The sequence below is a fragment of the Acidobacteriota bacterium genome (assembly GCA_016196035.1).
In the GTDB taxonomy this organism is placed as follows: domain Bacteria; phylum Acidobacteriota; class Blastocatellia; order RBC074; family RBC074; genus JACPYM01.
In genome coordinates, this window is the sequence record JACPYM010000053.1 from 57,672 (window position 1) to 114,382 (window position 56,711).

Annotated in this window: 42 protein-coding genes; 36 read left to right on the forward strand and 6 right to left on the reverse strand. The window is 57.6% G+C overall.

Annotated elements, in window-relative coordinates:
* Positions 1 to 1,222 precede the first annotated feature (1,222 nt).
* The 3 genes from HY011_15885 (at position 1,223) to HY011_15895 (ending at position 5,944) form a co-directional block, all read left to right on the forward strand.
* The gene (locus HY011_15885) at positions 1,223 to 3,823 is read left to right on the forward strand and encodes a fibronectin type III domain-containing protein (protein MBI3424413.1); all 2,601 of its coding nucleotides are present in this window, start codon (positions 1,223 to 1,225) and stop codon (positions 3,821 to 3,823) included.
* Positions 3,824 to 3,968: 145 nt separating this feature from the next.
* Positions 3,969 to 4,754 (forward strand): PIG-L family deacetylase, encoded by a 786-nt coding sequence (locus HY011_15890; protein ID MBI3424414.1) that lies wholly within the window; start codon positions 3,969 to 3,971, stop codon positions 4,752 to 4,754.
* A complete protein-coding gene (locus HY011_15895; GenBank protein MBI3424415.1) occupies positions 4,751 to 5,944 on the forward strand; it encodes a class I SAM-dependent rRNA methyltransferase in 1,194 nt (397 codons plus the stop codon). Before HY011_15890 ends, HY011_15895 begins: the two co-directional genes overlap by 4 nt.
* Before the next feature lie 145 nt (positions 5,945 to 6,089).
* Here HY011_15895 and HY011_15900 read toward each other — a convergent pair whose 3' ends face one another.
* Together HY011_15900 and HY011_15905 are read right to left on the reverse strand one after the other, a co-directional pair.
* Entirely contained in the window at positions 6,090 to 6,746 is a 657-nt protein-coding gene (locus HY011_15900) for a DNA-3-methyladenine glycosylase 2 family protein (GenBank protein MBI3424416.1), read from the reverse strand.
* The gene (locus tag HY011_15905) at positions 6,743 to 8,113 is read right to left on the reverse strand and encodes a cytochrome P450 (protein MBI3424417.1); all 1,371 of its coding nucleotides are present in this window, start codon (positions 8,111 to 8,113) and stop codon (positions 6,743 to 6,745) included. The genes HY011_15900 and HY011_15905 overlap by 4 nt, the downstream gene beginning before the upstream one ends.
* 402 nt (positions 8,114 to 8,515) lie before the next feature.
* Here HY011_15905 and HY011_15910 point away from each other — a divergent pair, with 402 nt between their 5' ends.
* From HY011_15910 to HY011_15970, 13 genes are all read left to right on the forward strand, one after another.
* Entirely contained in the window at positions 8,516 to 9,766 is a 1,251-nt protein-coding gene (locus HY011_15910; protein ID MBI3424418.1) for a carboxypeptidase regulatory-like domain-containing protein, read from the forward strand.
* A gap of 80 nt (positions 9,767 to 9,846) precedes the next feature.
* The gene (locus HY011_15915; protein ID MBI3424419.1) at positions 9,847 to 10,350 is read left to right on the forward strand and encodes an NYN domain-containing protein; all 504 of its coding nucleotides are present in this window, start codon (positions 9,847 to 9,849) and stop codon (positions 10,348 to 10,350) included.
* A 470-nt stretch (positions 10,351 to 10,820) separates the two neighbouring features.
* Positions 10,821 to 13,430: a PBP1A family penicillin-binding protein gene (locus HY011_15920; protein ID MBI3424420.1), complete on the forward strand. Its 2,610-nt coding sequence runs from the start codon at positions 10,821 to 10,823 to the stop codon at positions 13,428 to 13,430.
* A 12-nt stretch (positions 13,431 to 13,442) separates the two neighbouring features.
* Entirely contained in the window at positions 13,443 to 14,021 is a 579-nt protein-coding gene (locus tag HY011_15925; GenBank protein MBI3424421.1) for a Uma2 family endonuclease, read from the forward strand.
* A 3-nt stretch (positions 14,022 to 14,024) separates the two neighbouring features.
* The gene (locus HY011_15930; protein ID MBI3424422.1) at positions 14,025 to 14,927 is read left to right on the forward strand and encodes a TIGR02452 family protein; all 903 of its coding nucleotides are present in this window, start codon (positions 14,025 to 14,027) and stop codon (positions 14,925 to 14,927) included.
* A 168-nt stretch (positions 14,928 to 15,095) separates the two neighbouring features.
* Positions 15,096 to 17,414 carry a right-handed parallel beta-helix repeat-containing protein gene (locus HY011_15935; protein MBI3424423.1) on the forward strand — a complete coding sequence of 773 codons (2,319 nt, stop codon included), beginning with the start codon at positions 15,096 to 15,098 and terminating at the stop codon, positions 17,412 to 17,414.
* Between the two features lie 93 nt (positions 17,415 to 17,507).
* A complete protein-coding gene (locus HY011_15940; protein ID MBI3424424.1) occupies positions 17,508 to 18,032 on the forward strand; it encodes a hypothetical protein in 525 nt (174 codons plus the stop codon).
* A gap of 131 nt (positions 18,033 to 18,163) precedes the next feature.
* Positions 18,164 to 19,069, forward strand: a complete 906-nt coding sequence (locus HY011_15945; GenBank protein ID MBI3424425.1) for a helix-turn-helix transcriptional regulator — start codon at positions 18,164 to 18,166, stop codon at positions 19,067 to 19,069.
* A 182-nt stretch (positions 19,070 to 19,251) separates the two neighbouring features.
* Entirely contained in the window at positions 19,252 to 20,235 is a 984-nt protein-coding gene (locus tag HY011_15950; GenBank protein ID MBI3424426.1) for an aldo/keto reductase, read from the forward strand.
* Positions 20,236 to 20,329: 94 nt separating this feature from the next.
* Positions 20,330 to 20,938, forward strand: coding sequence for an MFS transporter (locus tag HY011_15955; GenBank protein ID MBI3424427.1), 609 nt, complete (start codon positions 20,330 to 20,332; stop codon positions 20,936 to 20,938).
* Complete coding sequence (locus HY011_15960; protein ID MBI3424428.1) at positions 20,935 to 21,336, forward strand: antibiotic biosynthesis monooxygenase; 402 nt, start codon at positions 20,935 to 20,937, stop codon at positions 21,334 to 21,336. The genes HY011_15955 and HY011_15960 overlap by 4 nt, the downstream gene beginning before the upstream one ends.
* Before the next feature lie 14 nt (positions 21,337 to 21,350).
* Positions 21,351 to 21,770 carry a DUF2255 family protein gene (locus tag HY011_15965; protein ID MBI3424429.1) on the forward strand — a complete coding sequence of 140 codons (420 nt, stop codon included), beginning with the start codon at positions 21,351 to 21,353 and terminating at the stop codon, positions 21,768 to 21,770.
* Between the two features lie 122 nt (positions 21,771 to 21,892).
* Positions 21,893 to 23,242 carry a carbohydrate porin gene (locus HY011_15970; GenBank protein MBI3424430.1) on the forward strand — a complete coding sequence of 450 codons (1,350 nt, stop codon included), beginning with the start codon at positions 21,893 to 21,895 and terminating at the stop codon, positions 23,240 to 23,242.
* Positions 23,243 to 23,294: 52 nt separating this feature from the next.
* Here the strand turns inward: HY011_15970 and HY011_15975 are convergent, their stop codons facing one another.
* Positions 23,295 to 24,230, reverse strand: coding sequence for an AraC family transcriptional regulator (locus HY011_15975; protein MBI3424431.1), 936 nt, complete (start codon positions 24,228 to 24,230; stop codon positions 23,295 to 23,297).
* A gap of 150 nt (positions 24,231 to 24,380) precedes the next feature.
* On the opposite strand from HY011_15975, the gene HY011_15980 reads away from it, so the two are divergent.
* The 10 genes from HY011_15980 to HY011_16025 all read left to right on the forward strand — a co-directional run bounded on the left by HY011_15980 (position 24,381) and on the right by HY011_16025 (position 37,491).
* The gene (locus HY011_15980; GenBank protein ID MBI3424432.1) at positions 24,381 to 25,376 is read left to right on the forward strand and encodes an aldo/keto reductase; all 996 of its coding nucleotides are present in this window, start codon (positions 24,381 to 24,383) and stop codon (positions 25,374 to 25,376) included.
* A 29-nt stretch (positions 25,377 to 25,405) separates the two neighbouring features.
* Positions 25,406 to 26,284: a carboxymuconolactone decarboxylase family protein gene (locus HY011_15985; GenBank protein MBI3424433.1), complete on the forward strand. Its 879-nt coding sequence runs from the start codon at positions 25,406 to 25,408 to the stop codon at positions 26,282 to 26,284.
* A 13-nt stretch (positions 26,285 to 26,297) separates the two neighbouring features.
* A complete protein-coding gene (locus tag HY011_15990; protein ID MBI3424434.1) occupies positions 26,298 to 27,986 on the forward strand; it encodes a carboxylesterase family protein in 1,689 nt (562 codons plus the stop codon).
* 136 nt (positions 27,987 to 28,122) lie between these two features.
* On the forward strand, positions 28,123 to 29,061 hold the full coding sequence (locus HY011_15995) for an aldo/keto reductase (GenBank protein ID MBI3424435.1): 939 nt from the start codon (positions 28,123 to 28,125) through the stop codon (positions 29,059 to 29,061).
* A gap of 30 nt (positions 29,062 to 29,091) precedes the next feature.
* Positions 29,092 to 30,015 (forward strand): aldo/keto reductase, encoded by a 924-nt coding sequence (locus HY011_16000; protein ID MBI3424436.1) that lies wholly within the window; start codon positions 29,092 to 29,094, stop codon positions 30,013 to 30,015.
* 93 nt (positions 30,016 to 30,108) lie between these two features.
* Entirely contained in the window at positions 30,109 to 31,224 is a 1,116-nt protein-coding gene (locus HY011_16005; protein ID MBI3424437.1) for an alpha/beta fold hydrolase, read from the forward strand.
* Positions 31,221 to 33,446 (forward strand): xanthine dehydrogenase family protein molybdopterin-binding subunit, encoded by a 2,226-nt coding sequence (locus tag HY011_16010; GenBank protein ID MBI3424438.1) that lies wholly within the window; start codon positions 31,221 to 31,223, stop codon positions 33,444 to 33,446. Before HY011_16005 ends, HY011_16010 begins: the two co-directional genes overlap by 4 nt.
* A gap of 23 nt (positions 33,447 to 33,469) precedes the next feature.
* Complete coding sequence (locus tag HY011_16015; GenBank protein ID MBI3424439.1) at positions 33,470 to 34,000, forward strand: (2Fe-2S)-binding protein; 531 nt, start codon at positions 33,470 to 33,472, stop codon at positions 33,998 to 34,000.
* Positions 34,001 to 34,011: 11 nt separating this feature from the next.
* Positions 34,012 to 35,253, forward strand: coding sequence for a PQQ-like beta-propeller repeat protein (locus HY011_16020; GenBank protein ID MBI3424440.1), 1,242 nt, complete (start codon positions 34,012 to 34,014; stop codon positions 35,251 to 35,253).
* Positions 35,254 to 35,262: 9 nt separating this feature from the next.
* Positions 35,263 to 37,491: a xanthine dehydrogenase family protein molybdopterin-binding subunit gene (locus HY011_16025; protein ID MBI3424441.1), complete on the forward strand. Its 2,229-nt coding sequence runs from the start codon at positions 35,263 to 35,265 to the stop codon at positions 37,489 to 37,491.
* 52 nt (positions 37,492 to 37,543) lie between these two features.
* On the opposite strand, the gene HY011_16030 is transcribed toward HY011_16025, so the two are convergent.
* Positions 37,544 to 38,584, reverse strand: coding sequence for an amidohydrolase (locus tag HY011_16030; GenBank protein ID MBI3424442.1), 1,041 nt, complete (start codon positions 38,582 to 38,584; stop codon positions 37,544 to 37,546).
* Positions 38,585 to 38,916: 332 nt separating this feature from the next.
* On the opposite strand from HY011_16030, the gene HY011_16035 reads away from it, so the two are divergent.
* The 10 genes from HY011_16035 to HY011_16080 all read left to right on the forward strand — a co-directional run bounded on the left by HY011_16035 (position 38,917) and on the right by HY011_16080 (position 52,740).
* The gene (locus tag HY011_16035; GenBank protein MBI3424443.1) at positions 38,917 to 40,647 is read left to right on the forward strand and encodes a hypothetical protein; all 1,731 of its coding nucleotides are present in this window, start codon (positions 38,917 to 38,919) and stop codon (positions 40,645 to 40,647) included.
* A gap of 109 nt (positions 40,648 to 40,756) precedes the next feature.
* Positions 40,757 to 41,545, forward strand: a complete 789-nt coding sequence (locus tag HY011_16040) for a class I SAM-dependent methyltransferase (GenBank protein MBI3424444.1) — start codon at positions 40,757 to 40,759, stop codon at positions 41,543 to 41,545.
* 322 nt (positions 41,546 to 41,867) lie between these two features.
* Complete coding sequence (locus HY011_16045) at positions 41,868 to 42,500, forward strand: DUF305 domain-containing protein (protein ID MBI3424445.1); 633 nt, start codon at positions 41,868 to 41,870, stop codon at positions 42,498 to 42,500.
* Positions 42,497 to 44,497, forward strand: a complete 2,001-nt coding sequence (locus HY011_16050; GenBank protein MBI3424446.1) for a hypothetical protein — start codon at positions 42,497 to 42,499, stop codon at positions 44,495 to 44,497. The genes HY011_16045 and HY011_16050 overlap by 4 nt, the downstream gene beginning before the upstream one ends.
* 20 nt (positions 44,498 to 44,517) lie before the next feature.
* Positions 44,518 to 44,901, forward strand: a complete 384-nt coding sequence (locus HY011_16055) for a cupin domain-containing protein (protein ID MBI3424447.1) — start codon at positions 44,518 to 44,520, stop codon at positions 44,899 to 44,901.
* 60 nt (positions 44,902 to 44,961) lie between these two features.
* Complete coding sequence (locus HY011_16060) at positions 44,962 to 45,750, forward strand: alpha/beta hydrolase (protein MBI3424448.1); 789 nt, start codon at positions 44,962 to 44,964, stop codon at positions 45,748 to 45,750.
* Positions 45,751 to 45,753: 3 nt separating this feature from the next.
* The gene (locus HY011_16065) at positions 45,754 to 46,794 is read left to right on the forward strand and encodes a zinc-dependent alcohol dehydrogenase family protein (protein ID MBI3424449.1); all 1,041 of its coding nucleotides are present in this window, start codon (positions 45,754 to 45,756) and stop codon (positions 46,792 to 46,794) included.
* Positions 46,795 to 47,336: 542 nt separating this feature from the next.
* Positions 47,337 to 48,992: an amidase gene (locus tag HY011_16070; GenBank protein ID MBI3424450.1), complete on the forward strand. Its 1,656-nt coding sequence runs from the start codon at positions 47,337 to 47,339 to the stop codon at positions 48,990 to 48,992.
* A 63-nt stretch (positions 48,993 to 49,055) separates the two neighbouring features.
* Positions 49,056 to 51,752: a SpoIIE family protein phosphatase gene (locus tag HY011_16075; protein MBI3424451.1), complete on the forward strand. Its 2,697-nt coding sequence runs from the start codon at positions 49,056 to 49,058 to the stop codon at positions 51,750 to 51,752.
* A gap of 544 nt (positions 51,753 to 52,296) precedes the next feature.
* Positions 52,297 to 52,740 carry a c-type cytochrome gene (locus tag HY011_16080; GenBank protein ID MBI3424452.1) on the forward strand — a complete coding sequence of 148 codons (444 nt, stop codon included), beginning with the start codon at positions 52,297 to 52,299 and terminating at the stop codon, positions 52,738 to 52,740.
* 209 nt (positions 52,741 to 52,949) lie between these two features.
* Here HY011_16080 and HY011_16085 read toward each other — a convergent pair whose 3' ends face one another.
* Positions 52,950 to 56,333 (reverse strand): PD40 domain-containing protein, encoded by a 3,384-nt coding sequence (locus HY011_16085; GenBank protein MBI3424453.1) that lies wholly within the window; start codon positions 56,331 to 56,333, stop codon positions 52,950 to 52,952.
* 52 nt (positions 56,334 to 56,385) lie between these two features.
* Positions 56,386 to 56,577, reverse strand: a complete 192-nt coding sequence (locus HY011_16090; GenBank protein ID MBI3424454.1) for a type II toxin-antitoxin system VapC family toxin — start codon at positions 56,575 to 56,577, stop codon at positions 56,386 to 56,388.
* Positions 56,578 to 56,711 lie beyond the last annotated feature (134 nt).

The following is a 56,711-nucleotide window of genomic DNA, read 5'->3' on the forward strand; positions in this document are numbered from 1 at the left end:
TGACGTTGAATGGACTTGTCTTGGGGTAACAACATACGGCTCTCCTTAACGATGAGTAGTGAGGGCATCATTTTCGCAATGATGCGCATAGCCACACCATCCATCTGATCGAAGGCAAAAGGGCTTCGACAAACCAGCGCACCGCGCAATCACGCGCAAGGCACCATCTGCCAAACATAAAATTGACCTGATGGGAGGGTAACCAGTGCCGGTACTAGCCTAAATTGTTCGCTAGGGTTGAAACGTTTGGGAAGGTTCAGAGGATTTTTCCGGTGGTAGCTTTGCCCGTTCACCTACACCTACGATGTCGCTCACCATGGCCTAACCGGAATCAATCGGGGCACCGTCTTGGACTTCCGCTGTCAGCATAGTCGCTTAGCTGACGGCGGAGCTTATAACATAGACGATCTAGTTTGCCAAACAAAAGATTAATCCTTGATGAACTGGTGAACTGTCTCGCATACGGCAAAATAGTTAAAGGGGGAGAAACCAAGTCAGAACAGTTCGGCCCGGTTGTCCACCTGATCGCGTGTAAGGAAAATGCTGGTTGATAAACATTGGCGGGGAACCTCTATTTGAAACAAGCAGCACAACACGTTGTCACTCCTTGCGCCGCCGCAGCCAGAAAAAATTCTTGCCAAGCTCCGCCACGAGTGCTATTTTCCGCGCCGCATCCTACCCAATAGTTCTCTTCTCCGCAGTATCAAGCATGCGTGCAGAAACTCTCCTACCACTGCCGCGCAGCCGACCCACGAAATCGGTACTGAACTTCTGAGTTGCGGGTTTAACGACGGGCGGTTGTGTCACCAACACACCCACTAGCCCAGCTTGCCCGAACCGCTCGCAACGGCCACAACACGCCGATGACTGTCACGCGGCAGCCATCCACGCTCTTTTGCAAGTACTATTTCGCTGGGTACATTCCGACAAGTTCCGTTCGCACCACGCGGTTCGCACAAAAAGCTTCTGCTTTCCCAAAAGCGCACTTCATTTCACCCCGCTTTGCCCACCCAAAGTCTACGGCCCGGAACCCCGAGAGAATTGCACCTCGGCGTATGTCTTCTTAACGCAGATCCGATTTGGAATGAGCTTTGCACATAAGTCCGATGTGCACAAAAAGTCGCAGCGACTTACTCAAATGAAGGAATTGTCGCAGCGTTGCATAACAATTATGGAATTTCCCGTGCTTTTTGTGCAAAGCCCTTGGAATGGAGTAATGGTGATGGAATACTTTCGTCTACAGCTTTCGCTTTTCATTATAACAATCACGCTCACTGCCACTGGCTTGGCACAAGATACGCCCAACCTCTTTTTACAAGCGGCCACACCCACCACACACGGAAAAAACGGAACCGCCGCCAGCCGCTTCAACGCCGATTTGGAGTTGGTTGATCGTGGCGCGACAGAATTTCAACTGCAACTGCCTGATGGCCCCAGCGTCGTATTACGGAAAAGTGGGCACGAACGGCGCAGTGCTGGCAATGCGGTCTGGCGGGGTGTCACAAAAGATGGCCGCAATTTAGAAGCGGTGCTTACCGTTAAAAATGGTCTACTGGCTGGCGCGTTGCGCAACAGCCAGGAACTTTATGAAATTCGCCCCGGCGCCGAAGGCGGCCAAATCATCGAGAAACTCGATCCGGCCAGCTTTCAGCCCTGCGGCGGGGGCGCTGGGCCAGCCCGTAGCGAAGCCCCCAATCATGAGCTAGAGCTACAACTCCGCAGCGAAGCCTTGCAAGCCACGACGCCGGTCGAAATTCAGTTGTTGTCGGTTTACACTGCGGCAGCCAAAAATGCGGCTGGCGGCACGGCCCAAATCGAAGCCACAATTCAGGCGGCTGTTGACAATGCCAACGCAGTTTTTATCAACAGCCAAGTCAATGCGCGCTATACCCTCGCGGGTACGGCAGAAGTTGATTATGTCGAGTCAGGCACCATTTCAACTGATCTGAGTTGGGTACAATCCAACGCGGGCGTCGCGGCGCTGCGAAATCAATACGGCGCAGATATGGTCTCATTGATTATTAATAATGGCGGGGCATATTGCGGCATGGGCTTCGCAATGCGTACATCGGGGCCAAGCTTCGAATATAAGGCATTTCAGGTGACCGTGCGGAGTTGTGCGGTGGGCAATCTGACCTTCGCACATGAGCACGGCCATAATCTAGGGATGGAGCACGACCCGGCGAACGGCGCCTACCCTCAAGATGCATCCTATCCCTGGTCATTTGGCCATTTCGAGAATGGCAGCTATCGCACCGTCATGTCGTACAACAACCAATGTACGGCTGGCTGCCCACCCATCCCTTATTTCTCGAATCCGAACCTCAGTTATCAAGGGCTTCCGCTCGGCATCACCGACCAGCGCGACAATGCGCGCACAGCGAACGCCACCGCCGGGATCGTCGCCAACTTCCGCGCGCCCACGAATGTTCCGCCGAATGTACCGGGCAACCTGCTGGCCAATGCCACTTCCAGCGTTGAAATCCTGCTGACCTGGGCGGACACGTCTACCAATGAGACGGGCTTTCGGATTGAACGTTCGAGCGACGGCGCGAATTTCGCCACCGTCATCACACTGGGCGCCAATGTGAACGGCTATTCCGACACGGGTCTCGCACCCGCCACAAGCTATTCCTATCGCGTGGCCGCCTTGAACAACTATGGGGATTCAGGTTTCAGCAATGTCGCCAGCGCGACGACCGCTGGCCTGCCGCCCAATGCGCCGACCAACTTGACGGCCACGGCGGTCGCGCCGACACAGATCAATCTGAGTTGGAGCGATAACGCCGGGAATGAAACCGGCTACAAGGTGGAACGCTCACTCAACAACAGCGCCTGGTCGCAAGTCGCACTGCTTGGCGCAAACGCCGCTGCTTACAATGACACGACGGTCAGCGCCGCGACCCTGTATTACTACCGTGTGCGTGCCACAAATACTGCTGGCGATTCGGCCTCTACCTCGGTCGTCAGCGCCACCACGCCCGCTCCCGTTCCTCCGCCTGCTAGCCCCGGCAATCTGACGGCGCTCGCCCTCACCAGCACACAAGTCAATTTGACCTGGACGGACAATGCTGCGACCGAAACCGGTTATCGCATCGAACGTTCAACTGACGGCGTAACCTTCACGACGATTGCCATGCCTGGCGCCAATGCCGTGAGCTTCACCGACACCACCGTCACCGCGCCTGCCATGCTGTCCTATCGCGTGCGCGCCTATAACGGCGGCGGCGATTCGGCGGCAGCCAACGCGACGGTCAATCTGCCGGTCAACGGGTTAGCCGCGCCGTGGCTGCTCGCCAACATCGGTGCAGTCGGCGTCAATGGCAGTGCGGGGATGTACAACGCGGCTTATACGGTGCGCGGCAGCGGCCTGCTGAGCAGCAAGGCGGATAGTTTCCTTTTCGCGTATCAAAGTTTGAGCGGCGATGGCGAGATCAAAGCGCGGCTGAGCGCGCCACAAAACACCGGCACGAATGCGCGCCTGGGCGTGATGATTCGGGAAAGCCTGACTGTCAATTCACGCTTTGCCTTTATGGGCGTGGATGGCGGCGCGGGCTTTTACTGGACGCAGCGCAACACGAATGGCGGGAACTCCTCCGCAGCCAAGAACGGCAATGGTGCGCCACCGCAAGTATGGGTACGCCTGGTGCGCACCGGCAACATCATCTACGGCTACAAATCAGCAGACGGCAGCACCTGGACGCTGGTCAACTCCATGAAGTTCTCAGTGGCAACGAACATTTGCATCGGGCTGGCCGTCAGTTCAGGCGCGAGTGCGACCTTGAACACCTCGGTGTTCGACAATGTCGCGGTCAGACAGTAACCCTGGTTCTTGGCAGTGCCGAAAACCACCCGCAAAAAGGGGCACGAAGAAATGACAGCCGTGGCTGGTGTTCTTCGCGCCCCTTTGTCTTTGGCGCCGCGCTTTGCCCTGCCCGCAGCTTCGGTTAGCATAGCCACCGATTCTCATGCAGAACCCAAACTCCACTGCCCTGGCATTCTTCGCACATCCTGACGACGCCGAATTTCTCTGCGCGGGCACGCTGGCGCGGCTGCGGGCGCGTGGCTGCACGATTCACTGCGCCACCATGACCGCTGGCGATGGCGGTAGCGCCGAATTGCCACCCGCTGAAATCGCGCGCTTGCGTTTGAATGAAGCCGCGCAAGCCGCTGCCGTGCTCGATGGCACGCATCAATGGGCGGGCACGCAGGATTTGCTGGTTTGCTATGACCAGCCGACCTTGCGCCGTGTCATCGAAATCGTGCGCCGCGTGAATCCGCAACTGGTCTTCACACACTCGCCGCAGGATTATCTGCTCGATCACGAAGTCACCAGCCAGTTGGTGCGCGCGGCTTGTTTTGCCGCCAGCGTGCCCAACGTGCAAACGCTGAGTGAAGCCGCCGCTCCGGCCCTCGCACGCGTGCCGCACCTGTATTACAGCGACGCGCTCGAAGGCAAAGACAGCTTTGGTGCGCCCGTGCCGCCCGGCTTTTACGTAGACATTTCTGAAACCATCGAAACCAAAGCGCGGATGCTGGCCTGTCACACCAGCCAGCGCACGTGGCTGTTGCGCCAACACGGCATGGATCAATACCTGCAAGCCATGCGCGACTGGTCGGCCCAACGCGGCGCGGAAGCGGGTGTCGCTTACGCCGAAGCGTTTCGGCAACATCTGGGGCACGCTTATCCCCAAACCAATCTGCTGGCCGACGTGCTGGGCGTATTGCCCGCCAACGCCGCTTCAAAATCATGAACGAAACTCTTCCCATCGCCGTCATCTCGCCCAAAGGCGCGGCCCGTGTGCGCGCCGGGCATCTCTGGATCTATCGCAGCGATGTGACCAAACGCCCCAAAGCTGAAACCGGGGCGGTCGTGCGCGTGCATGATCCGCGTGGACGCTTTCAGGGCCTGGCCCATTTCGGCGCGGAGTCGGAAATCACCTTGCGCTTGCTGACGACTGCCGACGTAGCGATTGATCGCGCTTTCTGGCGCGCGCGCTTGCAGGCCGCTGACGAATGGCGGCAACGTGTCGTCAGCGACACCGATGCGTACCGGCTGGTGCACGCCGAAGGCGATGGTTTGCCCGGCTTGATCGTTGATCGTTACGGCGATTGTTTCAGCCTGCAAACGCTGACGCGCGGGATGGAGGCGCTCAAACAAACCTGGCTCGAATTGCTGGTCGAATTGTTCCAACCGCGCCTGATCGTCGAACGCAACGACGCCAAAGTCCGCCAGTTGGAAGGCTTGCCGCTGATCAACAGTGTGCTGCACGCGGCCTCTGGCGTTGATCGTAATGAACTGCCGCCGTTGACGATCAGCGAGAATGGCTTGCGCTTCGCGATTGATTTGCTGGGTGGGCAGAAGACGGGCGCGTTTCTGGATCAACGCGAGAACCGCGCGGCGGCCTTGCGTTACGGGCGCGGGCGCGGGTTGGATTGTTTCAGCTTCCACGGCTCATTTGCGCTGCATCTGGCGCGCGCGTGCGAGCAAGTCACGGCGCTGGATATTTCCGAACCCGCTATCGAACGCGCTCGGCACAATGCCGAATTGAATGGCCTGCGCAACGTCGAATTCGCCGCGACCAACGTTTTCGACCGGCTGCGCGATTACGAAGACGTGGGCGAAAAATTCGACACCATCGTGCTCGACCCGCCCGCCTTCGCCAAAAATCGCGGCGCGCTCGAAGCGGCCTTACGCGGTTACAAAGAGATCAATCTGCGCGCGCTGAAATTGCTGCGGCCCGGCGGCCTCCTGATCACCTGCTCCTGCTCTTATCACGTCAGCGAAGACCGCTTTCAAAACGTGCTGATTGAAGCCGCGCGCGATGCCGGGCGCATGGTGCAGGTCATCGAAAAACGCACGCAAAGCCGCGATCATCCGCATTTGCTGACCGTGCCGGAAACGCTTTACTTGAAGTGCATGATTTTGCGCGTGCCTGGTTGAGGGAGCGAGCCGTCGCCAGCATTCGCAATTCTCCATTCACCATTCTCAATTCGTAAGCAGAGAAACTTTGGTCGAGAGTCCATCTGCCTGCGAATTGAGAATGGCGAATGGAGAATTGCGAATGCTGGCGACGGCTCGGTAGGGTTCAACGCCGCCGTTCGCTCAGGTAGTTGTGCCACAAGAGCCGCGCGGCCACAGCGCGCCAGGGCCGCCAACGTTCTGCCACCACGCCCAATTCCGCATACGAAGGCCGTGCCGGAAGCTGCTTGAGTTGCTGCCAGGCCACGGCCAACGCCAGGTCGCCGTGCGGCCAAACATCGGGCCGCCGCAAGGCCATCAATAAATAACAATCCGCCGTCCACACACCGATGCCTTTCAATTGCGTGAGCACCGCACGCACGCCCTCGTCATCCAGTATGGCCAACTGCGCAAAATCGAGTTGGCCGTCGCGCACAGCCTCGGCCAGCAGCCGGGCATAGCGTGTTTTCTGGCGGCTGAAACCGATGGCTTTCAATTCCTCATCGGTGAGGGTCAACAACAAATGTGGTTCGACTTCTCCAAGCGCCGTTTGCAATTTGACGAAGGCGGCCTTGGCCGAAGCCAGCGAGACTTGCTGTTCGAGGATGAGATGGACGAGCGTGGCAAACCCCGTGGCGCGTTCCCACAGTGGCGGCGGGCCAAAGCGCATGACAATCGCAGCCAAATCGGCATCGCGCGCGGCTAAGACATCCACGCCACGTAGCAAACTGGCTTCATCCAAAACCTGTGGCGGTGCGTTGGTGCTGCGTTTGATTCTTGTCATCGCCGCTCAAGCACCATCGGCATCGCCCCCTGCGGCCCCGCTTTCGGACGCAGCGTGACGATGGGTTGCAGTTCGACGTGATGCCCTGCGACCAGCCGCATGCGCCAGCGTTGCGCCAGCGTTGCCAGCACCAGCACGCCTTCCAGCCACGCGAATTGCTCGCCGATGCAGACGCGATTGCCGCCGCCGAAGGGGAAATACGCAAACTTGGGCCGCGCCTCTTTGGCCTGCGGCGTCCAGCGTTCGGGGTCGAATTGGTAAGGATCGGGGAACCAGCGCGCGTCGTGGTGCGTGACGAATTGACTCATCAGCAGGATCGAACGCGCGGGTACGTGATAGCCGTTGATCGAATAGTCGGTCAACGCGCGCCGCCCGATGATCCAGGCGGGCGGATACAAGCGCATGGCTTCGGCAAAGATCATCTCGGTGTAACACAAGCGCGGATAATCTTCAGCCGTGGGCAAACGCCCGTTCAACACTGCGTCAATTTCGGCGTGGAATTTGGCTTCGATGTCGGGGTGCTGCGACAACAGGTACCACGTCCAGGTCAGCGCATTGGCCGTCGTCTCGTGCCCGGCCAGAAAGATGGTCATGGCTTCGTCACGCAACTGTTCGTCGGTCATGCCGGTGCCGTCGCCCTCTTCGTCGCGCGCGGCCAGCAGCATCGAGAGCAGGTCGCCGCGATCTTCGCCGGTGGCCTCAAAGCTGCTGCGGCGCTCTTCGATGATGCGGTAAATCGTGGCGTCCAGCCGTTCGCGGGCCTTTTGAAACTTGCGTGTCAGGGGCAGCGGCAGTTTTTCCAGCAGTTGCGCAAAGGGCAAGGTCAGCCGGTTGAACTGCTCCATCGCATTGCTCAAGGCTCTGCCGATTTCGTCGGCTTCGCCTTCGACATCGGTGCCAAAGAGCGTCTTGCCCGCAATCGCCAGCGTCAGGTGCATCATCTCGCGCGCGCTGTCGAGTTGCGCGCCGGGCTGCCAACGCTGACTCGCGCGGTCGGCGTATGCGACCATCGTCGCGGCGTAACCGGCGATGCGTTGGCGATGAAAAGCCGGTTGCAGCAGGCGGCGCTGGCGCAAATGGAATTCGCCCTCGCTGGTCAACAGCCCTTCGCCCAGCAAACGTTTGGCGCGCTGCAAGCCTTCGCCTTTCATGAATTGTTTGCCATGCGTGACCAGTACGTCACGAATGTAATCGGGATGATTGAGCAGGAAGACCGGCTGCGGCCCCAAATAGAAATGGGCCAGATCACCGTATTCGCGCGCCATCCGCGCCAGGAAGTTGAGCGGGTCACGCCGCAAGGTAAACAGATTGATGACGGGAAAGATTTGTTTCGGTCCGGGGGCGATGCGTTTTTCTGCGATGGTCATAGGGAGTTCCTCAAAAACCCAAGACTGCGGCTAAATCAAAACCAGCAGGATTGGTACACCCAACAATGCTTGAGCGCCTCAGGTGCAGGTGTTTAGAGTGCAAGCTTCAGCTTGTCTGAGCGCGGCGTAGGCGCAACCCGCGCAGCGCTGGCGCGCCCGGACAAGCTGAAGCTTGCACTCTAAACACCTGGTTGCCACGGCGACATTTCCTGCCAGTGTTCCAAACTCAGTTGTTCCGATTTAGCCGCCAAGCCACGTTGGTTTGCGTCAAGCTTGTGCGGGTGCGTCATTATTAACGGAGCGTTCAGGCACAGCAAGCTGATTGAGCATCTTCAATCCCGCCGGAAAACAGGCTATAGTTTCGGCACATCGTTGCTCAAACAGATAGGAGTCGAACCAAAGATGAAACCCTTGATGACCTTACGCTTCACCATACTCTGCTGCACGCTCGTCTTATTGCCCGCAAGTCCCCGCTACGCCCAGGAAACCGGCGGTGTGGGCCGGATCAAATTGAATTCGGTCAATACGGCGAGCGCCGCCACGCCGCAAAAGACCGTCGTGCAGCGGCGTAAACCTGCGGCATCCGCCACCAAAGGCAAAGTTTTCACCACCACCACGGGCGCGCTTAGCGTGGTGTCGGAATCGGCGGCGATGGTCTTTATCAAACCCATCAATGCTAGCGAATTCATTGACAAAGAAGCCATCGAACCGGGCCGCGGCCAAGTCATTTTCGACAATCTGCCGCCCGGCCAATATCACGTGGTGGCCGAACTCGACGGCTATCAGGATGGCGAAGGCGAGGTGACCATTGGCGCTGGCAAGATTGCCGGGTTGACCTTGCGGCTCGCCCCGGAACTTTACACCGTCACCATCAAAACCAATGTGCGCGCCGGTGATGTGCGTTATCGCTTGAATGCCAAAGGCCAGATTCCCCAAGTCGTGGCGATGCGCGGCAACGGCCAGGCGTTGCTGACGGGTATGCGCGCAGGCGAATACGAAATTGATGTGCGCGCTGCTGACGCCGCCTACAAACCGCTGCCCGCGTTGATTCAAGTCGGCAAAGGCAACACCGAATTCGAGGTCAATCTGGTGCGCGCGCTGTGCGAAGAGGCGTTTTCCGAACCATGGTCGAGCCTAAACGGCTGGGAAGCCCCGGCGGGCTGGGCCGTCGCCAGCCGCAAACTCACCGTCAGGAACGCGGGCGTAGCCTTGCCCAAGGACGAATGTCCGCGCCATTTCGCCGATTTCGAACTAACCAGCGATGTCAAAATGCTGAATGACGTCGGTGTCTCGTTCGTGCTGCGCGCGCAGGACAAACAGAGTTATTACCTGGTGCAATTGACCGGCGCGAAAGCCGATGAGCCTTGGGTTTTGCGCGGCTATTTGGTGCAAGGCGGACGCAAACAGCAATTGAACCGTTCGGTGCCAATTGATGCCTTTGCGCAAAGCATGACGGGCAAGTTCTTTTCGGTGGTATTGCTTGTCAAAGGCAACGTCATCAGCATTGCGGTGAATGACAGTGACACCGGCGCCGAACTGCCATTGGGCAAGCTAACCGATTCCGGCAAGCATTTCACCCTGGGCGCGGTTGGTTTGAGTTGCGCGGGCACGGAACAATTCGAGGTCGCGCGCTTTATCGTCAAGCCGCAGTAGCCAGTAGTCGGTAGTCGGTTGGATCAGAGAAAAAGTGGCGCAGAATAATTGGACTACTGACTACTGACTACTTCTTTCCTATGTACCTGATTGACGGCAACAACGTGATCGGTCAGCGCGGGCGCGGGTACGAAACCTGGTACCGCGACAAACCGGCGGCGCGGCGGCGCTTGTTGGAAGAGTTAGCGCAATTGGCCGCCAGCAAAAAGCTGCGCTTGACGGCGGTGTTTGACGGCGCGCCCGAAGCGCATTTCCCCGACGGATCAAGCTTTCGCGGCGTGAAAGTGTTTTACGCCCGCGCCGGTGCGGATGCCGATGCGCGCATCGTTGAATTGGTCGAAGCCGAACGGAATCGCAAAGCCTTGACGGTCGTGACTTCAGACACGGCCTTGATCGCGCGCGTGCGGGTGTGCGGCGTGCGGGTGATGCGGGCGGGCGAATTCCGGCAACTCATGAACGAAGCCAGCCAGACGCGTGCGGTGGTCGCGGCCAACCCCGTCGTCAAAGAGGAAGAGTTGGGGAATTGGCTGCGTTATTTTGGCGTCGCGGAAGAAGACGAGTGGGAAGGGGAAGAGGAGTTTTGAAATTGCGGCAACCCTGAGTACGCACCGCTTCCAGCGTGCAGGCTTGGCGAGTGCAACAACTAGAGCGGTTTGCAGTTGCGTTTACGGGTGTCAGTTGAGGCCAGGACAGTACCGCGCGCGTGAGCAAGCGGCGCGTCAAGCTTGCCCCCATTGGCTGAACTGCCAACGGGCCGCTTGCTCACGCGCGCGGTACTGCCCCGCTGCGCGGGTTTCCCATACACCGAAGTGAAAACCGATCTAACTCCACGGCGGCTCTCAATCAATTCTGCACGCTGGAAGCGGTGCGTACCCAGGTAAATCCTGAATTGACTCGCTTCTAAGAATGGCGATAATTGCCTCTACCCTTGCGACGCTGAGCCGGTTTCACGCACATTCAGCACGAATCCCTAGAGGATCATCAGATGTCCAATTACCAGACTGCCAAACCACGTCAAGCTCCTGTGGGGCGTCCGCCTGCGCGGCGTGTCCAAGTGGAACGTCCACGGCGGCGGTTCTTTTCGCCGCTGTTGCTGGCGCCGTTGTTGGTGATTGGGCTGATCGGCGTAGGAGCGGCGGTGTATTACTACCAGCAATACACCGCCATCATTGACGCCGGTTTGCGGGGCGATATTTTCGTGCGTTCGTCGGGGATTTACGCGGCCCCGCCCGTCTTGCGCCAGGGCATCCCCATGAAGCCCGCCGATCTCGTCACCCATCTCAAACGAGTCGGCTACCTGGAAGCTGGCACAACCCAGAATCAAAATCGCGGCCAATACACCGTGCGCGGCAATGTCATTGAACTGCGGCCCAGCGCCGATGCCGCGATTGATGGGGATTACACCTTCCGCCCGCTACGTATCAATTTCAACGGCAGCGGCATTCAATCCGTCAACGACCTTTCGACGCGCGAGCAATTAACCGAAGCGCCCATCGAACCCGAAGTCGTCTCGTCCATCGTCAACGAAAGCCGCGAGAAGCGCAAAATCATCGAATACAAGGACATGCCGCAAACGCTGGTGGATGCCATCACCTCCGTCGAAGACCGCTCGTTCTTTGAGCATTACGGCATCAATTGGTCGGGCGTGATTCGCGCGTTTATCAAAAATCAACAGGCCGGCGAGGTGCGCGAAGGCGGCAGTTCGATCTCGCAGCAATTGGTCAAGAAACTCTTCCTCACCGACGAACGTGTTTGGAGCCGCAAGCTGCCCGAAGCTTACATGACCATCCTGCTCGAACAACGCCTGAGCAAACAGCAGATTCTGGCGATGTATTGCAATCTGATCTATCTAGGCCAGCGCGGCAGCTTTTCGATCAACGGCTTCGGCATGGCGGCGCGCGCTTATTTCGACAAAGACATTTCGCAACTGACCTTGCCCGAATCGGCCATGCTGGCCGGCATCATTCGCAGCCCGAACCGCTATTCGCCCTTCCAACACGAAGAGCGCGCCAAAGACCGCCGCGACAAAGTGCTTTCGATCATGGTCGAAACCGGCAAGATCACGTCCGAACAGGCGGAGAAAGCCAAGCTGCAACCGCTCGGACTGAAAGGCAAAGGCGCGGGTTCGCTCGATGCCAACGATGCGCCGTACTTTATTGATTACCTGACCAAACAGCTCGAAGCCCAATTCGACAATCGCGAGGCGCTCAAAAACCTGCGCATCTATTCGACGCTCGACATTGATCTGCAACGCGCCGCTTACGCCGCCGTGAGCCGCCAGATGGCCGCGATTGACAAGCTCTTTGCCAAACGCAAAGGCGGCACCGCCGGCTTGCAAACCGCGCTGGTCGCCATGAATCCGAAAACCGGCGAAGTGCTGGCGATGGTCGGCGGACGCGATTACGGCCAGTCGCAACTCAACCGCGTCACCGAAGCGCGCCGCCAACCCGGCTCGGTTTTCAAACCCTTCGTCTATGCCGCCGCCTTGACCGAAGGCGCGGATGAAGGCGGCCAGGCGATCACACCCGCGACGATGTTTCTGGACGCGGCGCGCACGTTCAATTACGGCAACGGGCAAACCTACAGCCCCGGCAATTTCAAAGACCAATTCAGCAATAAAAAAATCACCATGCGCGATGCGCTGGTCAATTCCAAAAATGTCATCACCGTCGAACTGGCCCAACTGATCGGCTTCTCGACCGTGGCCCGCCTGGCCGAACGCGCGGGCATCCAACGCGTCCCGACTTATCCTTCGATGGCGTTGGGTGTGGCCGAAGCGACGCCGTTGCAAGTGGCGTCGGCTTACACAATGTTCGCCAACCAGGGCAAGCGCGTGTTGCCTATCGCTTATACGCGCATCACCAGTGGCAGCGGCGCAACGCTGAAAACGACGCAGACCGAGAGCCGCGACATCCTGCAACCGCAGGTCGCTTACCTGATGACCTCGATGTTGAAAGACGTGCTGGATCGCGGCACCGGCACGCGCGTGCGGGCGATGGGCTTCAAAGGCATCGCGGCGGGCAAAACCGGTTCCTCGCGCGACGGCTGGTTTGCGGGTTACACGCCGAATTTGGTCTGCGTGGTGTGGGTCGGGTTTGATGACAACTCCGATCTTGGTTTGACGGGCGGCGCGACGGCAGCGCCGATCTGGGCGGATTTCATGATCAAAGCGTTGCAACTGCGCCCCGACCTGGGCGGCGATTTCCAAGACCCCGGCGATCTGGTGACCGTAGACATTGACCCCGCGACCGGCATGGTCGCGCAAACCGACACGCCCAACGTGCGCCACGAACTGTTTTTGCGCGGCACCGAACCCGGCCCCGGCACGCCCTATTCACCGGATGGCGACAACCCTGAACCTGTCCCCACACCGAAACCCGTCAAACTGGAAGAACCTCCCTACGTCGAACCGAAACCGCCTGCCGCCAAAGAAAAGAGCGGCGAACGCCTGGCCCGCAACCCGAATGGCGAACTGCCCAACTATTCATCGCCAATGGTTTCCATTCAGGTTTGCGCGCTGACCGGCTTGCTGCCCGTGCGGGGCGTTTGTACGCGCACGGCCTGGCGCAAATTCGCTTACGGCAAAGAGCCGACCGATGATTGCAGCGAGTCGCGCCACGAACGGCAGCGGCTGATCGGCACGAATGGCGGACAGGAGCGTTAAAGAGGGAAACCAATGTCACCGCAAGTACAACCGGCATTAACGTTTGATGAGTATCTCGAGCTTGACCGTGAAGCCGAGTTTCGTAGCGAGTTCGCCAACGGGCGCATGGAAGGGATGGCGGGCGGCAGCAAAGAGCACGCGCTCATCGCATTCAATCTGAGCGGCGAGTTTGCCTTGCAATTGAAAAACCGCCCCTGCCTCGCTTTCGGCAGCGACTTGCGGCTGGCAGTCCTGACCAAGAAACATGGCCGCTATCCTGATCTTTCAATTGTTTGCGGCCAGCCGGAGTTTTACCAGCAAGACACGCTGACCAATCCCACCGTGTTGATCGAAATCCTTTCCCCATCCACCGAAGCCAAAGATCGCGGGGAAAAAGCCGAAGAGTATCGCGGCATCGCTTCATTGCAAGAGTATTTGTTGATCGCGCAAGACCGCTATCACGTCGAACATTACGCGCGTCAGCCCGATCAACGCTGGTTGCTAACCGAATTCAAGGAACTGCACGAGACCGTCCAACTCACCTCGATCAACTGCCAACTCAAGCTCGCCGACATTTATGACAAGTGGGAGCTGCTGCACGACGCGACATAAGCAATGAACCGCGAACAACGCATTGCCGCCGCCGCAGAGACGCTGGAAATTTTGCAGCGTGGCCGTTACACCGCCGCTTCGGGCCGCGCCGTCGAAATCCATGCCTGGTTGCACGACGCCATCAGCCGCACACGGCTGTATCGGCCCGCCGAATTCCCTGCCGAACTGGTAATTGCCGCACGTCCATTTCAAACCATCAGCACCGTCACTGCCGAAACAACGCTGGCCGCCGCGCAGCGCTTGGCAATCACCGCTGCCGGCGATGAACCGCTTTGCCTCAATTTCGCGTCGGCAAAAAATCCGGGCGGCGGTTTTTTGAGCGGCGCGCAGGCGCAGGAAGAATCATTGGCGCGGTCGTCGGGTCTTTACGCGAGCATCGCGCCGCAAGTGGAAATGTACGAGTACAACCGGCTCGTCAAGACCTGTTTTTATTCCGATTACATGATCTATTCGCCCGGCGTGCCGGTGTTTCGCGACGACGCGGGCCGCTTGTTGGGCGCACCTTATCGCACCGCTTTCATCACCGCGCCCGCCGTCAATGCGGGCGTCGTGCGGCAACGCGAACTGACGCAGTTGCCACTCTTACGCCCGACGATGAAACAACGTCTGCAACGTCTGTTGTGGGTCGCGCACCAACACGGTCACACGCGGCTGGTGCTGGGCGCGTGGGGATGCGGCGTCTTCGCCAACGATCCCTATGAAATCGCCGCTTTGTTTGCCGAAACGCTCGGCGCGGGCGGGCCGTTCGACGGCTGCTTCCGCGCAGTGGTCTATGCGATTTATGACCGCACGAATAATCGCGCGGTGTTTGCGCCCTTTGAAAAGCGCTTGGGAACGCCAGCGTCCCCGCTGGCTGCTGCGCCAGGGCAACCTGAAAGTAACAGTAGGAACAACGAAGAAGGATAACCACAACGCCCTTTCGGCCTTCATACGTAAACAGCCATGCAGCCAGCGGGAACGCTGGCGCTCCCAGGATTTACCAATCCGCCTAACTCCGCTATCCTGCCGCCGCTTCATTCTTTCGCTTTACACAACCCTGACAATCTTTGTTGCCTGACGAAAAGGAGATTCGCGATGAGCGCCACCTTTGCACCGACTGCTATTCCGCAAACCCACCCTAGCAAGCTGAAACGCTTGTTCACGCTACTGCTCGTGCTGCTTGGCTTGCTTTGCACGGCTGCCCTATCCATCGGTTTTTATCCCTTCAAACCTGACGTGCCGCCGGGCGGGGCGACCAATGGCGCGCCGGGCAGCGGCGGCTTGAAACGGCCCTTCCCCGCGATGGTGTTGCGCGCGGACAATCCCGCGACCGATGACAAGATCGAGTTAGGGCGGCTGCTTTATTTCGATCCGGTGCTGTCGGGCGACAACACGCAATCGTGCGCGACCTGTCACCACCCCGATCTGGGTTTGGCCGATGGCCGCAGTCAGGCGATGGGCAAAGGCGGCACCGGCTATGGCGACGCGCGCACGGGCGGCGCTGTCATCAAACGCAGCGCCCCGACGGTGTGGAATGCGGCGTTCAATCACAAACAGTTCTGGGACGGACGCGCCGCTGATTTGGAAGAGCAGGCGCGCGGGCCAATCACCTCTGAAAAAGAGATGAATCAGAATCCCGACGAACTGGTCAAGGAACTCAAGGCCATTCCCGAATACGTGCAGCGCTTCGACAAAGTGTTCAACGGCCAGGACGGTTCGACAATCACGCTGGACAATGTGACCTATGCCATCGCCGCGTTCGAGCGCACGCTCATCAGCAACAATTCCCCCTTTGATCGCTATGCGGCGGGCGATGTCAACGCGCTGACGCCGGAACAGAAACACGGCCTGACGCTCTTTCGTTCGCTCAAGACGCGCTGCTTTGAATGCCACGGCTTCCCGACCTTCGCCAACCCCGATTTCAAAGTCATCGGCGTGCCCGATATGCCAGGGCAGGAAAAAGACTTGGGCCGCGCCGAACAAAACGCGGGCGAGGCTTATAACCACGCCTTCAAAGTCGCCACGCTGCGCAACGTCGCGCTGACCGCACCGTATATGCACAACGGGCGCTTCCAGACGCTGGAAGAAGTCGTGGATTTCTATGCGGGCGGCGGCGGCGCGGGCGTAGGCAACAAGCTGCCCAACCTCGACGACAAGATTCGCAAGTTCACGCTGACCGCTGACGAAAAGCGCGACCTTGTTGCCTTTCTGCACGCGCTGACCGATGAAAGCAAGAAGCCGGAGATTCCCGAAAAAGTCCCCTCCGGCTTGGCCGTCGCGCCGCATCTGCAAGGCAAAGCCGGTTCGGTGCTCAAGCCGCCCGCCGCGCCTGCCGCCGCCTTAGCCAAAGAAGACACGCGCAAACCCACGACCTGGACGGTCGCGCCGGGCCAAACGATTCAAGCCGCGCTCGACCGCACGATTCCCGGCGATGTCGTCGAGGTCAAGCCCGGCGTTTATCATGAGGCCTTGCTGCTCAACACCGACGGCGTGACGATTCGCGGCCTCATCGAAAACGGCCAACGCGCCACGCTCGACGGGCAGAACAAACTGACCGATGCGATGATTTCGTCTTCGCATAACTTGGTGTTCGAGGGGCTGGCGGTGAAAGATTACGTCAACAATGGCCTGACGATTCACGGCAGCCAGAACGTCACCTTCCGCAATCTGGTAGTTGATAACGCGGGCCTTTACGGCGTGTATCCCGTCGAGTGCAAAGGCGTGCTCGTCGAAGGCTGCGTCGTTTCGGGCATCAAAGACGCGGCGATTTACGTCGGCCAATCCGCCGACATCATCGTGCGCAACAACGAAGCCCACGACAGCGTCACCGGCATCGAGATCGAAAACTCAGTTAATTCGGTCGTCGAAAACAATTACTGCCACGACAACGCCGCCGGGATGCTGGTCTTCCTGCTGCCCAACAATCCTTCCAAAGTCGCGCACGATCACAAAGTCCTCAACAACCGCATCGTCAACAACAATCACGAAAACTTCGGCGACCCCAATTCGACCGTCGGCAAAGTCAGCCCCGGCACCGGTCTGATCGTGATGGGCGCGGACAATACGCAAGTCACCGGCAACGAAATCCGCGGCAACAATTCCATCGGCCTGGCCGTCGTCAGCCTCGAAATCATGTACCCCAAAGGCAAGCTCTTCGATGTCGGCGTCGTGCCCGAAAACAACCGTTTCTGGGGCAACACCTTTGCCGAGAACGGACGCAATCCGGTGGGCGATGCCAAAAAGATGGGCCTGCTGAACACGGACATTTTCTGGGACGGCAGCGGTTGGAATAACTCGTTTGAACAGCCGGGCGCAAAGACCTTCCCCGGTGTGCTGCCCTCACAAAGCTGGCCGGATGTAATGCGGCGGGCGTATACACGAGGGTTCCGATACCTGGTCGAAAGGATGCTATAAACCGGTGTCTGCCAGGGAGAAAGTTCATCAACAGGCGGCAATCGAACTAATGACTGACCGCTGAGCGGGCCGTAAGGGAGGTTGATAGACGACATGACAGCACTTCATGGATGGGAGAACTTCTACGTAATCGTCGGCTCGTCGGCTGGCGCACTGATCGGATTGCAGTTCGTGGTGATGACCCTGATCGCCAACATGCCGATTACTCGCAATGACGCCCAAGCCGGCGACAGCTTTACGACACCGACCGTCGTTCATTTTGGAGTCGTGCTGTTGCTATCAGCGGTTGGAAGTGCCCCGTGGAACGGGATCGCCGCCGTTGCCGCTCTTTGGGGCTTAATCGGCCTGGGGGGTGTCGTTTATATCGTCCTCGTGGCGCGGCGCCTGCGATTGCAAACTACCTACCAAGCCGTGTTCGAGGACTGGTTGTTTCATCTGCTGCTTCCGTTGATTTCATACGCCACGCTTGCCGTAGCAGCGGGCGTGGCCTGCTCCCATCCGCGCCCAGCCCTATTCCTCGTGGGCGCGGCGGCGCTGCTCCTGCTCTTCATTGGCATTCACAATGCCTGGGACATCGTCACGTACCACGTTTTTGTGAAGCGGCATGAACAAAGGTAAGCTAAGCGGCATCGCTGCGAAGCCACTGAAATCAAAGCGAAACGCATCTTTCTTATTGGCGCGGGCACGCCATCGAACCGCTGGCCGCAGTGCGGTTTGGTAAACATGTCATCGCGCTTCTACATCCCGAAATGACGATTCCTGAAACAACATCCGCCGAAGGTTTTGAAGGCTATGTGGGTGGAAAATGTTTGTTCGCCAGTCGCGGCGAAGCATGGCGGGACATCAAAGCCTGGATCATCGAGCTGCCGCCTGTAGGCGATACGTTGTCCCTTCCCTCCGTCAGCGAAGCGTTCCTTGCCTGGACAATCTCAGGCGAGATCGAGTTTCAGGAGCGGGAAAATGAACAGCCCTGGATCACTCATCGGATTCAGAAAGGTGCTTTCTTCCTCACTTCGGGAGGCGCTCCCTACGACGTCCGCTGGAAGACATTGACCTCGGAGCCGTTTGTAGCCATGTCGGTCTTCATCGAGCTGCCGCTCCTGCAGCGCGCGTTGGAAGAGGTCTTCGGAGCCGACGCGGCGCAGGCCCGATTGCGGGATGTTTCGGCGTTCACCGATGCTGTTTTAGATTCGTTGATGGAACGGTTGCGCGACGAGCTGACGCGCCAACAGGCGAGTCCTTTGTTCGTGCAGGGCCTCGCCCAGGCAATCGCCATCCATCTTGCTCGAAACTATGCCCTCACAGCCGAAGCCTCGAATAGCGGTAGTCCGTCTCTTCCCGGCTATAAGCTTCGACAAATTACGGACTGGATGGCCGAACACGTCGCCGAAGACTTCAACCTTGCCCAGTTGGCGGCTCAAGCGGGGTTGAGTAAGTTTCACTTTCAGCGCCTGTTCAAACGCGCCCTGAGCGTCTCACCTTCGCGCTACCACATCAATTTGCGGATGAATGTCGCGCGACGACTGCTGCGCGAAACGAAAAAGAGCGTGGTGGAAGTTGCCCTGGAAGTGGGGTACGCCAACCCCAGCCATTTCGCACAGCTCTTCCGCCGCGAGACCGGCTTGTCCCCCAGCGACTACCGCCGGCAGCGTTGAGCGCGGCTTCGCCGCGGACACCAAACGAATCCCCCTTCCATTTCACGCGCCTCGATTTCCTGCACTCCAGCCAGCAGTTTCGAGCAATATCACGATAGGTCGCGCAAGAACGGATGCGACGAATACACAAACGCGGAATAAAATCGCGCCCAACTTTAACGCAAAGACAGGAGTTCAAAAAAATGCAAAAGCGCAAACTTGGAAAGAGCAACTTGGAAGTGTCGGCCATCGGGCTTGGCTGTATGGGAATGAGTTTTGGCTACGGCCCCGCTCACGATAAACAGGAGATGATTTCAGTCCTGCGCGCCGCCGTCGAACGCGGTATCACATTCTTTGACACGGCTGAAGTCTACGGCCCGTATACCAACGAAGAACTTGTTGGCGAGGCTCTTGCGCCTTTCCGCGACCAAGTGGTGATCGCTACGAAATTCGGGTTCGATTTCTCGACTGAACCGCGCGGCATCAACAGTCGCCCGGAACATATCAAGCAAGCGGTGGAAGGCTCACTCAAACGGCTTCAGGTCGAGACGATTGATTTGCTTTATCAACATCGCGTAGACCCGAACGTTCCCATCGAAGACGTAGCGGGTACGGTGAAAGAGTTGATTCAAGCAGGCAAGGTCAAGCACTTCGGTCTCTCAGAAGCGGGCGCGCAGACCATTCGCCGCGCGCATGCGGTGCAGCCCGTGACGGCGTTGCAAAGCGAATACTCACTGTGGTTCCGCAATCACGAGAAAGAGATCTTGCCGACAGTGGAAGAACTCGGCATCGGCTTTGTGCCTTACAGCCCGCTCGGCAAAGGTTTTTTGACGGGCAAGCTGGACGAGAACACGCAATTTGACAGCACGGATTTTCGCAACATCCTGCCGCGCTTTACGCCCGAAGCGCGCAAGGCCAATCAAGCACTGGTTGAGCTGTTGGCAGAAATTGCCAACCAGAAAAATGCCACGCCCGCGCAAATTGCACTGGCTTGGGTACTAGCACAAAAGCCTTGGATAGTTCCCATTCCCGGCACAACAAAGCTGCACCGTTTGGAAGAAAACCTTGGCGCCGCAGCCATCGAATTGACACCTGCCGACCTCGGGGAAATTGAAAGCGCTGCCGCAAAGATCACGGTGGAAGGAAATCGTTATCCACCACAAATAGAAGCCATGACCGGTCTCTAAACGCTTGTTAGAAAGAACAGAAGCCAGGATTATGCGACATCACATCGAAGAGGACATTGTCGCCAATACTCTCGCCAGCGGCAGACTGAGCGAGATGGCCGCTAATTTCTTGCCAGCAGCGACAACACCTTCTGTGCTCATGTCGTTGCTGCCGATCATCGCGCTGGTGTTTGTCGCATATCTGGTCATTGGTCTGGCAATGCCATCGCTCCCGCTGCATGTGCATGAAGGCTTAGGTCTCAGCACTTTTGTAGTCGGATTGGTTGCGGGCAGTTCATTCGCGGCGGCGGTATTCTCGCGTCCGTGGGCAGGACATTATGCTGACAACCGAGGGAGCAAGCGCGCAGTTGTCATCGGATTGCTGGTCGCGGTCGTGTCAGGGTTGTTCTATCTGCTATCTCTTCTGTTCATCTCCAGCCCCGAAACATCGGTGACAATTCTGATACTGGGCAGGTTGCTGCTCGGCATAGCAGAGCGCTTCATCATCACGGGAGCCTTGAGTTGGGGGATGACGCTTGGCGGAACGCAGAATACGGGCAAGGTTATCTCGTGGATCGGAACGGCGCTTTACGCTGCTTTCGCTGTCGGCGCTCCGGCGGGCAAAGTCGGACTGGACGCGGTGTTTTTGGTCAGCATGTTGGTGGTGCTGTGTTCCGTAGCAGTCGCAATGCGGCCCCTACTTCTTGCCAGGAGGTCGGGATGAACGCGAAACAGTTGCTAACTCTTGGCGCAGCGGCTTTGACACTTGGTTTGTTATGGGGATGCAGCCGCGCTCCGGCTAAACAGATGCAAGGCCAACTCGTGCGGCTGGCAGAACTCGAAATTGATCCGGCACAGTTGGAAATGTATCAAGCTGCGCTGAAGGAGGAAATTGAGACTTCGATTCGCCTTGAGCCGGGCGTGCTGACCTTGTATGCCGTCGCGGAAAAAGACAACCCGGCGCGCCTCCGAATTTTTGAAATCTATGCGGATGAGCAGGCTTACAAAGCGCATCTGGAAACGCCGCATTTCAAAAAATACAAAGTTGGTACACAAGCGCTGGTGAAGTCCCTCAAGCTTGTCGAGACGACGCCCATTTTGCTCGGCGCTAAGTCAAAATGAGAAAGCGCGCAAATATGACGAAACAAGAACAACCTCCCACAACTGCCTGGTCGAAAGACGAACTGCAAAAGATCGCTGTAGCCGATGATCTGCACATCTCTCCGTTTCGTGAGGACGGAGTAACTTACGGCACACCAACGTGGATTTGGTCTGTCGCAGTTGATGCTGCGCTCTATGTGCGTGCTTACTATGGGCAAGCCTCTCGTTGGTATCAGGCCGCAGTGCGACAAAGAGCCGGACGGATCATTGCTGCGGGTAGAACAAAAGACGTGACATTCGAGCCGGTGGACGGTGCGATCAATGACCGCATTGACGCAGCGTACAGGATGAAATACCAAAGCAGCCCCTATCTCAAGCCGATGATCGGTTCCCGCGCCCGCTCCGCCACAGTCAAAATCATGCCGCACAAGGCCAACACGAAGGGTCAAAGTTGAAACGTCTTATGCTAATTAGCATCGTTCCGCCATACGACATTACCTTTATTAAAAATTGGCTGACTAGGCAGAGCGTGCTTTCTCTCGTCGCGAAACAAGGGACTCATACCTAAGCTGGAAATATGAAATATCGCGTCTGGAAGATGCTCTTGATTGTGACGTTGCTGTGGTGTGGCAGCGCGCTTGGCAACGGACAAAGCAAACCTGATACGCCGACTTCTACGCCAACGCCAACGCCGCCACCTCAGGCAACGCCATCACCTTATTCGATTGAAGGCTTAAATTTGGTTGGGGCGGCTGCCAGCATGCCATTGGTGTCTGACACTGTCCTCGGTGTTGACTCAGATTTCCGTCGCGCGCTTTTCAGCAAAGGATTGTTGTTTCGGGTCAATGCGCTCCCACGGATAACCGCGAATGTGTTGGACGGCCCAGTCCCTGCCAACCAGCAGGTGTATATCGGCCAGCGACCGACTTGGATTTCGGGACTGAACCCTATCCTCACGGCTGACCTGCGCCAGTTGGGTTTGCGCAATGCGCAACTGAACATCGGCGCGGCGTGGCGCTGGACCAATTGGAATCCGGCGGGGCCAAAGACAATCTCTTTAACGTCTCTTTATCTTTACAAGAGGTGGCGCGAGCATCGCGTCGAGATGAAGGCGGGATACCTCACCAACGATACGGAATTTGTGGGAATACAGGTGGGTGGCTCAACGGCAACCGCCGCGCAAGGCGTCTACGCGGTGTTGCCTTTCCAGGTGGGCATGTCCTTTTTCCCGCTTGTATCTCCTTCACTCAATGTGCGCATCCAAGGGCCGAAAGGCACATACCTCAAGGTTGCGGCACAGCGTAGCCTTGATGCAGCTGGCGGGCAGGCCACGCAAGCCCGCAATCAAACGGGCTTCCGCTTCAGGCCAAAAGGGGACAAGCTGCTTCACATCAATGAAGTTGGCTATCAGCATACTTCCGGCACAACGGCAAAGTATGTTTGGTTGCGTGCTGGTTACATGCACAACAGCACCGAATTCACCAACAAGCTCACAGGTCAAAAAGAAGCGGGCAATTATTGTGTTTACGCGCTGGCCGACTACCAGCTTCGCGCGCCGGATGAACAGGCTCCCGGTCACGGACTTTATCTTGGCGGTTCGGTGATGACTGCGCCCGCCAAGTTCAATTCGTATTCACGTTATTACGAAGCGCGGCTCTATCAGAAAGCCCCTTTTCGCTCGCGCCCGGACGATGTACTTTCCCTCGTTGCCGCTTACAGAGGCCACAGCCAATACGTCACGGATAAACTGGTCGCACAAGGCAAGACGGTTTGGCATAACTCGCCTTCCGTTACGGGCAGCTATGCAATGCATGTTGCTCGCGGAACTTATCTGAGCCTTGGGGCGGGCTATGTGCGTGGCGCGGCGATTACTCCGCGTGTGGCAGATGCGCTGACCTTGAGCGCCAATTTGGGAATGTATTTTTAGTTCGGAGCTGCGCCAAACACAGCGATGACGAAGATGGATGAAATACGCTTTTTTACAGTTCAAGGCTGCTGCGCAGCTTGGTGATGTCGCGTTGCGGCGGTGCGCCGAACAGCTTTTTGTATTCACGGCTAAAATACGCGGGATCTTCATAGCCTACGCGAAAGCCAGCATTTGCGGCATCCAGATCTTCGCCGAGCATCAGGCGGCGCGCTTCCTGTAAGCGGATTTGTTTCTGAAACTGCAAAGGACTCATCGCCGTGACCGACTTGAAGTGATGATGAAAGCCGGAAACGCTCATGCCGAGTTCGTTGGCAAGGTCGTCCATTTTGAGGGATTGAGCAAAGTTTTCGCGCAGCAAGCCGATGGCCTTGGAGATGCGCTGCGTGTCTTTCCCTGCCGTCAGCAGATGGCTGAGCCGTGCGCTTTGCCCGCCCGCCAAAAGCCGGAAAACGATCTCGCGGATAATGAGCGGCGCGAGTACTTTGCTGTCAACCTGATGTGGCGGTGTGTCGAGCAATCGCACCAATCTGACTACGGCGTCGAGCAAATTGGCGTCCATCGGACTGACATCCATCGCCTTCAAGCTGGTGTTGCCTTTTTTGGGTTCAAGGCCGGATTCCATCATGACCGAAGCGACGAGCGTAGCATCAAGGTTCAACCGAAAACCCAAATAAGGGCGTTCTTTTGACGCTTCTTCGACTTGGAACGTGAGCGGCAAATCAACCGTGTAAATCAGGTAATGCCCCGAATCGTAGCGGAAGACTTCTTCGCCCAAAAGCGCCTGTTTGCGGCCTTGGGCGACGACACAAAAAGACGGCTGAAACAGCGAATGAATCGGCTCCGTCGGGCTGGATGAACGAGCCAGTCGAAAGCTGGCGGAAACATCCAGCGTTCCGTCCTGGGGCAGCGCTCGCGCGATGCGCTCAACCAGTTCTTCACGATTGCTTTGCGCTCTTTGGGCTTCACGTTTCGCTTCTTTTGGATTCATAGCCTCATCTTAGCCGCTTTGGTCTTGCAGCGCATGCTTCCAGCCAAGTTTTTGCAGGATCGTACAATCATTCGCCAGTATCGTCTTACCGCTTGCACGCAGGAACCTTTAGAATGAAAACTCAAACCATCAGATAGAAAAAGGAAAATTATGCAAAAACGTAAACTTGGAAAAAGCGGGCTGGAAGTGTCGGCCATCGGGCTGGGCTGTATGGGGCTGAGTTTTGGCTACGGCCCCGCCACCGACAAGCAGGAGGCCATCGCACTACTTCGCGCAGCCGCTGAGCAAGGCATCACGTTCTTTGACACGGCGGAAGCCTACGGCCCGTTCGCCAATGAAGAACTGCTCGGCGAAGCGCTCGCGCCAATTCGTGAGCAAGTGGTGATTGCCACCAAATTCGGCTTCGCGGGCGGCAAGCCGCTGGACGGTGTGGATAGCCGACCGGAAAATATCAGGAACGTAGCGGAGGCCGCCTTAAAGCGGTTGCGGACTGACTGCATTGACCTGTTCTACCAGCACCGCGTTGACCCGAACGTGCCGATTGAGGAAGTCGCGGGAGCGGTGAAAGACCTGATTCAAGCAGGCAAAGTAAAACACTTCGGCCTTTCGGAAGCAGGCGCGCAAACGATCCGCAGCGCCCACGCTGTGCAACCCGTCACTGCGCTGCAAAGCGAATACTCACTGTGGTGGCGCGAACCGGAAGCGGAAATTCTGCCGACGCTCGCGGAACTCGGCATTGGATTTGTTCCCTTCAGTCCGCTGGGCAAAGGTTTTCTGACAGGCAAGATTGACGAAAACACGACATTCGACAGCACGGATTTCCGCAACATCGTGCCGCGCTTTACCGCTGAAAATCGGAAAGCGAATCAGGCCGTGGTGGATTTAATTGCCAAGGTCGCAGCGCAAAAGAATGCGACATCCGCGCAAATCGCGCTGGCCTGGGTGCTTGCCCAGCAGCCCATACAGAACGTGGGGATCGTGCCGATTCCGGGCACCACGAAGCTGCACCGCCTGACAGAAAACAACGGAGCCGCTGCGGTAGAGCTGACGCCGGATGACCTGCGCGAAATTGATGACGCCACCGCGCAAATCACCGTGCAAGGCGCGCGATACCCTGAAGCCCTGCAAAAATTGGTCGGTCGCTGAGCCAGGCCAAGCAAACTGAAAGGACGAAAATGAAACTGTTCGCCGCAACCGTCATGTTGTTTTCGCTACTCGCTTCAGCATCTTCTCAAGCAAGCGGCCAAACCAATCAAGCTGGAGCCGCTGCAAGAACTGGCGCATCAACTCAGGACGCGAAGACCATCAGCATCACACGCAACAGTGCGCCGCCACCGCAGATGCGTGAGGCTGAAAACTTCCTGGGTTCTGTCGGCGTTGAAATGATTCAGGAAGCGACTTCCCCTTCACGCCTCGCTGGCGGGCGCGTCACTTTTGCGCCGGGCGCGCGGACAAACTGGCACTCGCATCCGCTGGGACAGATGCTCATTGTGACCACAGGCGCGGGCTGGGTGCAGCAGGAAGGCGGCGAGAAGCAAGAGATCAAGGTTGGCGATGTCGTCTGGACTCCGCCGGGCGTGAAGCACTGGCACGGCGCGACCGCTACCGACCGCCTGACGCACATCGCTCTGACGGAACAGCAGCCCGATGGCAAGCGAGTCGAATGGATGGAAAAAGTCAGCGACGCGCAATACAACGCACCAGCGCAAGCACAAGCCGTTCCCGCGCCAGTGCGTCTTTCTGCTACGAACAACCGACCGTCGGCCAGAGCGATGGGTGATTTTGCTCCCAAGCTGGCTGAGATTACCGATGACGTTCTTTATGCCGATGTCTGGGAACGTCCGCAACTCTCACGGCGTGATCGCAGTCTGGTGACGGTGGCGGCGCTGATTGCGATGAACCGTCCTGACCAGCTTCGCTCACACCTTACGCGCGCGCGCACGAATGGCGTGACGCTGGAAGAAATCGTCGAGACGATTACCCACATGGCCTTTTACGCAGGCTGGCCTAACGCGGTAACCGCCATTGCCGTGGCCAGGGAAGTCTTCAAATAAACGGGAGGATTCTATGAATACGAGCCAGCGAAAATTATTCATCGTGCTCTGGCTGCTCGCAGCCACCCTGATTAGTTCGGCAAGCGCACAAGAAACACGCAAGCCAGAGCAGGCATCCGCAGTCGTGAAAGTTGACAGCGGTCAGTTGCAGGGAGTCGAGGCCGATGGCGTGACCTCCTTCAAGGGCATTCCCTTTGCCGCGCCACCGGTCGGCGAGTTGCGGTGGCGTCCACCACAACCGACGCCGAAGTGGACGGGAGTGCGACAGGCCGCGGAATTCGGACGGAACTGTATGCAGGGACGAGGCGGGCCGCCTCCGGGCGCGGGCGCGCGCCCTGGTGCGCCTACAGCGACAGCACCGACCGGCGCGCCTGCGGCCCAAGGGCCGTCCGAGGATTGCCTGTATTTGAACGTCTGGCATCCGGCTGGTTCGGCCGCGCGCAATCTGCCTGTGATGGTCTGGATCTACGGCGGCGGTTTCACGGGCGGTTCGAGCTCCTCGCCCAACACGTCCGGCGTTCAATTCGCCAAGCAGGGTGTCGTCCTTGTCGCCATGAACTATCGAGTTGGACGCTTCGGTTTCTTCGCGTTTCCTGCGTTGAGCAGCGAACGTCCTAATGAGAATAAGGGCAACTACGCGTACATGGATCAGCTTGCCGCCTTGCAGTGGGTGAAGCGGAACATCGCCGCATTCGGAGGGAATCCGAACAACGTCACCATCTTCGGGTTCTCGGCGGGTGGTGTCTCCGTCCACAGCATGCTGGCCTCGCCACAGGCGCGCGGCTTGTTCCACAAGGCGATCGCCGAGTCGGGCGGCTCCAGAGACAGCGTACTCACCGCCCGGCCGCTGCGTGCGGATGGGGTTGATCCGAACTATCCGGTGTCGGCTGAGACCATCGGAATCCAGTTCGCGAAATCAATGGGGATCGAGGGGACGGACCAGGCCGCTCTGGCCAAGTTGCGCGGCCTCAGCGCCGATGAGGTTCTACGTGGCGCTCCCGCCCAGCAGGGGACCAATGCGCCTTCCTACGAGACGACGCCGATTCTTGATGGCAAGTTGATCACTGAAACAGCGGAGACCGCCTACAAGGCTCGCCGCCAGCCGCGCGTCCCGCTGATGCTTGGCAGCAACAGCGCCGATACCGCAGGCAACCGAATCAAGGCTCGCACCAAGGACGAGTTCTTCGCCCGGTACGGCCAGTGGAGCGCCGAGGCGAAGGCGGCCTACGATCCCGACGGAACAACTGAGGTTGCCACGATGGTGTCGCGGGCCAACGACGACTTCGGTCAGGCCGAGCCGGCGCGCTTCGCCGCAAACGCGTTCGCTGCCAACGGTTCGCCTATCTACCTGTACCGGTTCTCGTATGTTCAGACGGCGATGCGGGAACAGGCGCGAGCAGGAGCTCCGCACGGCGGCGAGATCGCCTATGTTTTCGGCACGCTGGGCGGAGGCCGCGGCGGCGCGCCAACACCGGAGGATCTGGCGGTCTCGCGGATGGCCCAAAGCTATTGGGTCAACTTCGCCAAGACGGGCAATCCAAACGGACCGGGACTCCCGATTTGGCCGCGCCACGTCGCGCGCAAAGACCAAATCTTTGATTTCCGCCCCGATGGTTCCGCGGGTGCAGGTCCGGACATCCGCAAAGCACGGCTCGACATAACGGAGAAAGCCACTGAGTCAGGTAAGCGAGCCGATCCATAGGCTCACAGCGAGCCACGGCCAGTGCCGATAACCGGTCGGCAAAGCTGGTCCCAAAAAAGCGCGACTGGACGTGATCGAGCAGGCCATCAAAATTATGATGCCACGCTAGGCTAGTCAGGATTTAACGGAGGGATTTATGAAAAGACGTTCGTTCGTAGGCGGTGCGCTAGCTGGCGCGCCGATCACAGGAGCATTTCTGAAACAGCAAAAAGTTAAAGCGGGTGACATCCCCACCACGACGTTCGGCAAGACCGGCGTCAAAGTCAGCGTCATTGCACAGGGCGGCGCGCGGATGGATTTGCATCCCGATATTCCGACCGCAGCGGCGCACGTCCGCAAGATGTATGAAATCGGCGTGACGTACTTTGATTGCGCGCGGGCCTACTGGAACGGGCGTTCCGAAGAAGCCTATGGCATTGGATTGCAGGGCGTGCGGAAGAACGTTTTTCTCACGACCAAAACGATGGGGCGCAGCGCCAAAGAAGTAGAGCAGGATTTGGATACTTCGCTGCGTTTGCTGAAGACCGATTACGTTGACCTTTGGCAGGTGCATAACGTGATGAACCAGGCTGACATTGACAAGATTCTCGCTCCCGGCGGCGCGCTGGAGGCCGTAGTGCGCGCAAAACAAGCGGGCAAATGTCGCTTCATTGGATTCACCGGACATTTCGATCCCGCCATCCACGCGGCGTCACTGAAAGCGACTGACAAGTGGGAAACCGTGATGATGCCGATTCACGCGGCAGATCACGCTTATCTGAGCTTTGAAAAAACGACGATGCCCGTCGCGCTCGAACGCGGCGTAGGCGTGCAAGCGATTAAGGTTTTCGGCAAGGCGTTTTTGCTGCGTTCGCTGAGTCCGACCGAATGTTTGCGCTATGCACTGAGCCAGCCCGGCGTTCACGTCGCCATTTGCGGCGCGGGCACGCAGGGTCAGATGGAAGACAACATTCGCACCGTCCAAAATTTCAAAAAGATGACGCCGGAAGAAATTGCGGATGTGCAGAAACGTTCGCTGCTCGGACAAGGCGTTTATGCTGGAGCCAAAATGGAATACTGGAAAAAGAGCGCCTGAGATTGGACTGAAGGCAAGAAGGACTATCGCATGAACAAGCAACCAACTGATTTGACTCTAAACAACGGAACTACGATGCCAGCTATTGGGCTGGGAGTAATGCAAGGTACTCAAAAGGAATCCGAAGAGGCTGTGTTATCGGCGATTGAAACAGGGTATCGGCTTATTGATACAGCATCGGCATATATGAATGAAAAAAGCGTCGGCGAAGGAATTCGTCGAAGCGGCATCAACCGCTCAGATCTCTTCGTTACTACGAAGCTCTGGGTTACTGACTACGGTACAGAAGAAGCGAAGCGCGGCTTTGAAGCAAGTCTTCGCCGCCTTGGGACAGACTACGTTGATCTTTATCTGCTTCATCAACCGATGCCCACCGAGTTCGATAAAACGGTAGCCGCTTACAAGGCTGCTGAAACTTTTCTCAAAAAAGGCCGTGCTAAGGCCATTGGCGTCTGCAACTTTGCGCCTGCGCATCTGGAACGCTTGATAAATGAAACGAGTGTCGTACCCGCCGTCAATCAGATCGAAGTGCATCCGTTCTTCATTCAAAGAGAGTTGAGGGCTGTCAACACCAAGCTAGGCATCAAGACGCAAGCCTGGTCGCCGCTCGCAGGGATTCACGTTTACATGCCGAACTCTAAAGACACTCTTAATCCGCATAAACATCCGACGCTTGTAGCGCTTGGTGAAAAGTATGAGAAGACTCCAGCGCAAATCATGTTGCGCTGGCACGTTCAGATCGGGAATTGCGCGATTCCGAAGTCTGTGAATGCGGATCGTATCAAAGAGAACTTCGCAGTGTTTGATTTTGCGCTAACGCCGGAAGATATATTGAGTATCGAAAACTTAGATACCGGCGTACGCGGCGGTCCAGACCCAGAAATCATCACCACGACGACATTCGGATTCACGATCGATAACAGCCCGCAGGCGGACAACGCAAATCGCGAGTAAAAGATGGTGAGCGATCATAGCGAGTTCAGTTGTTAGACCGCACGCGCTTTGCGGTCATGGGGTTTAACGAGAACCAGAAACGAGAACGAGAAATTGATGCAACACAGGCTGCAAACATTATTCACGATATTCCTGCTCATCTCCGTTGCCGCGAGCGCGCAGACCGTAGGAAAGGCCAATCTGCCGCCGCTACAAATCAAAGAGCAAGGCAGTTTCGCTGTCGGCGGAACGGTCATCACCAATCCAGGTAAGTTTGACCCCGCTCGCCCGACGCCCGACGGACAAACTTTGCACGGCGATCATGCTTATGTGACTTATCAGCTTCCGACGAAGGCACGTCAGCTTCCGCTGGTGATGTGGCACGGCATCGGGCAGTTCTCGAAGACGTGGGAAACGACGCCGGACGGACGTGAAGGTTATCAAAACATTTTTCTGCGCCGTGGCTTCGGAGTCTATCTAATTGACCAGCCGCGCCGTGGCAACGCAGGTCGCAGCACTCAGGCAGCGACCATTCAGCCTACGCCTGACGAGCAAGGATGGTTTGGCACGTTCCGCCTCGGCATCTGGCCCGATTTTTTCCCCGGCGTGCAATTTTCGCGCGACCCAGAGGCGCTGAATCAATACTTCCGCCAAATGACGCCAAGCATAGGCCCGATTGATGGCGAGGTGAATGCGAACGCCGTCGCGGCGCTCTTCGACAAGATCGGGCAAGGCATTCTCGTCACCCATTCTCACAGCGGTGGCTTTGGCTGGCGCACGGCAATTAAGAACCAAAACGTCCGCGCCATTGTTTCTTATGAACCGGGCAGCGGGTTCGTCTTCCCCGAAGCCGAAGTCCCCGCTCCGATTCAGAGTTCCGGTGGGCCGCTGGCGGCGGTGGGAATCCCGCTGGCGGAATTCATGCTGCTCACCAAGATTCCCATCGTCATCTATTACGGCGATTTCATCCCCAAAGAACCAATAGCAAATGCGGGGCAGGATGGATGGCGCGCTCGTTTGGAAATGGCGCGCAAATGGCGGGACGCGGTGAACAAGCGTGGCGGCGATGTCATGGTTGTTCATTTGCCCGAAGCCGGCATTAAGGGCAACACGCACTTTCCCTTCTCGGATTTGAACAATCTACAAGTCGCTGACTTGATGTCCGCGTGGCTTAACAAAAAGGGGCTGGACAAATACCCGACGCGTTCGGGCAGGAGTAAAGGCTTATGACCATGACCAAAATCAATCGTCGCGCTTTTCTGCAAGTGACGGCGTTGGCAGGTGGCGGCATCATGCTGGGACTGTATCCAAAGGCTAGCACTGCATTAGCACAAGGGCCGCCGCGCATGGCTCCCTTGGTTCCGTCGGATTTCATCCGTATTGCGCCCAACGGCAGCGTTACGCTCACCGCGAAAAATACGGAAATCGGGCAAAACGTTCTCAATACATTGCCGATGCTGATTGCCGAAGAACTGGATGTGGACTGGAAAGATGTCAAAATCGTCCGCGCCGATGCAGATAACAAATATGGCCCGCAATTCACGGGCGGCAGTTCGGCAACGCCCATGAACTGGGAGCCGATGCGGCAGGTGGGCGCAGCGGGTCGGCAAATGCTGATCGCTGCTGCTGCAAACACCTGGGGCGTAGCGGCTACGGAATGTTCGACGGCATCCGGTCGCGTGCATCACAAGGCGTCCAATCGCTCGCTCGGATACGGCGAACTGGCAACCAAAGCAGCCACAATGCCCGTGCCCGATTTGCGCTCCGTCAAACTCAAAGACCCGCAGAATTACAAAATCATCGGCACTTCCACCGTGAGCACGGAAATCAAAGACATCGTCACGGGCAAACCGATTTTCGGCATTGATGTGACAGTGCCGGGGATGCTTTACGCCGTCATGCAACGAACTCCGGTGCTGGGCGGCAAAGCCATCAGCGCGAACCTCGACGCCATCAAAGCGATGAAAGGTGTCAAGCATGCTTTCATTGTCGAAGGCCGACCGCTACGCAGTGATTATCCCAATTACCTGTTTGAAGACCCCGGCTTTGAATCCGGCGTCGCCATCGTGGCCGACAGTTGGTGGGCGGCGCAGTCCGCGCGCGAAAAGCTCGAAGTGAAATGGGATTCTGGCAAATGGGGCACGCAGAACACCTTAGACATTGCCAAGAAAGCCGATGAACTTTCCAAGCAAACTCCGATGCGTACGCTGCGGCAGGATGGCGAGGTTGAGACTGTCTTCAAACGCGCTGACATCAAAGCCGTCGAAGCTAATTACACGATTCCTTTCATCGCGCACGGTACGCTCGAGCCGCAAAATTGCACGGCGCATTTCAAAGACGGCAAGTTGGAAATTTGGTCTACGAGTCAGATTCCGCAACCCGGACGCACGGCGGTGGCGCAGTTGCTCAAGCTGCCTGAAAGCGACGTGACGGTTCACATGGTGCGCGGCGGCGGCGGATTCGGACGCCGTGCGTATAACGACATCATGCTCGATGCCGCTTGGATTTCTAAACAGATCAACGCGCCGGTCAAGTTGCTCTGGTCACGCGAAGACGACATCCAACACGATTATTATCGCTGCGGCGGCTTCCAGTTTATGAAAGCTGCGGTTGACAGCGCAGGCAAGCTGGTTGCGTGGCACGATCACTTTGTTGCTTACGGTGAAGGGAATAACTTCGCGCACGATGGCGGCTTTCAGCCGGGCGAATTTCCCGCGCGTTTCGTGCCGAATTTTCGCGTGCAATCTTCGGTGATGGGGCTGGGCTTAAAAACCGGAGCCTTGCGCGCGCCTTATTCCAACAGCACGGCGTGGGTGATTCAGTCGTTCATTGACGAACTCGCGCACGCTGCGGGCAAAGACCCCGTGCAATTCCGTTTGGATTTATTGACCGGAACGCCGCTGCCGCTGGGACAGCGTGAACGAGGCTTGGACGCTTCACGTATGATCGGCGTCATCAACCTCGTCGCGGAAAAATCCGGCTGGGGCAAACGCAAGCTACCCAAAGGCACTGCGCTCGGCGTAGCCTTCCATTTCAGCCATAGCGGATACTTTGCCGAAGTCGCCGAAGTTACGGTCAACGCCAACAAGAAAATCAAAGTGAATAAAGTTTGGGTCGCGGCTGATGTTGGCAGCCACATCATCAATCCCAGTTCCGCCGAAACGCAGGTACAAGGCGCGGTCATAGATGGCCTGAGCGAAATGATCCAGGAAATCACCTTGAAAAACGGGGCTGTAGAGCAGTCGAACTATCATCAGCATCCGTGGTTGAAAATGTCGCAAGCCCCGCCGCAAATCGAAGTCCATTTCCTGAAAACCAACAATGCGCCGACAGGCTTGGGCGAACCGGCGCTGCCGCCAATTCTGCCCGCCGTCTGCAATGCGATTTTCACGGCGACGGGCGAACGCATTCGCACGATGCCGATGACGAAACAGGGCTTTAGTTTCGCCTAAACGCTTTTTGAAGGAGAAAACGTATGATTAAGCTGAAAGTAAACGGAAAGAACCAGCAATTTGACGGCGACCCGGAAATGCCGCTGCTCTGGGTGTTGCGCGACGAACTCGATCTCAAGGGAGCGAAGTTCGGTTGCGGCATGGGCTTGTGCGGCGCGTGTACCGTGCATGTGAATGGGCAGCCGACGCGCGCGTGCTTTACGCCCGTCTCGGCAGTGGCGAACAAATCGGTGACGACGATTGAAGGCCTTTCGGCTGAAGGTACGCATCCGGTGCAAGTTGCCTGGCAAGACCTCGACGTACCGCAATGCGGTTATTGCCAAGCCGGGCAAATCATGTCGGCGTGCGCCTTGCTGGTGAAAAAGGCCCACCCTACTGACGCCGAGATTGACACGGCGATGAATGGCAACCTGTGTCGTTGCGGCACCTATCTGCGCATCCGCGAAGCCATCCACAAAGCTGCTGAACTCACGGCGGCAAACAACGCTAAACCCGCTAACCGAACGCCGCGTGCTGGCGCGCGTTTGGCGCCAACCAAAAACGGCAAAAAGTAAGGAGAGACATCATGAGATTTTTAGTTTCGTTAGCATTACTTTGTGCGTTCGCTGCATTGCCGTTCGCGGCTGGAACGATTGCACCCGAAGCCGAGTGGTCGCAATGGCGCGGCCCGCTACGTGATGGGAAATCGAGCGAAACGGGCCTGCTCAAACAATGGCCTGAAAAAGGCCCGGCTGTGAGTTGGTCAATCGCCAATCTCGGCGAAGGCTACGGCTCGCTGGCGATTCGCGCAGACCGCATCTATGTGCAGGGTACGAGCGAAGCCAAGAGTACGGTGTTTTGTTTGAACCGCGCCGATGGCAAACCGATTTGGTCGGTCTCGTTCGGGCCGCGGTTGGATCAAGACAAAGGCAATGGGCCGCGTGGCACGCCGACGCTGGATGGCGACCGAATGTATGTGTTGACTGAGAACGGCGAGCTGGCTTGTTTACGCGAAAAGGACGGTTCGCGCGTCTGGGGCAAAAACATTCTGAAAGAGTTTGGCGGCAGCAATCCCAAATGGCTCATCAGCGAATCACCGCTGATTGACGGCAACAAGTTAATCGTATCGCCCGGCGGCAACGGCGCAGGCATCGTGGCGCTCGACAAAATGACCGGCACGGAGATTTGGCGCACAAAGGAATTGAGCGCCGAGACGGGTTATGCCTCCTGCATCATTGCAGAGGTGGGCGGCGTGCGCAGCTACATCAACTTCACTTCAAAGGCGGCGGTCGGCGTGCGCGCCAGCGATGGCAAGCTGATGTGGAGCTACGCCAATGTCGCGAACAACGTTGCCAATTGCTCGACGCCGGTCTTTGCCGACAACAAAGTGTTCTTCTCATCGGCTTATGGAACGGGCGGCGCGTTGCTTAACCTCAAGGCGGAAAACGGCGAGGTCAAAGCCACGGAAGCCTACTTCACGAAAGAAATGATGAACCATCACGGCGGCATGGTGCTGGTCAACGGCTATCTCTACGGCTTCTCCAATGCAATCCTGACCTGCATCGAATTCAGCACGGGCAAGGTGATGTGGAAAGATCGCAGTGTTGGCAAAGGCTCAATCACTTACGCGGACGGGATGTTGTATCTGCTCGGCGAAAAACAGATGGCTGGCCTGGCCGAAGCCAATCCCAAGGCCTACGTCGAAAAAGGGCGCTTTCCGATCAATGACCGAGGCTGGGATAGCTGGGCGCACCCGGTAGTTGTGGGCGGCAAGCTTTATCTCCGCAATCAGAATGAACTGACTTGCTATGACGTGAAGGGGAAGTAAGGAGAACTTATGACCATGGCAAAAATCAATCGCCGCTCTTTTCTCGAAGTGACTGCGCTGGCGGGCGGAGGCTTTCTACTCGGCCTGTATCCAAAGGCGGCGGCGCTCGGACAGGCTAAACTTACGGCGGAAAATGCGCTGCTTCCGGCGGATTTCATCAGCATTGCGGCGAACGGCGTGGTCACGATTACGGCGAGAAATCCTGAGACCGGGCAACACTCGCTGAATATGTTGCCGATGTTGATTGCCGATGAACTGGATGTGGACTGGAAGGCTGTCAAACTGGTACGCCCTGATGCGGATAACAAATACGGCATTCAGTTCACAGGCGGCAGCACCGCTACGCCGAACAACTGGGAGCCGATGCGGCAGGTCGGCGGCGCGGCGCGGCAAATGCTGCTCGCTGCGGCAGCGCAAACGTGGGGCGTGGCCGCATCCGAATGCTCGACCGCATCCGGTCGCGTGATTCACAAGGCATCCAATCGTTCCTTGGGTTATGGCGAGCTTGCCGCCAAAGCCGCCACGCTGCCTGTGCCGGATTTCAAATCGCTCAAGCTCAAAGACCCGAAGGATTACAAAATCATCGGTACGACGACACATGACGTAGAGAACAAAGACATCGTGACCGGCAAACCGATTTTTGGCATTGATGTGACAGTGCCGGGGATGCTGTATGCCGTGTTTCAAAAGACACCTGTCTTCGGCGGCAAAGCGGTCAGCGCGAATCTCGACGCCATCAAAGCAATGAAAGGCGTCAAGCATGCTTTCATCGTCGAAGGCAAACCGAACACAAGCAATTTCCCCAATTACCTGAATGACGATACAGGGCTGGAAGCTGGTGTTGCCATCGTCGCGGACAGTTGGTGGGCGGCAAATTCGGCGCGTGAAAAACTGGAAGTGAAATGGGACGAAGGCAAATGGGGAACGCTCAATAGCGTGGACATTGCCAAAAAAGCCGACGAGCTTTCCAACCAAAATCAAACACAATCTGGGGCGCGCACGCTGCGCCAAGACGGTGATGTCGAAGCGGTTTTCAAAAGCAGCAATGTCAAAGTGGTCGAGAGCGCCTACGTCTTTCCCTTCATCGCACACGCTCCGTTAGAGCCGCAAAACTGCACAGCGCATTTCAAGGACGGCAAGCTCGAAATCTGGTCAACCAGCCAGACGCCACAAATCGGAAAAACCATTGTTTCGCGCTTGCTCGGTCTGCCCGAAAAAGACATCACGATCCACATGATTCGTGGCGGCGGCGGATTCGGACGCCGGTTGTACAACGATTACATGTGCGAAGCCGCCTGGATTTCTAAAACTGTTGGTGCGCCGGTCAAAGTGTTGTGGACGCGCGAAGACGATATGCAACACGATTACTATCGTTCCGGCGGGTTCCAATACCTGAAAGCTGCCGTAGACAACACAGGCAAACTTGTCGCCTGGCACAATCATTTCGTCGGTTATGGCGAAGGCGAAACCTTCACGCATTCCGGTCAGGTAGACGGCAACGAATTCCCTTCCCGCTTTGTGCCGAACTTCCTGATGCAGGCGACCGTGATGCCGCTCGGCCTCAAGACCGGCGCGTTGCGCGCGCCGCGCTCCAACGTCTATTCCTGGGTGTACCAATCGTTCCTTGACGAACTGGCGCAGGCTGCTGGCAAAGACCCGGTACAGTTTCGCTTGGGGTTATTGAGCAACGCACCGCCCGCCGGAACGCAAGGTGTGATGAAGGCCCAACGCATGATTGATGTCGTGAAGCTCGTCGCTGAAAAATCCGGCTGGGGCAACCGCAATCTGCCCAAAGGCACGGCCATGGGCATCGGCTTCCATTACAGCCACCGCGGCTATTTCGCCGAAGTCGCCGAAGTCACCGTGTCGGCGAACAAGAAAATTAAAGTGAACAAGGTGTGGGTTGCCGGAGACATCGGCAGCCACGTCATCAATCCCGGCGCATCTGAAAACCTGACGCAAGGCGCAATCGTGGACGGCATGAGCGAGATGTTGCAGGAAATTTCGTTGAAAGACGGGCGCGTCGTGCAATCGAACTATCACGAGCACCCGCTAGTGAAGATGTCGCAGACGCCACCCACCGAAGTCCATTTCCTGAAAACCAACAATTCGCCGACGGGCTTGGGCGAACCCGCCTTGCCGCCGATTCTGCCCGCGATTGCGAACGCGGTGTTCTCAGCAACAGGCGAGCGCATTCGCACGCTGCCGATGACGAAGCAGGGCTTTAGCTTTGCGTAAACGCTTTTTCAAGACCACGACTCACAGATTAAATATAAGGCACCCAGCCTTGTTAATTCGCGGATTTCGTTTCGAGTCGCAGAAACCGCGCGGCATTGTTGTACAGGATGTCGCGTTTTTGCTGCGGGGTCAGGTAATCGGCGTTCTGAATAATGCTAATCGAATAAGCCATGAGCTTCGGCCAAATCATTTGATCCGTTCCGAACATCACGCGGTCTCCGAATCCGGCGTCTACCAGTCGCTCAATGTAACGATTCACTTCCTTGATAGGGTAGCTCCAGATCAGCCCGGCGACGTCAACGTAAACGTGCGAATTGGCCTGTAACAACGTGAGCATGTTGTCAATCAGCGGATAGCCCGCGTGCATCACCTGAACCCGCAGCTTGGGATGGCGCGCGAGCAATTCTTCCAGCAGCAACGGGTCGCCCTTCGAACCGCGAAAGTTCGGCGAGGTGATGTTCGCGCGACCGGAACCGCCGGTGCCCATATGAATGGCGACCGGAACATCAAGCTCTTCGGCCAGCGCAAAGTATTTATCCACGCTCATATCGCTGGGCGACACCCCTTGATACTGCAAGCCGATTTCGCCCATGACCTTGAATCCGCTTGTGGTAAAGAGCTTGCGCAACTCTTCGAGCGTAGCGCGTTTGTCGGCGGTCGCTTGATTGTCAATGCCCGTACCGGTGATGACGCGACTGGGCGCGGCTTCTTTCCATTTCTGTACGCTCTTGGGATCGCCCATCACCACTGCCGTGACGTTCAGACGTTCCATTTCTGCCAGTACATCTTTCATGTATTCGCCCGGCGCGGACGGATAGAGCGCGGGTGTACATGCCGTTTTCACCCAGCCGGAGCGCTCTTCTTTCTCCTTTGGATCAGACGCAAGGAACTGCGGCGTGTTCGGACACATGGGCTGTGCGCCGGGAAAGTTGCCATCCATCGCATGGACGTGGACATCAATGACGGGCGGCGCTTTTTCGGCATTCTGGGCGTGGGAAATGGCGGCACAAGAGAAGACGAGCACAGCACAAAGTAAAAAGGAGACATTGCCTGACGCAGGTGCGAAAGCGGCAGTGTAACGGGGTTGTTGCATGGGATTGTTCCTTTGCGTTTTTAGTTGAATTCGGATTACTTATGCATGGCTTTGGAAGAGAAGCGAATTTGAATTCGCGAGATCAACCCTCTCTGACACTCTTATACTAGCAAAGTCTTGCTCGGATTGCATGTTTTCGGCCCCCAAAAAACACCCTCAAAAACTTGCCTGACTTTTCCCAATGTAGATGATGTCGCGGCTCTAACTTCAGAGCCGAAGAAGTCGCACTCTCCACACCGAGAGAGTTCTCAACGTAAAGACGATTCGATGGGCCGCAACGCCTTCGGGCAAGCGTTCCATCCGGTTTATCTCAACACAAAGGAGAAACTCGCATGAACAGTCTTGGGAACGCCTTGCAATCACAAACCGCACATCCTGACAATGCGAATCGGTCAGGCGACCTGCCCGTGCGCCGTGATGCGCCAGACGGGCGCAATCTGCTTGCTCGCATTCTGGACACGCCACACCTGGCGCAGGTTGTCCCGCAATTGCAGCCTGAAGTGCTGCACCGGGTCATTCAGCATTGTGGACTTGAAGATTGCGGCGAACTCGTGGCGCTGACCACACCCGAACAGTTGGCGCGTGTCTTTGATCACGACTTGTGGCGCGCCAACCAGCCTGGGCAGGACGAGCAGTTTGATGCCGAACGTTTCGGCGTGTGGATCGAGGTCCTGTTGGAAAACGGCGCTGAGGTGACGGCACAGAAGCTGGCGGCGATGGACGCAGAACTTGTGATCTCCGGGCTTGCACAGCACGCGCTCGTCTACGACCGTGCGGCGGTTACGCCCTATGAGACGCTGGAGGGAGAACTGATCACTTTCTACGCGGATGCGATTAGCGCTTTTGATAATGGACTCTCCTTCGAAGCCGGTGGCTATTTGCTCTTGGCCAAGCGCGCTGATTCCTGGGAGGCAATTGTCGAGGTGCTGATGGCGCTCGGCGAAACGCATCCTGGCTATTTCAATCAAGTGCTGCACGGCTGCATCAGGCTCTCAAACACTGGCTTCGAGGACGATGGGCTGGATGACTTGCTCGCCGCTGGGGAGCAGGTGATGTTCGATCTGGCGGGCGGTCGTGAAGGTCGCCGGGAGAAGCAGGGATATGTGACGCCCGGGCAGGCACGCGCGTTTCTTCAGATGGCACGGGAGCTTCGTCTTGATGCCGCCGCCAAGCCAACGGCCAACCCGCTCGCGCGTGCCTATTTCCGAGCCATCAACGAGACGCCAACGACTGATACCAACAGCGCCTCAAGCCCAGCGGGACTTTTGGCGAAGAGATCGGAGCCTGCGCCGGAGCAATCCGCCGAGTCGGTCGCCGCAATCTACGAGTTACTTCTTGATGCGGGAGTCATTCCACAGCCACTGCGCGCCTTGCTCGCCGGAGCAGTAGAGCACTTGCCACGTCTCAATGAGATCAAAGCACGGCTGGAATTTGCGCTCAACCAAAACTATTCCGCCTATTTGGCCAGACAAGAAGAACTCGCTTATCTGGCGAATGTGTTGATGGCCGGATGTTCCATTCAGGCACGGCCTTTTACGGCGCAAGAGGCGTCGGACGCTGCCCTCGCGACCTGCAACCTTGGCTTGGAAAACTGGCCCCCTCACTGGCTCCCGGCAAACTCGACAGCGCTGCCCACCTCCTTCCTCGTCGCTCATGACCTGATTAGCGTGTTTCAGGTCGGATGGAAGATTCTTCATGACAACGTCGGCATGTACGCGGCGAACCAACTGATCGAAGTCCTGAAACGCATGCGGTGCGACGATCGCGAGATTCAAAGGGACTTGGATGTGCTTCGCATCAAGCTGGCGAAACATTGGCAGGCCGGTGCGCCCTGGCACGCCCGGGACGCGCTGGAGGTGCTCGCGATTCTGGATACGTCGGCGTGGGCCGCACTGCTTACGCTGATTGACGAATGCCCGACGCTGCACGCAGTTGTCGGCGCGTCACGAGACTCGCGCACGCTCTCTGTCAACGCTTCTGATTTCGAGTTCATTTCGGAGAACAGCCAGATCGCATCCGTCCGCGAATTCATGCGATCGTTGCCGGAAACACTGTGCCTCTGACCGGTATGTGCCTACATTGATCATCAACATCGGATGTTGATGATCAATGTAGGCACCGCTCATCGAGAGGCATCACTTTGCGCAAACCGTTTAACCGGAGGAAACAATAATGGCGACTGACCAAATCTGCTTCGATAACGGGGCGGCCTACGAACGATATATGGGGAAGTGGAGCCAGCTTGCAGGCGAGGTTTTCCTCGACTGGCTTGCCCCTAAAGAAGATTTGCGCTGGCTCGACGTTGGCTGCGGCAATGGCGCCTTTACCGAAATGCTGGTCGAGCGGTGCGCGCCAGCCTCAGTCCAAGGCATAGACCCGTCTGAGGAACAGCTTGCCTATGCGCGCACACGACCTGCGTCGCGCATCGCCCAGTTTCGTCGGGGCGATGCCATGGCACAGCCTTTCCCCGCTGACACGTTTGACGTGGCCGTCATGCCGCTGGTGATTTTCTTCGTTCCCGACCCGGCCCAGGGCGTGGCCGAAATGGCGCGCGTGGTTGGCCCGGGCGGTCTCGTCACAGCTTATGCGTGGGACATGCCGGGCGGGGGGGTTCCTTATGAGGCGCTGCAATCTGAGATGCGCGAAATGGGCCTGGCCGTGCTAGCACCGCCAAACCCTGACGCGTCAAAAATAGATGCATTGCAGGACTTGTGGACTGGCGCAGGGCTGGCGGTCGTCGAGACGCGGCAAATCACCGTGCAACGAACCTTCGCCGATTTTGACGACTATTGGACGACCATCCTCGGCGGGCCGAGCGTTAGTCCAACCCTCGCGGCGCTGACCGCCGAAGACCTTGCTCTGCTCAAAGGGCGGATGCGGACGCGCCTGTCGGCAGATGTCGCAGGCCGCATCACCTATAGCGCCTGGGCTAACGCGGTAAAGGGGCGCGTTCCGAACTAATTTTGTTCGACTCCGCAGCGTCCGGCTTTCGGGCGATTTCCTTGCGGTATATGATCTCATCGTTTTTGAGCAGACTAGCTTTTCCATTCTCCGCAGGCCGCCGATGACAAAGCAGGGCTTTGATCTTTGCGAAAAGACATCCCCCATTGGCGCCGGGGCGATCTGCAAATAATTTGATCAGGTGAGACCGACAATGAATAGACACATACGGCACGTGAGGCCTCTCTGGTTGAGGCGCACTTGGAAGATGCGAGTTGCAGTAAGCGTCGCAGCATGTTTATGCGTGCTTGCTCTGGCGCGTTCTCTCTCAGAGTTGGCACCGATGCGCGTCTGCGCACAGCAGCCTGCGCCGGCAAAACCGGTCGTGGTGCAACCGGGAGCGCCGGGGAAACCCACGCGGGCGCTTCCCGCAACGACAAAAGCCAAGTTGCCGCCCGTTGCCAAGGCGGATGTGCAGTTCATGCAAGGCATGATCGTGCATCACGCTCAAGCGGTGGAGATGACGGCGCTAATCGAATCGCATACCGAGAACGAGGAAGTGCGGTCGCTGGGCGCGCGCATCAGCCACTCGCAAGCTGACGAAATCAAGTTCATGAAACGTTGGCTCGTGTCGCGCGGGCAGCCCATCGAGATGACGATGACTGAAATGCACCAGATGCATCACGGGAAAATGTCGCACGAAGAGATGATGTTGATGCCGGGGATGCTAACTGCCGCGCAGATGGCGGCGCTCAGGCAAGCCAAAGGCGATGAGTTCGACCGTCTGTTTTTGACCGGGATGATTCAGCATCACGGCGGCGCGTTGGATATGGTCAAAGATTTGTTTGACACAGCAGGCGCGGGACAAGAGGCTGAATTGTTCAACTTCGCAACCGATGTAGACAGCGGCCAGCGCGCCGAAATCCGCATCATGCAAACCATGCTGGAGAAAACCCCTTCAAAGGAAAAACGATGAACCAAGTATATACCGTGACATTCCGCTTATTCGTAATCTCTCTTCTTTTGTGGCTATGTTTTCCCGGCAAGCTGCAAGCGCAAACGCCTCCGGCACAGGAGCAGGCGAAGGCAGCCGAGCAGAAAAAAGCCGAAGAGAATCCGTTTGCGCCTGAGCAAGCACGGCCGCTCCCGGCTGGCATGACCGGCTCGGATGCCAACGATCCGCGCGCCAAACTGAAACCGGGTTTGTATGACGCTGAAGCCATCGCGAAGGGCATGAAACATATCCTGCTCCTGAAAAAACCCGGCCCGTTTCAACTCGAAGCAGATGATCCTAGTAATCCCAAAGTGCAAAAAACCTTGGGCTTGCTCGGCATGTCTGACACCTCAAAGATACCGAAGCCGTTCCAGTTAGTGATGGCGCAACTGGCGTTTGCGAACTCGGACCTGGCGTTCCAGCGCAACCACCTGTTTCAAGGGAATTTTTATGGCGTCAGCATCTATGACATCTCCAATCCAGCGCAGGCCAAGTTGGTCACATCTATGGTTTGTCCGGGCGGACAAGGCGATGTGTCGGTATACAAGAACCTGATGTTTATGTCGGTCGAGATGCCCAATGGCCGTATAGATTGCGGCGCGCAGGGCTTTGCACCGGAACCTCCGGCGAAAGCGGGCGAAGAGAACAAGCCGACCTTGCCCGCACCGCAAAAAGAGCGGTTTCGTGGCGTGCGGATTTTCGACATATCCAACATCAGGAATCCCAAACAAATCGCCGCCGTGCAAACCTGTCGCGGCTCGCACACGCATACGCTGGTCGTAGACCCGAAGGATAAGAACAACGTTTACATCTACGTCTCCGGCACCTCCTTCGTGCGGCAAAGTGAAGAGTTGGCCGGGTGTTCGGGTGAGGCGCCGGATAAAAACCCGAACACGTCGCTGTTTCGCATCGAGGTCATCAAAGTTCCCCTGGCCGCGCCGCAGAATGCCAAGGTGGTGTCCAGCCCGCGCCTGTTTATGGACTCGCGTACTGGCGTACTCAACGCTTTGAGCAGCGGTCCCACCCACGACTCACAAAAGCCCAATGTTAGCGACCAGTGCCACGATATTACCGTGTACTCGGAAATTGGGTTGGCCGCCGGCGCTTGCTCTGGCAACGGCATCGTGCTGGACATCAAAGACCCTGTTCATCCGAAGCGTCTGGACGCCGTCAACGATCCGAATTATGCCTATTGGCACTCAGCTTCGTTCTCGAATGATGGGTCAAAAGTCGTGTTCACCGATGAATGGGGCGGCGGACTCGGTGCGCGTTGCCGTCCCAACGATCCGAACAAATGGGGCGCCGACGCCGTGTTCAACTTGAAGGATAACAAGCTGAGTTTTGCGGGCTATTACAAGTTACCCGCCGCCCAAGGCGACAGCGAAAATTGCGTGGCGCACAACGGCTCGCTCATCCCTGTTCCCGGACGCGATCTAAAAGTGCAAGCCTGGTATCAGGGCGGCATCTCGGTGATGGACTTTACCGACGCAGCCAAGCCGGTAGAAATTGCCTATTTCGACCGTGGGCCGATTGATCCCAAGATGCTCGTGCTGGGCGGTGACTGGTCGGCGTATTGGTACAACGGCCACATCTACGCTTCGGAAATCGCGCGCGGGCTGGACATCCTTGAACTAACTCCAAGCGAGTTACTGACCCAAAATGAAATTGATGCCGCGAAAACGGTGCGCGTGGCGGAACTCAACGTGCAGAACCAGCAAAGAATCGTATGGCCTAACAAGTTAGTCGTCGCCAAGGCTTATCTCGATCAATTGGAACGCTCGCAAGCCTTGCCCGCCGACCAAATCACTGCCGTGCGAAACGCGATTCAAACCGCAGAGAGTTCACGGCTGACCAGAGGACGCGCAAAACTTCTGAGCTTCGCGCGGTCGTTGAAAGAAAGCGCTTCCAGCGCCAAGAGTGCTGTAGATGCGAAACGGATGCAGGCGCTGGCGGAAATCTTCCAGCGCCCCGTTAAGTAGCTGATTCAGGAACCGCAAAAATGAACTCCCTTCCAATCAACACAGACGACGCCGAGACATCGGGCACCACGTCTGAGACGTTGCTGCGAACCAGTTCGTCCTGGAACAACGTACCGTATCAGGCTTACGCCGCAGGCTCGCCTGAACTCGTCGTGCGCAAAATCACTATTCCGGCGCGCGGTGTATTGCGCTGGCACGAACATCCGATGCCGACGGCGGCTTATGTGCTTTCGGGCGAAATCACGGTTGAGGAACCAGACGGAAAGCAGCAGCACTTCACTGCGGGGCAAGTGATCCCTGAGCCTGTCAACACAGTGCATCGTGGAATAGTCGGCGATACGGATGCTGTCTTCATCGTGTTTTATGCCGGGGTGAAAGAGATGCCGTTAGCGAAAGGAACGTGATGACGCTGCAAAATAGAAGCGCGCTGGTAACGTCAAAGCTATACGCACCAGATATTCAAAATGAATATTGAGATAATTGACTTATCTGTAAACGTTCCCGGCGGAAGTGTCTTTGTCCGCCGTTGGAATTCAACCCATAACGCTCACTCGCCGATCATTCTGCTGCATGACTCCCTTGGTTGCGTAGCGCTTTGGCGAGACTTTCCCGCAACGCTCGCTCACCACTTGCGCCGTCCAGTCATCGCGTATGACCGCCTCGGCTTCGGTCAATCATCAGCGCGCAATGAGTTGCCTTCGATAAACTTTATCAGCGAAGAAGCGGAGGTTTACTTTCCTTCGCTTCGCAGCGGGTTGGGCCTCACCGACTTCGCGCTCTTCGGTCACAGCGTAGGCGGAGCAATGGCGCTCTTGATCGCCGCTTCCTCTGGCAATCATTGCGAAGCAGTTATTACCGAAGCGGCACAGCCCTACGTCGAACAACTCACCTTGTCTTCCATTCGAGCAGGCAAAGAGCAATTCAGTCAGCCTGAACAATTCAACCGATTGACGAAATATCACGGCGATAAATCGCAGTGGGTACTGGATGCCTGGACAGAGGTTTGGCTGTCACCTGAGTTCTGGTCGTGGAACCTCGACCCATACCTTGGTCTGGTGAGTTGCCCTGTGCTGGCGATTCACGGCGACTTGGATGAGTATGGTTCCGTAGCGTTTCCACACCGCATCACGAGCAGCGTAAATGGCCCGTCGGAGTTGGCAATCCTCAATCAATGCGGCCACGTACCCCACCGTGAGAGAAAAGAAGAGGTGCTGCGGCTTACTGCTTCATTCCTTGAGCGTCGGGCAAAATGACTTATGAAAGCTGTCATCTACGAAGCCTTTAATGCAGCACCACAACTTAAGAATGTCCCTGATCCAACGCCCGAAGCACATGGCGTAGTCGTCAAGGTTATGGCGACCGGTGTTTGCCGCAGCGACTGGCATGGCTGGGTCGGACACGACGCGGATATTCAACCTCCACACGTGCCTGGTCATGAATTGGCTGGTGTGGTCGCAGCCGTTGGCAAAGACGTAATCAAATGGAAGCTCGGAGAGCGCGTCACCGTTCCGTTCGTAGGTGGCTGTGGCGCTTGCCCGCAATGCGCATCAGGCAATCAGCAGGTTTGCGATCATCAGTTTCAACCGGGCTTCACGCACTGGGGATCGTTTGCCGAGTATGTGTCCATTCATCACGCCGATACGAATCTTGTGCGCCTACCTGAGAGACTCAGTTTTCCTGCGGCAGCGAGCCTGGGTTGCCGGTTTGTCACGTCCTTTCGCGCGGTCATAGATCAAGGCAGAACTTCCGCCGGACAATGGGTAGCTGTGCACGGCTGTGGTGGCGTGGGTTTATCGGCGATTATGATTGCCAACGCAATTGGCGCGAACGTCGTAGCAATAGACATTTCCGACGAAAAGCTCAGTCTGGCGAGCGCGTTGGGTGCAGTTGCCACTGTCAATGCCGCGCAAGTCGCCAATGTCGCCGAAGCTGTCATCGAAATTACCAACGGCGGCGCACACGTTTCGTTGGATGCGCTCGGACATCCCACGACGTGTTTCAATTCCATCAGCAATCTGCGCAAACGCGGCAAACACATTCAAGTCGGGCTGCTGCTGGCAGACCACAGCACGCCGGCCATTCCGATGAGCAAAGTCATCGCGCACGAATTGGAAATCCTCGGCAGCCACGGCATGCAAGCCCATCGTTACGACGCGCTCTTCGCAATGATCGAAGCCGGAAAGCTGAAGCCCGAAAAACTCATCGGCAGGACAATCACGTTGGAACAGGCGATTGCAGCGCTCGTGAAGATGGATAAGTTCGAGGGTGCGGGCGTCACCGTCGTGACAGAATTCTGAGGCGGAAAATTACGAACGCGAGTTTTACGGCGACGGGCGAACGCATGCGGCCCAAGCTCGGTCAGACGCAGCGGGCCACCGCCCGCCCTACGGGGCTTTTGTAAAGTCGTAATTCGGCCCATCTGCACAGCCCACTGATTCCCGATCCCCGATTCCTGATGGGCAAAAATGCTGAGAGTTTTACGAAACCAGGAATCAGGAATCGGGGATCAGGAATCAGAGTTGTGTCTTTCACGTCGCGTGCTCGCTGACTTTGCAAAAGCCCTAGCCCGTCCTGGCCGTGTAGCCCGCGCAAGTTCACACTATCAGCCTTCGCGTTTATACTGCCCACGCCGAAAGGAGTGCCAACCAATGGATAAACGGCTGTCCAAACGCCTGCGCACAGCAATTTATGCGAGAGGCGCTGGCTGGCTGAACAGCGTCGCGACTTGCCGGGCAGGCGCGGCTGGTTGCGCCTTATCAAACTTGCCGTGGTGGATTATGACAATCTGCTCTACCTCGGCGCTTACAATGCCTGAATACGGCTTTCCATCAGAAAATACATGAAACACCACACCCGCTCACGCCGCCGTTTTCTGCAAACCGGCGCACAGGCAACCGCCTTCGCCATCCTGTCGCCACATACACGCGCACACAGCGAAGCCGCCTTTCAAATCGAAGAGGCCACCGTCAACCAACTGCAAGACGCCCAGAACAGCGGCGCACAGTCGGCGCAGTTGCTGGTTGAAGCCTATCTGAACCGCATTGACGAATTGGACAAGCACGGCCCGGCCATCAATTCCGTCATCGAACTCAATCCCGACGCGCTCAGTATCGCCGACCAACTCGATGCCGAACGCAAAGCGGGCAAAGTGCGCGGCCCGCTGCACGGCATCCCCGTCCTGATCAAAGACAACATTGATACGCACGACCGGATGATGACGACGGCGGGTTCGCTGGCGCTGGAAGGTTCGATTGCGCCGCGCGACGCTTTCATCGTCGAACAGTTGCGCAAGGCGGGCGCGGTCATTCTGGGCAAGACGAATCTGAGTGAATGGGCGAACTTCCGTTCGTCCAAATCCATCAGCGGTTGGAGCGGACGCGGCGGGCAAACGCGCAACCCGTATGCGCTGGATCGCAATCCCTGCGGGTCGAGTTCGGGTTCGGGCGCGGCGGCGGCGGCGAATCTGTGTGCTGTGGCGGTGGGCACCGAAACCGACGGTTCGATTGTGTGCCCTTCAACCACAAACGGCTTGGTCGGCATCAAGCCTACGCTGGGGCTGGTCAGCCGGGCGGGCATCATTCCGATTGCGCATAGCCAGGATACGGCGGGGCCGATGGCGCGCACAGTGGCCGATGCGGCGGCGCTGTTGAATGCGTTGACCGGTGTTGATCCGCGCGATGCGTTGACGCGCACGAGTACGGGCAAAGCTGATCGTGATTACACGCGCTTTCTCGCGCCGCACGGGTTGACGGGGGCGCGGCTGGGCGTGGTGCGCAAGTCGTTCGGCTTTAACGAGCACGTGGACAAGCTGATGGAAGCGGCCATCGAGGTGATGCGCCAGAAAGGCGCGATCATCATTGATCCGGCTGACATCCCGACGGCGGGCAAGTTCGATGCTTCCGAATTCGAGGTGCTGCTCTATGAGTTCAAGGCCGATCTGAACGCCTACCTGAAAACGCTGGGGCCGAATGCGCCGGTCAAGACGATCAAGGACATCATCGCGTTCAACGAAAAGCACGCCGACCGCGAACTGAAATTCTTCGGCCAGGACACGATGCTCAAGGCGCAGGCGAAAGGCGATTTGCATTCGCCCGCTTACCGCAAGGCGCTCGCCAAAAATCATTTGCTGACGGGCGCGCAAGGCATTGACGCCGTGATGACCAAATACCGGCTGGACGCGCTGATTGCGCCGACGGGCGGGCCGGCGTGGACGGTGGATTACGCCAACGGCGATCATTTCACGGGCGGGTTTTCGTCGGCGTCGGCGGTGGCGGGTTATCCGCACATCACGGTGCCGGCGGGGTTTGTTTACGGCTTGCCCGTCGGCATCTCGTTCGCGGGCCGGGCGTGGAGCGAGCCAAAGCTCATCAGTCTGGCGTATGCGTTTGAGCAGGCGACGCTGCGCCGCAAGCCGCCGCAGTTTTTGGAGCATGCAGATTTGCGGGCGGGCCGGTTGTATTCCAGCGATTGTTGCCAAGTGAGCGGCAATCGTTGACAGTACGCTGCCACGCGCAGTGGTTTCGCACTTAACCCGCAGCAGTAATTTCCCAAATTGCCTATGACACGCCCAAAACTTCAGTTCATCGTGGTACTCGCCTTCTTTGGTTTGATGCTGACATATAGCGTGGTGGGTCTCTATTTGGACATCGTTCGCCCCGGCAGCGACGATGGCTGGCGGGGTTCGGGGACGAATGGCGTTTACCACATCACTGGGACTGACGCTGATAGCCCAGCTTATGGATTGTTGCGCCAAGGGGACCGGATTCTTGCCTTTAACGGCGTGAGCGTTGCCACCGATCCCAGCGGCTTGAGCATCGCCAGTCGCTTGCCGCCAGGGACGCGTTACACGATGACGGTGTTGCGCGACGGGCAGGAACTCACCGTCACGCTGCACACCATCCCACGCCGCCCGGCGTCGTTTCCGTGGAGCAGATTGATTCCGCCGCTGTTCTGGCTGACAGGGTTGTTCGTCTTTTTGCTCAAACCCGAAGACCGGCAGGCGCGCTTGCTGGCCCTGATGCTGGGCAGCTTCTCAGGCTTGCTTTCCGGGAACCTGAGCGTAGACAGCATACCCGGCTTGCTCGGATTAATGGTCGGACTCGCACGTATCGCCGGGCTGTGTTCAGTGCCGTTGCTTTTACACCTGTTTCTGGTTTTCCCAGCCGTCAATCCCTGGCTTGAGCGTTGGCCGAAGCTGATGCGCTGGTTGTATCTCCCCTTCTGCTTGATCGTCTTGCCAACCTTCGGCGTCGGCCGCCTGCCGGTGAAATGGAACCACTTTTTTTTCAGCTCAGGCGTGGTGCAGCGGGCAATGGAATACAAGCTGCCGCAAATCGCCATAACCTTGCTCAACATCTATTTGCTGGCGGCGCTCGTCTGCTTAATCTTGAGTTACCGCACGGCGGATATGGCAGCGCGGCGGCGTTTGCGCGTGGTGCTGGCGGGCAGTTTGCTCGGTTTCGGCAGCCTCTTGCTGATCGTGTTGATGGAAGCCACCAATACGCAGGAAAAGCTGAAAACGGTTTGGGAGTGGCTGCAAAATTCCACCTTGTTGACGTTACCGCTGGTACCGCTCAGTTTCGCTTACGCCATCGTGCGGCACCGCGTCATCCCGATCAGTTTGCTGTTGCGGCGCGGCGCGCGTTATTTGCTGGTGTCGCGCGGTTCGGTGTTGTTGGTGATGGGCGGCTTGTGCATCCTGCTTTTCTTCCTGCTGGAAAATCTGTTCCGCTTCTGGCGCCCGGCCAATGGGCGCGCCATCGGCGTCGTGTCGGCGTTCGTCGCCATCTTTTTCTGGCGCATCACCCAACGCCTGCACGAACGGTTCATCGCGCCCGCGATTGACCGGCGCTTCTTCCGCCAGGCGTATGACTCACAGCAAATCCTGACTGAGTTGGCCGAATCGTTGCGCACGACTACCGACATTGCGAGCCTGCTTGAATCCGTCGCTGACCGGTTGCAATCAGCGCTGCAAACAGCCAACGTCACGATCTTTCTGCGTGACGCAGCGAGCGGCGAATATCGCAACGCTTACATCTGTGAATACAGCCCCGCCACGGGCCGCGCCGTCCATTGCGCCGTGGGCAGCAAGCTGCCGTTCACGGCGGCGCGACCTGCGGAATTGACCACCACCCGCGCCGACAAAGAAAGCGACCCCAGCAGGCTGCCCCACTATGCCGCGACGCTCGCGCAACTGAATGAAACGGGCCAGCCGCTGGAACTGGATGGCGGCGAAACCGCCTTCGACCTGAACAACACCAGCGAGACCTCCGTTTTGACCGCCGCCGAACGCGCGACCTTGCTTGAGACCCAAGCGGCCTTGCTGTTGCCGCTCAAAACCAAAGACGACATGCCCGGCGTCATCGCGCTGGGTGCGCGGCTGGGCGATCTGCCGTTTTCCGGCGAAGACAAACGGCTGTTGCAATCAGTCGCGGCCTCGGCTTCGCTGGCGCTGGAAAACGCGCAACTCGTCGAACGCATGCTGGCCGATGCGCGCCGCCACCAGGAACTCGAAGCCGAAAATGAACAGCGCGCCAAAGAACTCGAAGAAGCCCGCCAGTTGCAACTCTCGATGTTGCCGCGCTCGATTCCGCAATTGCCCAACCTGGAAATCGCCGCCTTCATGCAAACGGCCACCGAGGTCGGCGGCGATTATTACGACTTTCACCTCAGCAGCGACGGCACGCTGACCATCGCCATCGGCGACGCCACCGGCCACGGCTTGAAAGCAGGCACGATGGTCACGGCGACCAAGAGCCTCTTCAACCATCTGGCCGCGCATACCGATGTCGTCACGACCATGCACGACGCCTCGCGCGCGTTGAAGCAGATGAATCTGCGTTCGCTGTTTATGGCGCTGACGCTGGTCAAGGTGCGCGGCGAACGCCTGCATTGCAGCGTGGCCGGGATGCCGCCCATCCTGATTTACCGCGCCGGCACCCAAGACATCGAAGAGCTTGCGTTGCGCGGCGCGCCGCTCGGCGGCATGACCCATTACAACTACCGCGAAGCCGAGATCGCGCTCGCCCCCAACGACGTGCTGCTGTTGATGAGCGATGGCCTGACCGAACGCTTCAATCCTGACGATGAGATGTTTGATTACGAGCGCACCAAAGCGGCCTTCATCCAACTGGCCCACGCCACGCCGCACGCTATCGCCGACGGATTATTGAAGGCCAGCGAAGTGTGGGCGCAGGGCCGTCCGCTGGACGACGATCTGACGCTGGTGGTGTTGAAACGCAAAGCCGATCAATAACCTGGGTACGCACCGCGGCTTTGCACAAACCGTCCTGAAAAAGGCGGGCGATTTGTGCGAATGAAATTTCTGCACAAATCGCTGACCCGTATCACAATGCAAAACAAGAGGGCCAAGCTAACCGATTTGTGCAATTCCAATTCGATTTATGCAAATTGAGCGGTTTGTGCAAAGCCACGCACCGCTTCCAGCGTGCGGGCTTGGTAGGCGACAGAACAAGCCGGAGGGCTACCTTTCAGCCTTCATCTATCTTACGCCAAGCCCGCACGCTGGAAGCGGTGCGTACCCAGGTTGCGCAACCCCCTTGCAAGTCAAGAAATCGCTTGACCATTTCCAACAGACAACGAGCCGCTCCTCGCAACAAACTTCCCCACCCCATTCCTTTTGCTGCGCAGCTTTCCCCAATCCCGCCTTTACCAGGCAAGCACGTTGGGGAATTCCTCGCCCCACGCTGTTGGCATCTGGGTTGCACTGAACGGGCAGGATTTCACTGCGGTGCCCGCTCATCGCCGATCAACTTCTCGAAGACCCAAGGAGGAATCGTATGCTGCGTAGAATGCTGACCCTCGCGCTGCTTGGTGGAGCGGCGCTGCTGCTCTTCTCTGCCCTGCCCACGGCCGGCCCCGCGCTGGCCGAACAAGGCGCCAAACCCGCCGCCAGGAAAAAGAGCGGTTCGGCTGTCGAAGGGCAAAAGCTGTTTATGAAATACTGCGCGTCCTGCCACGGCCAGGACGCCAAAGGCCACGGCCCCGTCGCGCCCAGCCTGAAAAAACAACCCGCCGACCTCACGCACATCGCGCTGGAGGATGGCAAATTCCCCAGCTACCGCGTCGAACAAACCATCGCGGGCGAACAGATGACCGATGTGCATGGCACGCGCGAAATGCCCGTCTGGGGCAGCATCCTGCGACGCAAGGGCGGCGAAGGGTTGATGAAGCTGGAGATTTATAACCTGACGCGCTATCTCGAAACGATTCAGCAAAAGTAAAGGGATTCAAAGCTGATCCAGCCTGCGCGTGAAACCATTTTAGGGCTTACGCAAAAGAGCATGGAGTTCAGGCTTCGGCCTGTGTTCGTTCTTTCCAACACAGGCCGAAGCCTGAACTCCATGCTCTTTTGCAACTGCCTTACCCAACAGCCAGAAAGTTTCCAGCGATTCTTCGCGGTCTCTTCATGTGGCTTCGTGGGCAATTCCGTCTAGTTCCCCGAGCCGTTCCCAGCCGCAGGCAAGGCCTGCTTATGGTAATTCGGGAACGCCGGATGCACCGGGCGTTTGACCGGATTCTTCTTCAACGCTTCAAGCGCCAGTTGCACAGCTTTTTCAAGCTGTACGTCCACGCCTTTGCGCCAGGCGGCGGGGTCTAGGTCAATGTCCACGTCGGGTTCGGTGCCGTGGTTCTCGACTTCCCATTGGCCTTCGGGCGTATAAAACCCGAAGTGCGGCGCGGTGACATAACCGCCATCCACCAACGTGGGATAGCCGCCGACGCCGACCAGGCCGCCCCAAGTGCGTTTGCCGATGACCGGGCCGATCTTTTTGCGTTTGAACATCCAGGGCAACAGGTCGCCGCCCGAACCGGAGTATTCATTCGCGAGCATCACTTTCGGCCCCGGCATGACGCCAAACGGAGTGGTCGCTTCCATGCCTTCGCGCACGGCCCAATAGCTCATCACGGGCTTGGCGAGATGATCCACGATGTAATCAGCCGCGCTGCCGCCGCTGTTGAAACGTTCGTCAATCACCGCGCCCTCTTTGTCGAGTTGCGCGAAGTAGTAACGATTGAAATTCGTAAAGCCGCCCTGCGCCGTGTCGGGCAGATAAACATAAGCCAGCTTGACGCCGGAGAGGTCAGTCACCTTGCGGCGATTGGCTTCGATCCAATCGTAGTTGCGCAACGCGCCTTCGCTGCCAACGGGGACAACGGTGACGTCACGCGCGCCGGTGCCGTCGGGGTTGGGGCCGACTTTGATGACGACCTGTTTGCCGGACGTGCCTTCGAACCATTGGTAGATGTTGTCTGTCGCGATCAGATTGCGGCCTTTGACGGCCAGCAGGTATTCGCCCGCGACGACGTTGATGCCCGGTTGCGTGAGCGGCGCGCGCAATTGCGGGTTCCAGTTCTCGCCGTTGTAAACCTTGGCGATGCGATAGCGGCCGTTTTCGAGTTTGTAATCCGCGCCCAGCAAGCCGCCCGGCACGAAGCTGGGATTGGGAATATCGCCCGGCGCTTGCACGCGCAAGTGGCCGACCGACATCTCGCCGTACATTTCCTGGAACAGATAGTTCAAGTCGTTGCGATGACCTAGGCCGCTCAGGTAAGGCTCGTATTTCTTGACCGTCGCGGCCAAATCCATGCCGTGCAGATTGGGGTCGTAAAAGAAGTCGCGTTCGATGCGGGCGACCTCTTTGTACATCTGATTCCACTCGGCCTGGGGATCAACGTGGACTTCCATGTCTTCGAGCTTGATGCGCCCGTCGCCCGGTTTGGGCGGCGCGGCGGCAGCGGTGATGAACATGGATTGGCCCTGGCGATAGAGCACCTTTTCGCCATTGGCCGAAACGATGAAGCCCTGCGCGGCATCGAGGAACTTATCGAGTTTGCGCTTTTCCAGATCGAACTTGTGCACCGTCATGCCGAACGGTTGGCCTGGCGCGGGCGGGCCTGTGGGCATTTCAACGACGAACAGCGTGTTGGCTTTGCCCACGGCGAGGTCAGCGTAATTGCGCGCCGGAATCGGCAACGCAATGATGCGCTGGCCGATGCCGTCGAAATCAATTTTGACTGGATCAGGCTCTTTCTTGGCACCCGGTTTTGCAGCGCCATTCGCGGCCACGTCGGCTTTCTTTTCGCCTTCCGCCGGTTTGTCAGCGGGTTTGGCGTCATCCTTTTTCTCGGCAGGCTTCGGCTCGTCTTTCTTCTCGTCAGCAACTTTCTCTTCATCGCTTTCAGGCGCGAGCGGCGAAGGGTCAGTCTTCTTCAACACCGCAGCATAGATGCTGCGCGTTGAACGGATCTGAGAACCTGACATATCCAGCCCGCCGTTGGTTGGGCCGATGTCGGTGCTGGCCGTGAAGTAAAGATACTTGCCGCTCTTGTCGAAGCGCGCCGAGAGCGCATCGCTCATGCCGTCGGTGACTTGCGAAATCTTCTGGTCATCCAGCGCATAGACGAACACGGTATGCGTCCACGATTTGATCATCTTCGTATACGCAATCCATTTGCTGTCGGGCGACCAGTCGGGATCAATGTTGCCCGCGTCCGACAGCGATTGATCCACTTTGACAGGCTGGCCTTTCTCGATGTCTACGTACCAAAGATTGAGCCGTTTGTCGGTGAACGCGATCTTCTTGCTGTCGGGCGACCAGCGCGGCGAGTAGTAAAACGTGGGTTCGAGTTTGATCTTTTTGATGTCGCCCACGCCGCCCCCACCTTTTTGATCGCGCAGGTGCAATTCATATTCGCCGGATTCGTCCGAAAAATAGGCAATCCATTTGCCGTCCGGCGACCAGGCCGGATCGCGTTCGGCGGACGCGGGCGCATTGGTCAGATTGCGGGCATCGCCTTTTTCGGCGGGCACGGTCAGGATTTCGCCGCGCGCTTCAAACACCGCGCGGGCACCGGTCGGTGATAGCGCTGCGTTGGCAATGCGTGGCGCGACCTTTTCATACTTGGCGCGCACACCCGGCAGATCGCCGTTGAGCGTGATGTTCACCGGCTTCGACTTGTTTGATTTCAGATCGAAGATATTGAGCGCGCCGAACTGCTCATACACGATGGCGTCGTTGCCGGTGCCGAGCGCCGCAGACTTGATGTCCAGCCCGCTGTTCGGCAAAGCCAGCGCGACCCGCTTGGTTTTCAAATCGTAGTTGAACAACGTCACTGGCCCATTGCGGTCGGACAGGAAATAGACTTTGCCGGCATTCTCGCCCGCTGGCCACATCGCGTTGAAGTCATTGGAATCGGTGCGCGGGATGCGTTCGACGCTGGAATCGCTGAGATTGGCAATCCAGATGGGCGTCGCCATGCCGCCGCGATAGCGCTTCCACATCGCAAAGGCGCGCTGGATCGGTTCGTAGGCCAGCCGCGAACCATCCGGCGAATAGGCCCCCGCGTGCGCCATCGGCAACGGAACCTCCTGCGGCAACCCGCCATCCAGCGCCAGCGTGAAGAGCTTTTCGTAGCGCCGCGATACGCTGGTGCGGCCCGATACGAACAGCACGCTCTTGCCATCCGGCGTCCAACCCGCCACGCGGTCTGCATCGGGGTGATAGGTCAGCCGCTGCGGCACGCCGCCGGTCGCGGGGATGAGGTATACATCCACGTTGCCGTCGTATTGCCCGGTGAAGGCGACCTTCGTTCCATCGGGCGAAAAGAGCGGATCAAACTCCGCGCCGACACCCGTGGTCAGGCGTGACGCTTCGCCGCCGTCACGATTGACGATCCAGAGATCACCCGCATAAACAAAGACGATCTGCGTCTTGTTCATCGTCGGGTTGCGCAACAGCAATTTGCCCGTTTGCGGCCAAACGGTTGTGCTGGCGAGTAGTGTGAGTGTCAGGGTCAAAAGGAGTTTCTTCATTGCATTCCTCTCTTCTTCCAAAAGTTCGTCAACAAACGCATATCCCGGCGCATCATTTCGTCCAATCTTCAATGACGAGTCCGGGAACGCGCTCAAAATCCACCATGTTACGAGTCACTAAAATGCCATTGACTGAAAGCGTGATGGCGGCGATGGAAAGGTCATTCGTTTTGACGCGCACTTTTTGAGCGCGCAATTGGTTGAATATCGTGGCCGCGACATCATCGAACGGCAGACAAATCATGCCACGATAAAAATTGCTGATCCCACTGGATTTTGTGGGTAAGCTCGGTCATTGAAAAAGAAACGGATGATTGCGTTGTAGCGGGTTATCCTTTTGGGTGACGAAACTCGAAAGGAGTCCCAAGCGCAACCATC

Excerpts from the sequence above, each read along its gene's own strand:
- HY011_15885 (MBI3424413.1), top strand. The coding sequence starts at position 1,223 with ATGGAATACTTTCGTCTACAGCTTTCGCTTTTCATTATAACAATCACG.
- HY011_15890 (MBI3424414.1), top strand. The coding sequence starts at position 3,969 with ATGCAGAACCCAAACTCCACTGCCCTGGCATTCTTCGCACATCCTGAC.
- HY011_15895 (MBI3424415.1), top strand. The coding sequence starts at position 4,751 with ATGAACGAAACTCTTCCCATCGCCGTCATCTCGCCCAAAGGCGCGGCC.
- HY011_15900 (MBI3424416.1), bottom strand. The coding sequence starts at position 6,746 with ATGACAAGAATCAAACGCAGCACCAACGCACCGCCACAGGTTTTGGAT.
- HY011_15905 (MBI3424417.1), bottom strand. The coding sequence starts at position 8,113 with ATGACCATCGCAGAAAAACGCATCGCCCCCGGACCGAAACAAATCTTT.
- HY011_15910 (MBI3424418.1), top strand. The coding sequence starts at position 8,516 with ATGAAACCCTTGATGACCTTACGCTTCACCATACTCTGCTGCACGCTC.
- HY011_15915 (MBI3424419.1), top strand. The coding sequence starts at position 9,847 with ATGTACCTGATTGACGGCAACAACGTGATCGGTCAGCGCGGGCGCGGG.
- HY011_15925 (MBI3424421.1), top strand. The coding sequence starts at position 13,443 with ATGTCACCGCAAGTACAACCGGCATTAACGTTTGATGAGTATCTCGAG.
- HY011_15930 (MBI3424422.1), top strand. The coding sequence starts at position 14,025 with ATGAACCGCGAACAACGCATTGCCGCCGCCGCAGAGACGCTGGAAATT.
- HY011_15935 (MBI3424423.1), top strand. The coding sequence starts at position 15,096 with ATGAGCGCCACCTTTGCACCGACTGCTATTCCGCAAACCCACCCTAGC.
- HY011_15940 (MBI3424424.1), top strand. The coding sequence starts at position 17,508 with ATGACAGCACTTCATGGATGGGAGAACTTCTACGTAATCGTCGGCTCG.
- HY011_15945 (MBI3424425.1), top strand. The coding sequence starts at position 18,164 with ATGACGATTCCTGAAACAACATCCGCCGAAGGTTTTGAAGGCTATGTG.
- HY011_15950 (MBI3424426.1), top strand. The coding sequence starts at position 19,252 with ATGCAAAAGCGCAAACTTGGAAAGAGCAACTTGGAAGTGTCGGCCATC.
- HY011_15955 (MBI3424427.1), top strand. The coding sequence starts at position 20,330 with ATGGCCGCTAATTTCTTGCCAGCAGCGACAACACCTTCTGTGCTCATG.
- HY011_15960 (MBI3424428.1), top strand. The coding sequence starts at position 20,935 with ATGAACGCGAAACAGTTGCTAACTCTTGGCGCAGCGGCTTTGACACTT.
- HY011_15965 (MBI3424429.1), top strand. The coding sequence starts at position 21,351 with ATGACGAAACAAGAACAACCTCCCACAACTGCCTGGTCGAAAGACGAA.
- HY011_15970 (MBI3424430.1), top strand. The coding sequence starts at position 21,893 with ATGAAATATCGCGTCTGGAAGATGCTCTTGATTGTGACGTTGCTGTGG.
- HY011_15975 (MBI3424431.1), bottom strand. The coding sequence starts at position 24,230 with ATGAATCCAAAAGAAGCGAAACGTGAAGCCCAAAGAGCGCAAAGCAAT.
- HY011_15980 (MBI3424432.1), top strand. The coding sequence starts at position 24,381 with ATGCAAAAACGTAAACTTGGAAAAAGCGGGCTGGAAGTGTCGGCCATC.
- HY011_15985 (MBI3424433.1), top strand. The coding sequence starts at position 25,406 with ATGAAACTGTTCGCCGCAACCGTCATGTTGTTTTCGCTACTCGCTTCA.
- HY011_15990 (MBI3424434.1), top strand. The coding sequence starts at position 26,298 with ATGAATACGAGCCAGCGAAAATTATTCATCGTGCTCTGGCTGCTCGCA.
- HY011_15995 (MBI3424435.1), top strand. The coding sequence starts at position 28,123 with ATGAAAAGACGTTCGTTCGTAGGCGGTGCGCTAGCTGGCGCGCCGATC.
- HY011_16000 (MBI3424436.1), top strand. The coding sequence starts at position 29,092 with ATGAACAAGCAACCAACTGATTTGACTCTAAACAACGGAACTACGATG.
- HY011_16010 (MBI3424438.1), top strand. The coding sequence starts at position 31,221 with ATGACCATGACCAAAATCAATCGTCGCGCTTTTCTGCAAGTGACGGCG.
- HY011_16015 (MBI3424439.1), top strand. The coding sequence starts at position 33,470 with ATGATTAAGCTGAAAGTAAACGGAAAGAACCAGCAATTTGACGGCGAC.
- HY011_16020 (MBI3424440.1), top strand. The coding sequence starts at position 34,012 with ATGAGATTTTTAGTTTCGTTAGCATTACTTTGTGCGTTCGCTGCATTG.
- HY011_16025 (MBI3424441.1), top strand. The coding sequence starts at position 35,263 with ATGACCATGGCAAAAATCAATCGCCGCTCTTTTCTCGAAGTGACTGCG.
- HY011_16030 (MBI3424442.1), bottom strand. The coding sequence starts at position 38,584 with ATGCAACAACCCCGTTACACTGCCGCTTTCGCACCTGCGTCAGGCAAT.
- HY011_16035 (MBI3424443.1), top strand. The coding sequence starts at position 38,917 with ATGAACAGTCTTGGGAACGCCTTGCAATCACAAACCGCACATCCTGAC.
- HY011_16040 (MBI3424444.1), top strand. The coding sequence starts at position 40,757 with ATGGCGACTGACCAAATCTGCTTCGATAACGGGGCGGCCTACGAACGA.
- HY011_16045 (MBI3424445.1), top strand. The coding sequence starts at position 41,868 with ATGCGCGTCTGCGCACAGCAGCCTGCGCCGGCAAAACCGGTCGTGGTG.
- HY011_16050 (MBI3424446.1), top strand. The coding sequence starts at position 42,497 with ATGAACCAAGTATATACCGTGACATTCCGCTTATTCGTAATCTCTCTT.
- HY011_16055 (MBI3424447.1), top strand. The coding sequence starts at position 44,518 with ATGAACTCCCTTCCAATCAACACAGACGACGCCGAGACATCGGGCACC.
- HY011_16060 (MBI3424448.1), top strand. The coding sequence starts at position 44,962 with ATGAATATTGAGATAATTGACTTATCTGTAAACGTTCCCGGCGGAAGT.
- HY011_16065 (MBI3424449.1), top strand. The coding sequence starts at position 45,754 with ATGAAAGCTGTCATCTACGAAGCCTTTAATGCAGCACCACAACTTAAG.
- HY011_16070 (MBI3424450.1), top strand. The coding sequence starts at position 47,337 with ATGAAACACCACACCCGCTCACGCCGCCGTTTTCTGCAAACCGGCGCA.
- HY011_16075 (MBI3424451.1), top strand. The coding sequence starts at position 49,056 with ATGACACGCCCAAAACTTCAGTTCATCGTGGTACTCGCCTTCTTTGGT.
- HY011_16080 (MBI3424452.1), top strand. The coding sequence starts at position 52,297 with ATGCTGCGTAGAATGCTGACCCTCGCGCTGCTTGGTGGAGCGGCGCTG.
- HY011_16085 (MBI3424453.1), bottom strand. The coding sequence starts at position 56,333 with ATGAAGAAACTCCTTTTGACCCTGACACTCACACTACTCGCCAGCACA.
- HY011_16090 (MBI3424454.1), bottom strand. The coding sequence starts at position 56,577 with ATGATTTGTCTGCCGTTCGATGATGTCGCGGCCACGATATTCAACCAA.